The organism is Exiguobacterium sp. TDN 0502 (assembly GCF_050846835.1).
Lineage (GTDB): Bacteria > Bacillota > Bacilli > Exiguobacteriales > Exiguobacteriaceae > Exiguobacterium_A.
On sequence record NZ_JBOZGJ010000001.1, the window covers coordinates 515724 to 573394 of the forward strand.

A 57671-nucleotide genomic window follows, 5' to 3' on the forward strand; every position below is an offset into this window, starting at 1 on the left:
ACAAAACTAAACCAGCGAACCAGTTGAATGATTCAACTGGTTCTTTTTGTATTCAAAAAATTCATAAACTCCTAATTTTATCCTTACACAAAAATAATTTTACGTAAAAAAACGTTGGTATCACACATAAATTTAATAATTTTGAAATAATCTGAAAATATCCTATTGATTTTTCTGAATATTGTATTTATTATTGATAACAAGTTGATCCGGTGCTTTCCACAGCTTAAGAATAAAAGGCGATGACCCCTCTTATTTTTAGTCGGACACCGGATCGCTATCCTATCGGTACTTATCGTTTCACCAGATATATCTATTTCTTTTGGGAGGGATTTACTTTATGAAGAAGAAAAAGGCACTCGCACTCGTCGGAGCACTGACAATCGCTGGATCAAGTCTTGCAGCGTGTTCGACGACAGATGACAGCAAAGAAGAAAAAGGATCGACGTCTGGAAGTAAATCTTCAGACAAACAAGTCCTGAACTTAATCAGTGGTTCTGACATCCCGGCACTCAGCCCGACAGTCGCGACGGACTCGGTATCGTTCACGGTATTGAACAACGTCCAAGAAGGTCTCTTCCGTCTTGACGACAAACAAGAAGCGACTCCAGGTGTTGCAGAGAGTGTGGATGTTTCAGAAGATGGACTTACATACACGTTCAAACTTCGTGATTCCAAATGGTCGGACGGCAGTGACGTCACTGCCAAAGACTTCGAATATGCGTGGAAACGTGTCCTTGATCCGAAGAGCGGATCACAATACGCGTACATCATGTATATCATCGATGGTGCAGAAGCATACAACACAGGTAAAGGGAAAGCAGATGACGTCGCAGTCAAAGCGGTCGACGATAAGACGCTTGAAGTCAAATTGACGCAACCTGCTGAATACTTCAAATCCCTCACTGGATTCGGTTCATTCATGCCACTGAAACAAGAATTCGTCGAAGAACAAGGGAAAAACTTCGCGACGAAACCGGATACGTTCCTCTACAACGGACCATTCGTCCTTTCCGATTGGAAGACGGAAGTCGGCTGGAGCTACAAAAAGAACGATCAGTACTGGGATAAAGACAACGTCAAACTCGAAGAAATCAACTATAAAGTCGTAAAAGAAGTCTCGACGGGCGTCAACCTTTATGAAAAAGGTGATGTTGATTTGGTTGGTTTAACAAGTGAATTCGTTGACCAGTACAAAGATAAGGAAGACTTCGATACACGTCTTGACGCATCGATGTACTACATCCAAATGAACTTCAAGAATGAACTCCTGAAAAACAAGGATATCCGTAAGGCAATCGATTCAGGATACGATAAAGCGCAGATGGCAAAAGTCCTCTTGAACAACGGTTCAATCCCTGCGTACTACTATGTACCAAAAGACTTCGCAAAAGGTCCGGATGGTAAGGACTTCCGCGACGGCAACGAAGGCTTCGGTTCATATGATGCTTCTTCTGCAAAAGCATCGTTCGAAAAAGGACTCAAAGAAGTCGGTAAGAAATCAGTCAAACTCGAGCTTCTCTCGTACGATGATGACAACTCGAAGAAAATCTCCGAGTACCTCAAAGGCGAGTGGGAGAAAAACCTTCCAGGTCTTGAAGTCACGATCAAACAACAGCCGTTCAAGAACAAGCTAGATCTTGAATCAAAAGGTGAGTTCGAACTGTCCTTCGCAGGATGGGGACCTGACTACCAGGATCCGATGACATTCCTCGATATGTGGATGACTGGTGGACCATATAACCGTGGTAAATACTCAAGCGATAAGTATGATTCACTCATCAAGTCGGCTCAAAAAGAAGTCGATGCCGAGAAACGCTGGCAGTCACTCAAAGATGCTGAGAAGACACTCCTTGAGGACGATCAAGCGATCTCCGTCATGTACCAAAAAGGGGTTTCCCTTCTCCGTAAGCCGTACGTCAAAGGAATCGTCAACCATAAAGTCGGTGCCGATACTTCGTACAAATGGGCATACATCGAAGGAAAATAAGTTACATCCAAAGACCAGATTCGCTGACGAGCGTGTCTGGTCTTTTTTTCCATATGAGCCGTTTGTCCTATTTTTCTGAATAGCATTAAAATTTCGTGTCAGTCTGTTTTCATTTCCATGACTTCCATTTATACTAAGCAAAGAATCCGATTCACTTTATTTACAATATTTTGCGGGAATTATTCATAATTAATGGAAATGTACCGATATATCTAATACAGAGGACTTTTGCCTCAATACTACATCGAACTAGGAAGGAGGACTCACTCATGAAGCAACGTGTACTTAAGAACGCGCAAAGTTATACAGAAGAGCAGCTTGAGATGATCGAGGCCATCCGTGCGGTCGGTGAACTCATCCAGGACCGTCCACGCCGAACTGTCTATCGTCGTTATGCCCTCGTCAATGATTGGCCGCAGCCCGAGAACATCATCCGGCAATTCGGATCGTGGCCGGAAGCCTTGTCGGCTGCCGGATATGAGTGGAACGTCGACCAACAACCCGAGGAACTGGAACGTGCTCCGAAGTATACGAAGGATGAGATCTTGAAATCATTCGAACGTTATGCGCAGGACGTCGGTTCTACGATTACGCTCAAGAAGTATCAGATGTGGCGGAAATCCGTTCATCATGCCCCAAGCCATTATCATATCGTCAAGATGTTCGGTTCCTGGCATGATGCCTGTACCGCAGCCGGACTTGAAGCGAGTGTCACCTACTCAAAAGCTGAACTTGCCGCTTCCTTACGTCAAGCCATCGAGGAAGTCGGGTTTGCCCTCTCGTTTGAAGCGTACCGGGAATGGGCGAAACGGAACAATAAACCATCGACGAAAGCACTACTTCACCGTTACGGTTCATGGTCGGCCGCCATCCATGCGATTGAAAACGAGATTCGCCTCAGTAAACAACAAGCACAATGAACTTATTCCTTTCCATCCTCTTCGTTCTCCTGAACGAGGAGGATTTTTGGCATCAAAAAAGAAGGTGACGTATCCGCCACCCTCTTTTAGCACACTTAAATGACTTTCTCTTTCCATTCCTGATAGGATGCGACACGATCGCGCCCTTGGAATTTCGCTCCGACATACATCGCCCGATCGGCATTTCGAATCAGACTTGCTAAATCTCCTAGCTCTTTTAGTGTATCAATCCCGATACTCGCCGTGATTTCAAGTGTATGCCCCTCGACGATGATCGGATGGCTATGCAACGTTTCCCGAATCCGTTCGGCGACGATTTGTGCCGAGTCAAGATCCGTATTCGGAAGGAGGATGACGAATTCTTCGCCCCCGTAACGTGCGACGAGATCCGTGATGCGCGTTGCTTGCATCAATAGCTTCGCCACTTCGAACAACACGACATCTCCGACTTCATGACCGTACGTATCATTGATTTGTTTGAAGTGATCGAGATCAATCATCAAGGCAGAGAATGGATAGAGATCCCGTTGTTTGATGCGCCGATCCCCCCACTCCTGTAAGGCACGGTAGTTAGGCAACTTCGTCATCGCATCCGTCCGGCTATCAATCAGTAGACGCTCGCGTTCGTGTGCTCGCTCTACCGCCCAGGACAGGACACGAAGAGCGCGGTACAGTTCGTACCCAAAGTCTTTCGTGAACTCCCCGCTTGCTTCGGAAGCGAGCAGTAAGGAACAGTTGATTGTTTCCGTTGCTTCCGGTTGAATGAAGAGTACCGACTGAATTTCCTCCGGTAGGCTGTCGTATAGACGAATGTCCCACTCCTGTTGCATACCATACAGTAGAACTTCTTCCTTTTCGATGATTTCTTCGATGATCCGACCTTCGACGTGATCAGCTTTTAATTTTCGCCCATCCTTTAACGAATAGTAGACACTTTGCTTGCCTTCTTCAAAATCGAACTTAATCCAAGCGATGTCCGGTTTGACGAACTGATTGAGTTGCCGCAGATAACGTTCGATGATGAACTGCGCATCGCCATCCTTCCACGCCGCTTCTTTCAGACGCTCGATTTGTTCCCAGTGTTCAATCCGATCTGACGCTTCGACCGAGCTCCCTAGTGCACGTTTGATGATGAAGAGTGCGAATGCTGCCATGACAAGACCGCTGTTTCCATTACCTTGTACGACGAGCGTACTGAAAATCCCGTAAAGTAGCTCTGCCGTGATGACGATTGCTTCAAAGCGTAACAGTTGGAACATGACATCACCCGGAATATTCTCACCGAGCAGGAACCGGGACAGCTGATACTGCAGTAAGAGTATCGTCCAGAGAATCGCGACCATCGCAAGAAGTGGCATGATATTATCAGTCAGGATGAAGGCATCCCCATGTGTTCCCCCGAGTGCATTGTAAGCAAGACCCGCTGGAACGATCAAGAACAGTTCAAGCGCGACGTTGAACGGATAATTATGTAGCATTCGCCGCCGTCCGACTGGCGTGTGAATCGTTCGTAATTGATAGATCAGCATCGTCACTTGTCCGACACAGATCGCGGATAACATCCCGTAGGTCAAGAAAGTAAACAGGACGAACCCGAAATGGAATGTAAAGCTCATATGCCGACGACGAACCGGATCGACGACAAAAATCGTCGATAAGACGGTGATCAATACGAACGTGAATAAATCGACGCTGAGGCTATAGTCTCTGGACTTCGCAAAAAGATCGACGCCAATGACGATTAAAAAAAAGACAACCCAGCTTCGAAGGAGATATTGTTGAAAACGACGCACAAGAAATTCCCCTTCCCTTTACATTTAGTTATTGTCTATTACTGGAAATCGATATGTCCATTATTCTACTTTTCAAGCAAAAAGTCGAACTTGAATGGCGTCCTCTGATACAATCACGTTGAGGTGATATTTTTTATGACAAACACATTCACGCAAGATGCATTTGATACCTTTCACATTGATGGACTCGATTCCCGGATGGAAGCAATCCGCGAACGCATCCAGCCTATTTTCCGAGACATCGGTCAGGAAGTCGCTCCTGATTTGACGGTCGCTACACAAGAAGAGGTCCACGTACACATCGCCCAGCATGCCCGCCGGAAGGTCAATCCGCCAAACGATACATGGATGGCATTCTCACCCGATAAACGCGGTTATAAGAAACATCCCCATTTCCAAGTCGGCCTGTTTGATGACCATCTATTCATTTGGCTCGCTTACATCTATGAGCTTCCGAATAAACAACAGTACGCCTCTAAGCTCTTGCAGCAGACGAAACTACTGACGACGCTTCCGGATGACTTCGTCGTGTCCTATGACCATATGAAAAAAGATGCTGTTTCTGTCCATGAAACCGATCTTCATGTCGGTTTGACACGCTTCCACGATGTCAAAAAAGCAGAATTTCTCGTCGGTCGTCACATTCCGGCAGAACAAGTCAGCCAGCTGACACGGGAAGAGTTGTTGGAAGTGATTCGAAATACCTACTCTCATCTCGTACCACTCTATAAAACGATTAAATAAAAAGGATGGCCGAATCGGTCATCCTTTTTCATTAGTTATATTTTACTAGAATTGACATGACTTGTGTACGGTCGGAATTTAAATTTAGATAAATGTTGACCTGTTTTGAGGAAAGCGTCATGACGTTGAATGTTTTATCGAGTTTTGCTTTCGGGTAAGCACGTTTGACTTCCTTGACGGTTACGGTACGTTTGACCTGTTTTGGATCGTAAACGATGGCACTGACTTTCGCTTTTGAGTCCTTCACGCCGTACGTAGAACAGTAGTGAAGCGAACGATCTGCTGAAGATAATCCATTTCCGCTCTGACACCAGTTTGATTTCTTTTCGCCTTTGTACGCTTTATGTACTTGAGCAAGTGTCGTTTTATCGAGTGTGACTTTTCCGTCGACTGAACGTGCTTTCTTAGCTTGTGCCTGAATTTCCTGTAGCCATTTGACATCAGTCTGTTTTGTTGCCTCGACCGGTTGATTATATGAAGTGCCTGACACGATGCTGACAGTGAGTGCGGCAGTTAAGATAAGTCCGAAGATTTGTTTCATGGTGAAGTCCTCCTTGGCGCCTCTGAAAAGCGTTGATAATAATCTGATTCCCCTATTTCAAAAAATTATTCAGTTTTTATAGTTTTTTTTTGACAACTTATTTTTATTTTTTAGAACAGAATATAAAAAAGAACCTAGTGTCGCTGACACTAGGTTCTTCCTCATTTCTTATGCATCTTAAACTCTAAGAACAACTCATTGTAATGGGCTAACATTTTCTTCCCGAGGTTCTTATAGACTTCTAGAGTATCCGTGACTTGTTTATCAGGATAGAAACGCTCGTCCGTACGGACAGATTTGTCGAGCAACTTCAAACCGTCTTTGTTCGGTGTCGAGTAGCCGACGTAGTCCGCATTTTTTGCCGCGATATCCGGTCGCAACATGAAATCGATGAACTGATGGGCTCCTTCGACGTTTTTCGCCGTTTTTGGAATGACGATATTATCGAACCAGACATTCGATCCTTCTTTTGGAATGACATAATCAAGATTTTCATTTTCACTCATGATTTCATTCGCATCACCGGACCAAACGACACCGAGTCCTGCTTCTTCATTCGCAAGCAATAATTTGATTTCATCCCCGACGATCGCTTTGACGTTCGGCGTCAGACGCATCAGATTCGCTTTTGCCTCCTGCAGCTTCGCCTCATCCGTTTCATTCAAGGAATAACCGAGACTGTTCAGACTCATCCCCATCACTTCACGGGCACCATCTGCAAGAAGAATTTGATTTTTCAGCTTCGGATCCCACAGATCCTTCCAACTCGTCGGTACTTTACCACCGATCAAGTCTTTATTATAGACGATTCCGACTGTTCCCCAGAAATACGGAATCGAGTATTTATTTTTCGGATCAAAGGATAGATCCAAAAAGCGCGAGTCGATATGCTTGAGATTCGGAATCTTATCATGGTCGATCGGCACGACGAGATCTTCTTCAATCATCTTCGAAATCGCATAATCGGACGGGACAGCGATATCATATGTCGTGCCACCCTGCTCGATTTTCGTCAGCATCGCTTCGTTTGAATCGAATGTCTGATAGACGACCTTGATGCCGCTCTCCTTCTCAAACTGTTTGATCAGCGCCGGGTCGATATAATCGCCCCAGTTATAGATGTTCAGAACATTTTTACCTGAGTAGCCTTGTGTCTCATTCAATTGATTAAGGGCGAATAGAATCACTCCTGAAATCAAGAAAATCGCGACGAACAATTGAATCAATTTTTTCAACGGTCATTTCACCTCCGGTCGCGAAAGCTTCGTTGCAGCACGTTGGTTCAAGAAATAGTAGCCGATGACGAGCAGGAACGTAAACAGGAAGATGACCGTCGATAAGGCATTGATCTTCATTGAAATGCCTTGCCGGGCCAGGGAATAGATTTCTACCGACAGCGTCGTAAAGCCGTTTCCTGTCACGAAGAACGTCACAGCAAAGTCATCCAGTGAGTACGTCAATGCCGTAAAGAATCCGGCAAAGATGCCTGGCGTGATGTATGGCAGGACGACCTTCGTCAAAACGTCCAAGCGGCTCGCCCCTAAATCACGTGCCGCATCAACGAGCGTCGGACTCATCTCCTGCAACTTCGGCAGGACGAGGATGACGACAATCGGAACTGAAAACGCGATATGCGACAGTAAGACGGACGTAAAGCCGAGCTGAATCCCGAGCATCGTAAAGAAGATCAGGAATGACGCCCCGATGATGACATCCGGGCTGACGATCAGAATGCTGTTGAGCGTCAACAGCGACGTCTCGACACGTTTTTTCCGGACCGCTTGAATCCCGATTGCTCCGAACACGCCGAGAATCGTCGAAATCGCGGCAGACAACAAGGCGATGACAAGCGTGTTCAAGACGATGATCAACAGTCGGGAATCCTGGAAGACTTCCTTGTACCAATCCCACGTGAACGAATCGAAGTTCGTCATATTATCGGCGCTATTGAATGAATAGAACGCCAGATAGAAAATCGGAGCATACAAGATGATGAAGACCCCGATCAGATACAGATTTGCTAGTTTCAGACGTTTCATCAAGTCGTCGCTCCTTTCTTCCGCTTCGTGCTCGTCAAGGCAAGGATGATCGCCATCGCGATGATGAGGAAGACGGCAATCGTCGCTCCCATCCCCCAGTTCTGTGTCACGAGGAATTGTTGTTCAATCGCCGTACCGAGCGTGATGACCCGGTTTCCGGCAATCAGACGTGTGATCATGAACAGGGATAACGCCGGAATGAAGACGAGCTGACAGCCTGATTTCACACCGTCAAGCGTCAACGGAAAGACGACACGACGGAATGTCGTGAAGTTCGACGCTCCGAGATCACGTGCTGCGAAGACGAGTGACGGACTGAGTTTTTCGATCGCGTTGAAGATCGGCAGGATCATGAACGGAATGAAGATATAGACCGATACGAACACGAAACTGAAGTCGGTAAAGAGAATCTGCTTACGACCGATCCCGATGGCTTCAAGTGTTTGGTTCGCCAGACCATACGTACTGAAGAGACCGATGAAGGCGTACGCCTTCAGTAACAGGTTGATCCACGTCGGTAAGATGATCAGCAATAACCAAAGCTGTTTATGTTTCGTCTTCGTCAACAGGTAGGCAGTCGGATACCCGATCAGCAGTGAAAACAGCGTGATCAAAAAAGCATACCAGAAGGAACTGAGCGTCATCGTCAGATAGGTCGACGTAAAGAAGTTCCGGTAGTTCTCGAACGAAAAGTGACCGTCCAGATCAAGAAACGAATAATAGACGACGAGTACGATCGGTGCGATGACGAATAAGGCGATCCAGAATGAATACGGGATGAGGTACCAGTTACGTGATTTTTGCATCATAACACCCCGTCGTAGGATTCCAGACGTTTATCGAATTCTTCTTCCGTTTCGTTCAAACGCATGACATGGATCGCTTCCGGATCAAACGTCAGACCGATTCGTTCACCGACCGTTGCTTTTTTCGTACTGTGAACGAGCCATTCATTTCCGACTTCATCCATGCAGGCAATCTCGTAGTGAACACCACGGAACAGCTGCGAATCGACAGTCACCTGCAGTTTCCCTTGTGTCACGTGTGTGATTTCAAGATCCTCCGGACGAATGACGATTTCGACCGGTTCGTTCAGTTCAAGCCCGCGGTCGACACATTCAAATTCCTTTTCTGCGAACCAGACGCGGTAATCTTCCACCATGCGACCCGGAATGATATTCGACTCCCCGATGAAGTCCGCTACGAAGCGGTTGATGGGTTCATCATAGATATCCGTCGGTGTTCCGGATTGTTGAATGACCCCATGGTTGAGGACGAAAATCTCATCCGACATCGCAAGCGCTTCTTCCTGGTCGTGCGTGACGAAGATGAATGTGATGCCAAGACGGCGTTGCAAGTCACGGAGTTCATACTGCATTTCCGTCCGTAACTTCAAATCGAGTGCCGACAGCGGCTCATCGAGCAGGATGACTTCCGGTTCATTGACGATTGCCCGGGCAATCGCGACCCGTTGACGTTGTCCGCCTGACATCTCGGTGATTTCCCGCTTTTCATAGCCGGACAGGTTGACGAACTTCAAGGCATCTGTGACACGTGTTGCAATTTCCGCTTCCTTCACCTTTTTGATCCGCAAACCGAACGCGATGTTTTCAAAGACATTCAAGTGTGGAAAGAGGGCATAATCCTGAAAGACCGTATTGACCTGGCGTTTGTTCGCCGGAACGTCATTGATCCGCTTCCCATTGAAGATGATGTCGCCTGCTGTTGCTTCGGAGAAGCCGGCAATCAGACGGAGAATCGTCGTTTTTCCGCAACCTGATGGTCCGAGTAAGGTGTAGAACTTCCCTCGCTCGATTTCAAAGTTGACCTGATCGAGTACAGTCTGATCGTCATACTGTTTCGTAACATCTTTGAATTGAATGATTGTAGTATCTGCCAATCTAGTTCCTCCTTTATAAGTATGAGTCGGTTGCTGTTACGAGCACCTTCGTCTCGTGCGTTGACTCATTGCGTAATTGATGAATTTCTGAAGCCTTATAATAAAAGGTTTCTCCTTGTCTCGCTACAAAAGACTGATGACCGAGCGTCAGCGTGACCTTTCCTTCAAGCACATAAACGAAAGTCTCAGCCCCCGACGGTTCATACGTCTTGAACGCTCCGCCTGGTGCAAGTGTCAATAAGACCGGTTCCATCTCTTTTTCATTCGATTCCGGAATCAGCCATGTCACGTGATAGCCCTGCTCTGCATCCGCATACGTCGTTACATCCTCTTCCCCGTAAACGACTTTTTGATTAAGTGCATCCTCATCAAAAAAATCCTTCGGTGAGATGCCAAGCACTTCAAGAAGATGAAACAGTGTCTCGATCGACGGGGAGCTGATTTCCCGTTCGAGTTGCGAGATATACCCTTTACTCAGGTCTGTTCTTTCCCCTAGTTCCTCTTGCGTCAATCCCTTTTGAAGACGGAGGTTCTTGATTTTTTGTCCGATTGAGTACAATCGACGTCCTCCTCCCGCTTGCCTAGTTTAGTATAAGACGACTAAAAGTTTACTAATCACGTACCGATTATAGCGTATTTCATTATTTAATCAACTAAAATGTTTTATATTTTTTAACGTTCATTTGACAGCGAGAGCGCTTACACCTACAATTATTATCAGGTACTAATTTAAGGAGGAACATGTATGCGCATTGCATGGATTACAGATAGCACAACGATTTTACCGGATACGATCGCTCAACATCCCGACCTCTCCGTCGTTCCATTACTTGTCCTGAAGGACGGTGACAGTTTTGTCGATGGTGTCGACGTGGATGCCGAGACCGTCTACCAGTGGATCGACGCGAAACATAAAGTTACGACGAGTCAGCCTTCGATCGGCAGTTTCACCGAACATTACGAGCGGCTCAAAGAAGACTATGACGTCGGGTTTGCGGTGCATCTGTCGAGTGAACTCAGCGGAACGTACAGCGCCTCCGTCCAAGGAGCCGAAATCGCCGGTTTCCGGCTGATCGCGATCGATTCCCGTTGTGGGATCTATCCGGCCGGTCAGTTACTCGCTGAAGCCATCGAACTCGCCGAGGCCGGACATGCGATTGAATCGGTCGAACAGATGATTCAAGAACGTCGTTACGATCATCATATCGAATTCACGGTCGCAAACCTCGATCAGTTGCAGGCAGGAGGACGGATTTCCTCTACGAAGGCATTCGTCGGTAATCTGTTGCAGTTACGCCCTCTGTTCCACTTCGAGGAGGGTAAGATCGTTCCGTATCAGACCGTACGGACGTTCAAAAAAGCGCACTCGAAGATCTTCGACCATCTCGTCGCGATGCTTGAGCAGGGTCGAGTGACTGATATCTCTTTATTCCACGCAACCGCCTACGACCTCGCACTTGAGTGGAAACAACGACTCGAGTCGCAGTTCGATGTGCGTGTCCGGATTGATGATTTAACGCCCGTTCTCGGTTCGCATACGGGAAATCCCGCCATCGGCATGTCCTTTTTGAATCCGACGAGAGCGTAAGGATGTCTAATGAAAATGATTTTTGGGTAAACCTTCTTTAGAGAATAAAGGAGGTTTTTCATTTGAAAAATAAATGGATCTGGCTAAACTGGCTTGGCTTCATCTTTACGATCATCGTCAATGCCCTCGACGGTGGAAAAACAGGTCGGATCTCGGACTCGATCATGACGCTGTTCAAACCAGCAGGATACGCCTTCTCGATTTGGGGACTGATTTATACCGTTCTACTCATCTGGTTAATCCTACAGACGATTCCGAAATTCAAGGAACATGAACTGGCGAAAAAAATCGGACCTTGGTTTTTGATCAGCTGTTTATTCAACGCAGGCTGGATTGCTTCGTTCACGTATGAACTCTTCATCGTTTCAGTCATCGTCATCATTGGACTCTTACTCTCCCTGATCGTCATCTACTCGAAAATCGACCGGGAGACAAAAGGACTCCGCTTTAAACTACCGTTCTCGCTTTACCTCGGCTGGGTGTCGGTCGCTACGATTGCCGACATCTTCTTGACGATCAACGCTGAAGGGGTGACGTCATGGCTCGGCATCGGGGACGCGGGATGGACGATGATCATGCTCGTCGTCGGCGTAATCGTCGCGTTACTCTTCATGTTCGCGAACCGTGATCCGATCTATCCGCTCGTCTTCGTCTGGGCGTATGTCGCGATTAACTTTGAATCTGACAATGGTCTTGTCGATACGACCGTTCTCGGTAGTGTCGTCCTCCTGCTTGCCGGTTATATCTTCCTTCTCGTCCGGATGCGCCGCCAGATCAGTGTGAGCAAGTGACGTTCCTTTCTGCCTTCAACGGCGTATACTAAAGGAAAGGAGTGAATGACCATGAACATCACATTTACACCATCTGCCCAGGAACGCATCCATCAGTTGCGGGGCGACGTGCCCGGTCAACTGCACTTGTATTACGATACGGAAGGCTGCGGTTGTGGAAATTCCGGTATCTTCAGTATTCGCCTCGTTGAGGAAGCGACACCCGAAGATATGACGATTGATTCAAACGTCGGTCCTGTCCTCGTCAAACGGTGGTCGAGCCATTTCCTCGATCAGGACATGACGCTCGATTACAATGCGGAGAAAAAAGCGCTGATTCTTAAAAGCGATGGACAATATTTCAACACGAACGTTCTCGTCACGGATCAAACCGGCTGTCCGTTGACTGTCCGTTCCTGAATACGACTACAGAAAAAGGCAACTTCCATCGCGGAAGTTGCCTTTGTTAGTGTTCGAACAGACAGGTGCTGTGTTGAAAACCAGATTGTAAGACGCATATGAAATGTACTGGATGTCTGTCTGCATCGTGCACGAGCCAGAAATATATTCCGGCGCTTTGCGTCCCCCCAGACGTCGCATGCATCGTCCTCGCATGCTTATCTAGCTTACGTAAGGTGATTTTGTTTGGATTGCCTTATCCGACATTCAGCACCGTCTCTTCGATTGTTTGTTGATCGAGATCTTTAACGTGCATCGGCTTACTGTAGTAATAACCCTGCCCGTAATCACAACCGAGGCGCTTCAGGAAAAGATGCTGCTCGAGTGTTTCGACACCTTCAGCGACGACCTCGATGCCAAGACTTTTCGCGAGTTGGATGATCATTTCCGTAATCGCCGTTCCCCGCTCATCGTGCGGGACTTCATCGATGAATGATTTATCGATTTTCAAAATATCAATCGGTAAATGTTTCAGGTGCGTCAAGGACGAGAGTCCCGTTCCGAAATCGTCAAGGGCAATCGTCAGACTAAGTTGTTTCAGCTCTCCGAGCATCATCATCGCCCGGTCGAGATTCTCCATCACTGAAGTTTCCGTGATTTCGAGTTGCAACTGCAGTTCACTTCCGTTTTTCAGGGAGTGGTGAACGATTTCCTTAATCATCATGTTGTGTGATTCGGAGCGGAAATGCATCGCGGATAGATTGACGGATACTTGACGGATGAAATGATCTTCTTTTTTCCAAATCTCCATCTGTGTGACCGTTTCTTTCAGTACCCACTCGGTCAAACGGTGGATCAAGCTGTATTTTTCAGCGAGCGGAATGAATTCTGCCGGCGAGATGAAACCGAATTTCGGATGTTTCCAGCGGATCAGGACTTCCGCCTGATCGACCTTCCCGGTCGCAAGTGCAATCTTCGGCTGGTAGACGAGGGTGAACTCCTTGAAATCCGTCATCGCCCGGCGCAAGGAACCGACGATCAATTGCTCGCGCCGATCGGAATGCAGGACATCATCATATATGATGAACCGGTCCCGTCCTTCGTTCTTCCCGGCCCGTAAAGCACTCTCCATTTGACCGATCCGCATTTCGAGCGTCTCTTTCATGTTCGGCAGGATGACACCCATCGTCGCCGTCAGATGAATCGGCTGATCCTCTAAATCAATCGGTCGACGGACGTCTTCTAGAATCTGTTCGAACACATCCGCTAGATTCGTCTGGGAGATGCGTTTGATCAGGAAGAACTGTGTTCCGTTATAGCGGATGCACGCTTCATCTTCACTCAGTGTCCGTTGCATCCGCTCCGCGAATTGCCGGATGACGGCGTCACCTTTATCAAACCCGAATGTATCATTGACCCATTTGTAACCGTCAAGATCAAGTAACGCCATTGCCATGTCCTCTTTCGAACGGCTGTAATGACCATCAACTTTCGACATGTGATGATCGAGCCATCTCCGGTTATGCAGCCCGGTCAGGTGATCCGTGTAGGCCATCATCTGGAGCGCACGTCGTTCGAGATAGATATACAGACCCGCAATCAGAATCAGCAGCAGAAAGACCGGAATGGCAACTTCGTTCAATATATTCGATGTAACCGGACGATCACCGATGAGACCGGCATCTGTAGCCGGAATACAAAACGATGTTCCGAGCATGCCGACATAATGCATCGAAGAGATGGCAAATCCCATGACGATGGCAATCGGGATCAAAATCCGTTTTTTATCGACATGGCGCAAACGATACAGCAGCAACAAAGCGATGTAAGCAACCGTGACGGCAATCAGCACGGATAAGAGAAACAGACTCTTCTCATACCGGACGACACCTCCGAACTCCATCGCCATCATTCCCAAGTAATGCATCGTGGCGATTCCACCGCCCATCAACGACCCTGCCAGGATTATCTTATTGCGTGTGATCGCTGACGAGTACAACAGATGGAAGGCAATGAACGCAGCCAGTATGGCGGGAATGACGGACAAAAACATTAAAAACCAGTCATAGCGGACGGTGACGGGCAGGGCAAATGCGCCCATCCCGACGAAATGCATTCCCCAAATCGATAATCCCATCGTAAGTGAGGATAAAAACAACGCACGCTTCTTTAAAGACGTCGCTTTTGCAAGCCGACGATTCAGTTCCAGTGAGCCGTATGATCCGATGATGGCAACAAGCACCGACAACACGACCAAGGTCACTTCGTAGTGTTTTGTTAAGATGATCCATTCATTCATTGTATGAGGCCTCTCCTTATGAACTGTCATTCTCATATGTATCGTCGTCATGCCCTCATTTTTTCAGTGAAAAATAGAAATTCATTGCATTTCTTCTTATTTCAATGCTTTTTTCTCTAACTGGGTAGGACATTCTGCACAAAAAAGCCGTATCCGTTTAAAACGGACCGGCTTTCAGATGGATCATAAGGCGACCGAAGCGACGATTTCTCCCGTCGGTTTGTCTAAATCAGGTTCCGGTTCGACCGTAATGGCGACGGCGTCGACTGTCCCGTCTCCCTTAAGCGGGAAGACAGCTGCTGCTTCTCCGTCTTTTTCGATGACACCGTTCGCCGTCGGTGTCTCTCCTTCAATCGTCCATAACTGATAAAGTTGTCCTTTTGGAAGCGGCGGTAAATCTTTCAACTGGACCAGCATATAGGATTTATCATTTTGTGTGAAAATCATGCTTGAGCCTTTGATGGATGCGTTGCTCTCGAAGTTCCCCATTCCTTTGATCTCATCCATCGCCAGTGTCTCCGGTGTATCCGTACTTTCTTCCTGTGACAAAAAATACGCGTTGGCACCGAGTGAGAGAATCAAAGCGGCAGCGATACTCATCAACCAGCCGAGCGGAACACTCTTTTTCTTCGTTTGTTGCTGACGTGCCTGTTTGAGATCTACCGGTGTCGTCACCGGTGTTTCCTTCGGAGATTTTCCCTCTGACGAACCGAGGACTTCTCCAAGAATCCGTGCTTTCATTCCTGTAGGAACGGGTCGCTCCGGAAGCGATTCAGCGATGGGAAGCATGAGTTCTTCCATTTCCAAAAGCGCCTCGCGGCATTCTTCGCACGTCGCAAGATGCGCTTCGAACGCGTCGCGATCCGCTGCAGATAATGTGCCATTGAAATAATCGATTAAGTCATGACAGCGTTCTTCCATCTCGTTCCCTCCCATCCATTCGTTTTCGTAATGCTTGAATCGCGCTCCTGATCCGTGTCTTGACCGTTCCAAGCGGTACATCGAGCCGATCTGATATCTGTTGCTGGGTCATTCCCTGGAAATATACGAGTTCGATCAGCTCTTGCTGTTCCGGCTTCAATTCACTGACTGCCTCACGTACTTCCACGGCCGTCTCACGTTGCATGACCGTCCGTTCGACCGGCTCATCGTATCCGCCGTCACGTTCTTCGACCTCGATCGTCGGCTGCCTTTTTTCACGCCGCAGGCAATCAAGGGCTGCGTTTCGGGTAATCGTTAAAATCCACGAGGAAAACTTTCCTTTTTGTGTATCAAAATCAACACGACCATTCCAAATTTTCATCCATACTTCCTGTATGACTTCTTCGGACAACCGGTCATTATTCGTAAAGCGATGGGCGAATGAGAACAGTAGCCGTTCGTACTTATCATACAACGTCTCAAGCGCCTGTTCGTCACCGCTACGCATCAGATGATAAAGCGATTCATCGGATTGAGTATGCATCCTTCTCCTCCTTCTGAGGTCAGCCTTATCATATAGTATACGCAAGCTGACACCAAATCGTTTTCGATTTTTTCATTTTTCTAAGTAAATATCTTCACCACATCCATATTCCCTAATTCTATCAAAAGTATAGCTTAAAATTCTGCTGAATTGACAGCGATACCGTAATGGGCATAGCATAAAGGTACTACAAGCCGTCAGGTCAACATGAATCGGAGGAATCAACATGGAGTATGATCGTAAGATGAAGAACCGGGTCAGTCGGATCGAGGGACAGTTACGCGGGATTTTACGGATGATGGAAGAAGGTCAGAACTGCCGTGACGTCATCACGCAACTATCCGCTGCCCGTTCGGCGATTGACCGGACGATTGGTGTCGTCGTCAGTTCAAACTTGATTGAATGCGTCAAAGAAGCGGAAGAGACCGGCGACGGTCAGACAGAGGAACTCGTCAAAGAAGCCGTCAGTCTACTCGTCAAGAGCCGCTGATTCCATAATCCCGGTGCTGACTTGAAAGTCAGCCTCTACACAGATAAGGGTGGCAGATGATGATCTGCCACCCTTATCTCGTAAAAAAGATGACTCATTACACGCCACTCCTACAGGAAAAAGCGCATTTTTGCGCTGTCAGAGACAAACAAGACCCGCTTTCCTGCTTGAACGAAGCAGGAAAACTGGCTTGTGTCTCGCCTGAGGAAAGGGCGTGAAAAGACGAGTCATTCTTTTTGGGGTCAACCCCAATACATAAAGAATGACGCGTTACAGGCAATTCATACAGGAAGACTATGGTGTGTCTCACATAAGGAACGGGCGTAATAAGAGACGTCCTTCTTTTTGGGAAATCAGCCCCGTCTTGGTTCCTGCTTCTGCAGTGCTGCAGGTTTGACCGGTCCTGAAAACAGGTATACTAAATTGTTATCATCAGGACGACAATTGATTGCGTCCCATTTTAGGAGGAAGAATCACCATGACTGTTTCTGTATTTATTGATGTCGCCTGTAAAACCGGCGAATCGCCTGTATATGATGCAAAGACAAAACGTTTTTATTTTGTTGATATTCCAAATCAGCTTCTTTTCTCATACGATCTCGTAACCGAAGCATTAAAGCCCTTCACACTGCCGAGTGCCATTACATCGATCGCCCTGACCGACGCACCGGATCTGTTGCGTGTTACGGCAGAGCACGGCTTCGGTACTTTTGATATCCGGGAAGGTCATCTCTCACTTGAGCATCAGCTCTCCCTGCCCGATTCTGACCGGATGAATGACGGAAAACTTGATCCGGCCGGTCAATATGTTGCCGGTAGCATCAATGAAGAAGATGGACAAACCGCGGGACTGTTCCGCTTACGTCATGACGGCTCCATCGACGTCCTGCACGAAGACCTGACGAACTCGAACGGGCTCGTCTGGTCGGAGGATGGAAAGACCCTCTACCACATCGATACGCCAACGAAAAAAGTCTATGCGTTCGATTATGCACCGGACGCCCCGCTGTCGAACAAACGGGTCGCTGTTGATCTTGAGGAAGAGGACGGATTCCCGGACGGTATGACGAAGGATGCGGACGGTCACGCCTGGATTGCGCATTATGCCGGATCCTGCATCACGCACTGGAATCTTGAAACAGGTGAGAAGCTCGACCAGATCGACTTCCCTGTCGCAAATCCGACCTGCCCGATTTTTTATGAAGATCAGTTGCTCGTCACGACAGCAGCAAACGGAGACGACTCCGCACATGCCGGTGCCGTCTTTGCCGTAACATTCAAATGACGATCCAAGGAGGGAACATCTTTTTTAGCGGTGTCCCTCTTTTTTAATCCTTCTGCTAGACGCTAGTCCGAAAACGGACGATACTAGAGGAGAAGACTACTTACTCTTTTGAAGGAGTGAATGCCGATGCGCGTCTCGACCATCGAACGTTTACATCAATTGCAAACGACACCGTCCTTTTTTCCGGTCAACTGCTACCTGTTTGAAGAAGCAGACAGTCTGACATTGATTGATGCCGGACTCGGCATCAACGCCAAGGCGCTTTATCACTACATCCGCCAGCAGGAAAAACCGCTTGGTGCAATTATTTTGACGCACGCCCATGCCGATCATGTCGGATCGCTCGACTTTCTTGCAAGTGCCTTTCCACTTGCCGAAGTTTCGATCAGTTACCGTGATGCTGCCCTGCTGAGCGGAGATGATTCCTTGCGCGAAGGGGAGACGACACCTTTAAAAGGCGGGATTCCGAAACACATCAAGACGCGTCCGGACCGATTGCTCGAGAGCGGTCAACAGGTCGGAAGTCTGAGCGTCATCGCCTCTCCCGGGCATACGCCAGGCTCGATTTCACTCTGGCACGGAGGCAGCCGGACGTTGATTGCCGGCGATGCCTTTCAGACACAAGGGGGTCTCGCCGTCTCCGGGGACGTCCGATGGCAATTCCCGTTCCCGGCCCTTGCCACATGGGATCCGGACGTTGCCCTTCGCTCCGCCGACCAATTGACGGAACTCTCCCCGGACGTGCTTGCCGTCGGGCATGGACCACTCATTCTCGGACCTAGCTACGAGATGCGTCAGGCTGTCGATCGGTTTGCCCAGGTACTACAAACGAGAAAATCTTCACCATTTACCCTGAATTAAAACATCCGCGACGTGCACTCAGATGCGTCGCGGATGTTTTTATATCACGCCATTCACACCTGTTCTGCAACAGGGTAGCGGTACACTCTTGCTTCATAAGGACGCAGTTCATCCGGTGTATCCGGATAGTTTGAGAGGAGCAGCTGTTCCTGCGGTAATAAGAATGCCGTCTCCATCGGTTCATCATGCACGTTAAGCACGATCCGCCAAACGTCACCGTCTAGTTCCCGCTCGTAGATGTAAAGATACGGATCGTGAAGCGCTAAGTCGCGGTACGTACCGTAAACCATGACCGGATGCTCCTTGCGTAACCGAATCAGCTTCCTGTAGAACGCAAGAACCGATGCCGGATCCGCTTCTGCTTGCGCGACGTTGATGTCCGGATAGTTCGGGTTAACGGCTAACCACGGTCTTCCACTCGTAAAGCCTGCCGCGTGCGTGCCGTCCCACTGCATCGGCGTGCGGGAATTATCGCGTGCGAGCAGTTGCATCGACGAGAGCACGACCTCCGGATCCTCGCCGCCAGCAACGCGCTCTTCGTATCGATTGCGAAACGCGACGTCCTGATACATCGACGGATCCGAGAAACGGATTCCTGTCATCCCGATTTCTTCCCCTTGATACACGTATGGAATGCCGGGTAACGTATGCAGCATCAAACCGAGTAGTTTCGCACTCTCGACGCGATACCGTTCGCTCCCGAATCGCGTCACTTGTCGCGTATGATCATGGTTGTTGAGAAACTGTGAATGAACGCCTAACGGATACAGGACGTCATACCAGCGTTTCTGAATTTCCTTGAAACGTAAAAGATCCATCGCCTCCATGTCGTCCGCGATTTCGAAGTGAAACAGTGTTCGCAATTCGTTCCGCTCTTCACTGACATATAACAGACCGTCTTCCGGTCCGACGAACGGGATTTCCCCGACCGTGAACAGGTCTTTTCCGGCAAGGACGTTCGCATGCATCTCCTGCAGAAAGTCGTGTACACCGGGCTGATTTCCGAGATACGACAGATTGAACGGATTGACGACATCCTCAAGCGAGCGTTTTTTAATCAAGTTGATGACATCCATCCGGAATCCGTCGATGCCTTGCTCCACCCACCAGTTCATCATGTCGTAAATCGCCTGACGGACAGCCGGATGCTCCCAGTTCAAATCCGGTTGCTCTTTTGCGAAGGAATGAAAATAATACTGTCCCCGCTCTTCACTCCACGTCCACGGACTCGGCGCAAAATACGAGCGCCAGTTGTTCGGCGGTGTTCCTTCCGTTCCATCTTTCCAGATATACCAGTCATCCTTATCGTTGATCCGGTCCCGCGACTGACGGAACCAGTCATGCTGGTTGCTCGTGTGATTGACGACCAGATCCAAGATGATCTTTAGTCCACGCGCATGTGCCGCTGCAATCAATTCCTGTAAATCCCCCATCGTTCCCGCTTTTTCCATGACATCATAGTAATCTGCGATATCGTAACCGTTATCGACGTCCGGGGAACGGTAACACGGATTCAACCAGACGACATCAACACCGAGCGACGCGATGTAATCGAGTTTGTCGATGACCCCGCGTAAGTCACCGATGCCATCTCCGTTCGAATCCTTAAAACTACGCCAGTAGACTTGATAGACAACAGCCTCTTTCCAGTTGGCTCGCTTCATCTCCTCACTCCTCTCCCTACTCTCTATTCCCGCTCTGCATGCCTGCACCTGTTTATTTGGAAATTTTTTCGAATTTCGAAAAAGTTCTTTTCTTTTGACTGAATATTCGTTATCCTTGACGACAATACCATGAAGGAGGCACGCATCCATGAAACATTTTGCTCCATCCATCGCCATCGACCGGCTTCCTGCACCTGTGTTCGCTGAACTTGCGAACCGGATTGGTGCTGTTAAAGCTGCCGGTCATGATGTCATCACACTTGGTCAAGGAACACCCGATCAAACGACGCCCGTACATATTCTCGACGCACTGAAACAGGCGATCGATGAGCCAACGAACCTTCAATATCCACCGTTTCGTGGACATGATTTTCTAAAACAAGCCGTCGCGCACTTTTACGCGAACGAATTCGGTGTCACGATCGATCCGGCTACAGAAGTCACGATTCTGCTCGGTAGTAAGGCAGGAATCGTCGCTTTACCGCAAACGATCGTTAATCCGGGGGAAGGTGTCATCGTTCCGGATCCCGGTTACCCGGATTACCTGTCCGGTGCCGCCCTTGCCGGTGCGTATCCGATCACACTGCCGTTGCTTGAGAAAAACGACTTCTTACCGGATTACGACTTGCTTGATACAACAGACATTGCGCGTGCCCGGATGTTGTTCCTCAATTACCCGAGTAATCCGACTGGCGCCACGGCAACAGCGGAAGCCTTCGAACAGACGGTCGCTTTCGCGGATGCCCATGATATTTGCATCGTCCATGACCTCGCCTACGGCGGCATCAGCTTCGACGGCCCGACCCGCAGCTTCCTGCAGACCGAAGGCGCAAAAGACGTCGGGATCGAGTTGTTCTCACTCTCGAAACGCTTCAACATGTCCGGCTTCCGGATCGCCTTTGCGATCGGAAATCCGTCCGTCATCTCAAGCATCGAGACGTACCAGGAACATCTTTACGTCAGTGCCTTCACACCGATTCAACATGCGGCGACCGTCGCCTTGACGAGTGATCAGACATGCGTCCGCGAATTAAGCAAGCTGTATGAAACACGACGTGATGCCTTATTCGCAAAACTCGACGCGATCGGTTGGAATGGACCACGTCCCGGCGGTTCGTTCTTCGTTTGGCTCCCGGTGCCTGAAGGTTACACATCCCAAAGCTTCACCGATCACCTGCTTGACGAAGCACACGTCGCGGTAACACCGGGATCCTTCTTCGGTGAATACGGCGAAGGATATGTGCGGATCAGTCTGATCGCCGATGTCGAACGGTTGGAAGAAGCCGTCGACCGCATCGGCACGCTCAACTTGTTCCGGACGCCTGTTGCGGAATAATTCTGAAAAAACGTTTGACAGATGGGAATCATTTCCGTTAAAGTAAATCCCAACAGCATAACTACTTATCGAGAGCGACCGAGGGATTAGGCCCAACGACGTCCGGCAACCACCTATCAGGAACGGTGCCACATCCTACAGAATGGATTCATTCTGAGAGATAAGTTACGAAATCTTACACTTTCGTCGCTTTTTTCTGGTTGCTCTGCTACTAGGAAAAAGCGACTTTTTTTGTATGAGGAGATGAGCGGATGATTGAATTCAAACAGATTACGAAACGGTTCGTCCGGGACCGGACCCCGATTTTTGCTTTACGAGATGTCGATTTGACGATCCAAAAAGGAGAAATCTTCGGCATCATCGGTGAATCTGGTGCCGGTAAAAGTACGTTACTTCGCCTGATCAACGGGCTCGAACATCCGACGCAAGGAACGGTCAAGGTCGACGGTGTCTCGCTCGGCGGGATGTCGAAGGCGGATTTACGTCAACTTCGTTTACGGACAGGCATGATCTTTCAACACTTCCAATTGATCCAGTCGCGCAACGTCGCGGATAACATCGCCTTTGCGCTCAAGGCAGCTGGTGTGAAACGCGCCGATTTTCCAGAACGGATTCAGGAACTCGTCTCGCTCGTCGGACTCGAAGGGTTCGAAACGAACTTCCCGAGCCAATTGAGCGGCGGACAGAAACAGCGCGTCGGGATTGCCCGGGCACTCGCGAATGATCCGACCGTCCTGTTATGTGACGAAGCGACGTCTGCGCTTGACCCGGTCACGACACTGCAAATTTTGGATTTGTTGAAAGATTTGAATGAACGACTTGGTCTGACGATCGTCCTCATCACCCATGAAATCGATGTCGTCAAACAGATTTGCCACCGTGTCGCCGTCATGTCGCAAGGAGAAGTCGTCGAAGTCGCATCTACTTATGACTTGTTCAGTCAGGCGAAACATCCGGTGACCCAGCATTACGTCGATACGGCACTGCAGATCGAACTGCCGGAACGCATCTTGCAAGCGACACCTGGCAAGATCATCCGCTTGCAGTTCACCGGCGAGAAAACCGGCGAGAGTACCTTATCAGAAGCGATCCGTCGGTACGATATCTCGGTCAGCATCCTGCACGGGAAGGTCGACTACATTCAGGATGTCGCCTTCGGTGTCTTGATCGTCAGCCTGACGGGTTCATCCGACCAAATCACTCCCGCCCTCGACTGGCTCGCGACGGAACTTCACGCACTCGAGGTGATTCAGGATGTGGCTTGAACGTATTCAAACGATGTTACCCGAGCTTCTGAAAGCGCTCGGTGAGACAGCGTGGATGGTCGGCATTTCGCTTGCCTTTGCCTTAGTCGTCGGGATTCCGCTCGGGATTCTCCTGTTCGTCACCGATCGCGGATTATTTTTTCAAAATCTTGCCGTCCGGCGTGTCCTTGACTTCGTCGTCAACATCGTCCGGTCCCTGCCGTTCATCATCTTGCTGGTCGCCCTCATTCCGTTAACGAAGTTCTTACTCGATAATACGATCGGTCCGACGGCAGCGTCCGTCAGCCTCAGTGTCGCAGCGATTCCGTTTCTCGCGCGACTCGTCGAGACGTCACTGCGCGAGATTCCGCCCGGTTTGATTGAGGCAGCCGAAGCCTGTGGTGCAACACCGTTACGGATCATCGTCAGTGTTCTTCTACCGGAAGCACTTCCGGGAATCATCCAGGGCATCACGTTAACAACCATCAGCTTAATCGGCTTCTCGGCGATGGCCGGTATCGTCGGCGGTGGTGGTGTCGGTGACCTCGCGATCCGTTTCGGGTATTATCGCTACGATAATCTCATCATGATCGTGACGATCGTCGTCCTCATCGTCATCGTTCAAAGTATTCAAGCACTTGGCAATCAACTGGCGCGAAAAACAGATAAACGCTAATCATACATACACAGGGAGAGTGGAATCATGAAAAAACGATATGCTTTTTTAGCTACAGCCTTACTCGGTGCAGGAGTCCTCGCGGGATGTGGAGACAGCAGTGCGGATGAAAAAGACAAGACAATTAAAATCGGGGCAACGAGTGGTCCGTATAGCGACATGGTCAAACAGGCGATCGAGCCGCAACTCGAGAAAAAAGGCTACAACGTCGAAATCGTCGAGTTCAGCGATTACATCCAACCGAACATCGCCCTCGGTAGCGGCAATGTCGACGCCAACTTGTTCCAACACTCGATTTACCTTAAGACGTTCGCCAAAGAAAAAAACCTCGATCTAAAAGGACTGATCACTGTTCCGACGGCACCGATGGGACTGTATAGTAAGACGGCGAAGACACTCGCCGACGTCAAGACGGGTGCTGAAGTCGCGACACCGAACGATCCGACGAACCAGGCACGGGCGTTGAACTTACTTGCGGAACAAGGATGGATCGAACTGAAAGCGGACGTCGATCCGTTGACCGTCTCAGAAAAAGACATCGTCAAGAATCCGAAGAAACTCGTCATCAAACCGCTTGAAGCGGCGCAATTGCCACGAGCCATCGAAAGCGTCGATGTCTCAGCCGTTCCAGGGAACTTCGCTTTGGCTGCAAAATTCGACTTACTTGATGCGTTAGCACTTGAGACGATGGATGAGCAATACCGCAATCTCGTTGCCGTCCAAACGAAAGATGCGGATTCGCAGGTCGCAAAAGATTTGAAGGCAGCCGTCGAATCGGATGCGTTCAACACAGTCATCGAAAAATCATTCAAGGGATTCAGTAAGCCTGAATGGGCAGATTAAGTAAAAACATCCGGATTTCAGGAGCGCATCGCTCTATGACATCCGGATGTTTTGGTTAAAACCGGTACCACATCAGTTCTTCGTCGTGATACGTATTGCCGATTTTCAGCGCCCGCGGTTCGATCGCGTACGACTCGAAACCAAGGGACCGATACAACGCTTTAGCAGCTTCATTCGTCCGGACGACCGACAGATGGACTTGCTCGATCACAGGACGTTTCTCTAATGTACGTAATGCCTCTTGTACGAGTTGCCGCCCAACCTGTTGCTTTCGGATGCGCGGTGTGACGTACATCGCGAATAGATTCGCTCGATATTTCATCTTGATCGGCTCTAAGCAGACGATGGTGACGACACCGACGAGTTCTCCTTCATGAAACGCACCGAACGTTGCTGCTTGTTCACTCTGAAAACGCGTAGCATACTGTTCGACCGGTCGTTCTTTTTCCGCTTCATAATCGGAGCCAAAGGCTTCCGGATGATGTTGCAATGCTTCTAAGCGGAGTCTTTTATAAAGCGTTGCATCTTCTTCGTTCAATTGACGGATTTCCAAGTACCCCACCTCCTGTTTTTAGTATAAAACAACGCGATGCATGAAAAAGAGGACAACATCGAGTGATATCGTCCTCCATTCACGTATTAAGGTGTCCGGAAATTAATCGTAAAGTACGGCGCATTGTCCCGGAAAGCTACTCCGACATCTGCTTGCGTAAACCGTTTTTGCAGAATGTTGTCCCGGTGTCCCTTCGAGTTCATCAGTCCCCAGTGTGCTGCAAAGACGTTCGGGTACCCCATCGAGAGGTTTTCACCTGCGCTTGAGAAGCGGATACCACCGCGCTCCATCCGGTCGAACGGATCCCGTCCTTGCGGATCCGTATGCGAGAAGAAGTTATTCTTCGCCATGTTCTCACTGTGCCCGCGCGTGACCGGTTTCAGTACCGTATAAGGTGCTAACGCCTTCAATTTATAGTCGGCGCGTTCCCAGTTCATCAGGCGCAACATCAACTTTTCGTCAGTTGTCCGTAAGGCATTTGAAGCAGTGCCATAGAAGCCTTTTTTCTTCGCTTCGACGTCTTTTGGAATTGCAAGCGTCGCTTTGACCTTATTGCCGTCATGCTGGTCGAAGAAATACGTCACGTAATTGCCTTTCTTCTCATAAACGGCTGCATGGTCGAGGTTCAACATGTAATTCGTATTACCTTTACGGTAAGACTTCACTGCCGTCCAACCTTTTTTCTTTAATGATCCTTCCGTATCTTTATTGAGAACGGCACCCTGCGTCGTCACACCGTTCTTAAAACGATACTTCCCGTAATCTTTTCCATCCTTCGTCAAGGCGACGAATTCCTCCGTTGCCGTCCGTCTGACTTCCCAGTCAAATCCCGGATACTCACTGCTATATCGATCAATCAGCTTGCCGCCACTTTTCGGATAATCGGCTTCTGCCTGTTCCATGGAAATGTTTTCGTAACCAAAAAAGGCTACTGCTGCTACTCCGATGATCAGCCATTTTTTCATGTCCTCGTTTCGCCTCCTTTTATTTCATTACCTTTATTTTAAAAGAAATTGACTCTCCCGAACAGTCATCGGCTCTCATTTATCTAAATCACATCTTTCGTCCACAAATCCGACATATTTGATGGGAGCGCTCTCATTTAAGCAAAATGCTTCTATTTAAACGATTCTTGAAAAGGTTTAGTACACATACTGAATATTATTCCCCTCTTCTTAAAATGTGTGAACATTCTTTTATTTTGTCCTTTATTATTTTTGATTGCTCTCTGATGCCGCACTCGGTATTATTAGAATTCGTAAGCCAAACTTTCAATGCTTTTCCAAATAACATCATGCTATGAAGGAGTTGACCTATGGTTTTACTATATTTCATTTACGAATCCATCGCCTTCTTACCGATTCAGCAATACTTATTTTCCGGCTGGATGATTCTTGTCGCTTTAACCGTCTCGTTCAGTTTGGCGAATGCACATGAAGATGTCCGATTAAATCAACGACTCGGTTTCGAATTGCTCGTGCCCGGATCGGGTATGTTGCTATCGAAGAAGTTCATTCCCGGTCTTGCCATCATTCTTTTTTTGATTATCATCCACTTCACCTATATGTTCCGCGTCATCCCGTTACCGATCGCCCTGATCTCAACCCTCTCTATCAGTACGCTCTCTCTACTCTCACTTTTTGTTCCAGCACGCAAAAAAGCGGACCGTTAAGTCCGCTTTTTCATGTCATTGATACTTTGTTGTTTCTTTCAACTTGTACTTGTTCGACAATTCAAGCCAGATCGTTTTTCCTTTTTTCACCTGTACTTGAATGTACGGACGTCCTTGCGAAACACGGAGTGCGAGCAGTTCGCCTTGCTGATCCTTATGCGTTTCACTCGCTTTTAACCAGTGGCGTCCTAATTTCCGTTCAATGAAGATATGTTTCCCTTTTTGAACAGCACGCCAGTTTCCGATTTCTGCTTTTCCTTTAACCGGTACTGCCGTCTCTGCACCTTGAATCGAGATGATCGCCGGGTCATGGTCACTTGCACTGCCGTCCGCTTCCATATATTCCGAGTTGATGTTGACGATATCGGAAGATGTATAGCGCTTTAAGTTGTTTGAGATCAGGATATGATCGAGTACTTGTGCATTTCCGTTATAGACGTACGAGTAGCGCTCGGACTCCGGAAGATCGTCGACTGTGTTCCAGAGATTTTTCCCTTTCAGGATATCAAGTGTTTCTGAGAACTGGAAGTCGTTCAAGTCACCGAGGACGACGACGTTCGAGTCTTTAACTTCTGTTTTCAATTCAGAGACGAAGTCCTGAACGATGTTCGCAATCGCATGACGCTGGACTTCACTCTTACGAACGACCGGTTGGTTCTTACCGAAGTCTGCTCCGTCGCCACCTTTTGAGTTGAAGTGGTTGACGATGACGTGATACGAATCACCGTTGAAGAGGAATTCCGCGACGAGCGGTTTCCGTGAGCTATCGAAGTTCGGATCCGTTGGCTGGATACGACCCGGGTTTTTCGTCAGCTTACCGTTCTCGACTGCGACTGCTTCCGTCGCGCTACCTTTTTCACCCGGTGCGAGTGATACGCGATCCGGGTTATAGAGGAACCCGACACGGATGTTTCCACCTGGTTGTCCCCCGTCCTTCTTGTCTTCCGGTGCAATATCCGTATAAGCGTAACGAACGCCTGTTTTGGCTTCAATCGCCGCAATCAGTGTCTCGAATGATTTCGAAGCATCGACTGTTCCGCTATCCGTCGCACCATCATTATCCTGCATCTCCGTCAAACCGACGATGTCCGGTGTCTTAAGGAATGTCGCGATTCCTTCCGAGACACGATCGACTTTTCCGGCATCAGCCGTCGACGCGAAGTTTTCTACATTGTAAGAAGCGACTGTCAAACGTGACTCCCCTGTTTCGATGTTCGTCGGTTGACGCTCTGCTTCACTTGTGACGAGTTTCGGGAGATCCGCCGCTTTAGTAAGCACCTTATAGGCCGAATAGTTGTAGCTCATGACGCCTTCGATCGTTCCATCGAATTGGTCTCCTGCTTTGGCACGATAAGATGAACTTCCCATCTCGACGAACAAGCGCTCCGGATTGACATTATCCTTCGTCAGAATCGGTGTGCCGCGCTTCGTATACACTTTGTTTGCATCCGTCTGCGTACGAACCGGAATCGTCCGGTTCGCTTGCGGACCTGTGACGCGTGCGTTTGGTAAAGCAACACGCATTCCTTCTAAACTTTCGTACAGATCGATTGCATCTTCTTCTGGGTCAAACTGTGCAAAGGCATCATTGTCGACGACTTGTGTCGGAATCAAGACACCGTCCTCTCCGAGCACGATACTCGCCGGTAACCCTTCATTGAGCGCACCTTTGACAAGATTGACTGAACTGATTTCCGTCATGGCAAGATCGGTATCGAACTTATCACTGTATCCGCCAAGAATCCATTCTTTGACATACCCTGTCGTCGCAACCTTTTGTCCGACGGCAGCACCGTGGTTTTTCGAATAGACGAGAATCCCTTCCGATGTCCGGCTGTCGTTATCCGGATTCGGATCCTGCATATAGAAGTTATTCGCATCAACGACGTATGTGACGACACCCGTCGTACGAACGAGTTCATTTGCATATGGAGACGTATGAGCAACCCCTTGGATGCTACTGATTTTCGTGATCGGAGGTGCGATATAGTACTTGAATGTCGAGACAGCTGACGTTTTACCGTCCTTGACGGCAACCGCTTGAATCGTCATTTCTTCATTGATCGTGATCGGTGACGAATAGACCGGGCTATCAACAGTCGGTGTCGAACCGTCGACGGTATAGTGAATCGTTCCTTCGCCACTCAACGTCACTTGATCCCCGCGCTCGACTTCGCCGACCGGTGAAGCAGTCGGTGCTACGAGCATGTCTCCTGCTTGTGCGTCATGGCTGCCGAGATTCGTCAGTGTATCGACCGGGAAGCTCGTCCATTGCGATGGTTCATACGTTTTTGAACCGGATGTAACGTTTGAGTTCCGAACGAGTGTCGTATCTTTTGCGAAATCTGCAGACGAACCGATTGGTCCGATGATATCAAGGACGACGTCGCCCTTTTTTAATGCAACCGGATCATTTCCGTTGAAGTTCAATGAACCGGTCGTCAATTGTGCTTTTGCTTTAATATCTGCGTTAGCGCTTGAGTTTGCAATGACGAACGTCTTGCCCGGCTCTACTGTACCGGACAGTGTGATTTTCGCTTCAGACGGTCCGCCGTTCGTATATTGAACGAGTGTATAGTCCGCTAAGTTGATGATTTGTCCTGACCCGTTGTATAACTCGATTGCCTTGTTGTTACTTGTTCCTTCTATGTATTCAGACAAGATGACGCCTTCGCCCTCTGCCCCGACAAGACCCGCTTGTGGAAGGATTCCTGCTGTCAATACTCCGGCCAATGCCCACTTTCCAAACGTACTGCCGTATTTCATGATGAGACCCCCTATTGAATTTTCTGACACTTCTTTATAATATCAGATTATATTCAAAAGAGTGTATATTTTTCGTAAAAAAAGATACCATCCTTCGTAAATGAAAGAAATGGTATCGCTTACAACTTTTTATCGTTCGTCTTTGTGACTTTCGTACCATTTTTCAGCTTGCGATGTCGCGATTGGAATCGCTCGTCCTTCCTCATATCCTTCTTCTAACAGAGCGTTTGCAATCTCAATTGCTTTCTTCCGGAGCGGTCGATCAAAGTTCTTAAACGAATCCGGATAATTCTGTTCATCCCACGGCATCTTGCCACCCCCTTTAGGTCGCCTTTACCCTAAAAAGGGCACAAAAAAAACGCCTTATCAGCGTGTCGTTGTTTTTGGTTGTCATGGGAATCGAGGATTACAGGTGATCAAAACACCTGAAACGACGAAAGCCCTACCTCTCTTTCGTTGTTACGGCTCCTTGGCCGCGCCAGCTGAATCAAGCATTTTAGCAAGAATCGTGATGCGTCTGCAACGGACGCATGATACTGGGATTTTTAGAAATAGCTCAGGAATGAGCGGAAAAGTATCGATTGGAAGGTTTATCTTGCTGGGTCAACTTCTCCTCGTAGTATGAAGAAGGACAAAATAAAAGCGATGACTTATGTCTGACTCATTTGTCAGTAGCGGTCTAAAAATCCTGACCTGTCGATTTAATTGTATGATATGGGTTGAAGATTCTCACATGAGTGATCATCCTCGATTCATGACTTCTAATAATCTATCACAGATTCATTTATAAAGTCAATCTTTCTTTTAAAAAATCGTTTTCCCTCCGTTTGGAATCGGTATTGCACCTGCCGTCAAAGCCGGGTATCGTGAAGAAGACTTACTATTATAGAAGAAACGAGGGAAATCCATCATGTCGAATCGACTTATCCATGAAACGAGTCCCTACCTATTGCAACACGCACATCAACCTGTCGATTGGTACCCATGGGGGGAAGACGCCTTCACTGCCGCACGGGAAACCGGCAAACCGATCTTTTTATCAATTGGGTATTCGACGTGTCATTGGTGTCATGTGCTGTCTCGCGAAAGTTTCGAAGATGAAGAAACGGCAAAACTCTTAAACGAACGTTATATCGCAATCAAGGTCGACCGAGAGGAGCGGCCTGATATCGATCATCTCTATATGACAGCCGCGCAAGTCATGAACGGGCAAGGCGGCTGGCCACTCAGCGTCTTCATGACAGCGGATCAACAACCTTTTTATATCGGTACGTATTTTCCGAAAACGCCTCAGTTCAATCGCCCGAGCTTTCGTCAGGTGACGCTACAGCTCAGCGAACAGTTCCGGCGTTCACCCGAAAGAATCGCCCAAGTCGGTCAGAACATGTCGCAAACACTTCGCGACGTATTGCAGCCTGCGACGTCTACCCATACTTGGAATGAATCCATCATTCACGAGACCTTTGATCAGGCGATGCGGCAATTCGATCGTCAAAATGGCGGATTCGGAGAGGCACCGAAGTTCCCTTCGCCTGCCCTGCTCCGTTTCTTACTCGATTATTATCAGTTCGCTGAAGACGAGACGGCACTCCATATGGTCATGCGGTCGTTGATTGCGATGCGTGACGGCGGAATGACCGATCAGGTCGGTTACGGTCTGTTCCGCTATACGGTCGATGCTGAGTGGCAGATTCCTCATTTCGAGAAGATGCTGTACGACAACGCGTGGTTTGCGACTCTATGCATCGAAACGTATCAAGTGACCGGACAAATCCGCTTCCGCCGCTACGCGGAAGAAGTCCTGTCGTTTACAGAACATGAACTGACCGCTCCGGACGGCACCTTCTACGCTGCGCTTGATGCGGATAGCGAAGGGGGCGAAGGGCAGTATTATACGTTCACATCAGCCGAACTGTTGGACTTACTCGGACCGGATGCACTGTTCCCCCGCTTCTATCAGACCACGCCATCCGGGAATTTCGAAGGACGGAACGTCTTTTACCGGACAGGACGAACGCTTGAGGCGTTCGCCCGTTCTGTTAACCTGTCACCTGCCGAGACGGCAGCTCAACTGGAACACGAGCGTCAGCTTCTTCTTCGTGCGCGAAATCAACGTCCGCGACCGTTTTGCGATGATAAGCGACTGACATCATGGAATGCGATGATGCTTTCGACGTTCGCAAAAGCAGGGCGTGTCTTTAGTAACCCCCACTATACACAGATCGCATCGCGTGCCATGACAACGCTCGAACAATTCGTCCGTACCGACTGCCGGCTCGCCGTCCATTACCGTGATGGTCAAGCAACCGGTAACGGCTTTCTCGACGATTATGCCTATTTGCTTGATGCCCATCTTGAACTCTTCCAGACGACCGGTCAAGCGGTTCATTTACAAGAAGCCGTAGCACTTGCTGATGTACTCCGGGATCAATTCCAGACAGCGGATGGCTATTTTCATTTGACTGCCGCACATTCGGACCGGTTATTCGTCCGCCCACTCGAACTGTATGACGGCGTCACCCCTGCCGGAAACAGTGTCGCGTTGGATGCTTTTGTCACACTCAGTCGGTTGACAGGTCATCTGACGTATCAGGAAAGTGCCGAACGGGCACTCGACGTTTTAATAGAAGAAGTCCGGCAGCAGCCGACCGGACTTGCCTCACTCGTCAGTATCTTTACACACCGGCAAATGGAACCGGTGGAATTGATCATCCTGCTTCCCGAAGGCACGGAGAAACCGGCGCTGCTCAATCGACTGCAGCAGTTACGCTTACCGCAAGTAGCACTGTTGATTGGAACAAAACGCGAACTCGCTCCATCTGTTCCGTTTCTTATCGATTATCCCGAGCCGGTCGAAGCGACGGCTTATCTCTGTCACGACTTTTCCTGTGAACGACCGACGACGGACCTCAGCACACTCCTCGCCCGTTTCGCTATCTGACCAGATTCCCTCCTGTTTAAAAAAACAGGAGGGTTTTTCAAAAAACAAAACCCCTTTTTTCAAAAAAATCCAATATTTTCTTCATAAAAATCCGATATTGTCGATAGTAAGGATAGGCAACCAATCCAACACCTTAGACTTAGACATCCTAGAAGCCGATTCCGTCCAACCGGACGAATATCTACTAGGAGGAAAGATACATTGAACACGACATCATTCTCGAAGACCTTGAAGATGATCACGAGCTTTCTCCTCGTTTTCAGCCTGGTTTTACCGGTGTTTTCAACAGCACAGGCGGCTACGACGAAAGCGACGACTTATCGTCTGTCTACCGATAGTTATCTGTACGACAGAACGACATCTTCACGGAAACGTATGTTGACGATCAAGACCGGAACTGTCGTTTCATCCACGTACACCTCTGCTTCTGGATATTTCAGAAGAGTGACGTACGCTGGTAAAACGGGATATGTCGCGTCAAAATACTTAACGCTTTATGACAAGAAACAAAACGTTTCAGGACAGCGTTATCTCACTTCACAACAGACACCGATCAAAAGTGCGACCCGCACGACGGCTAAGACGATCGGAACATTGGATCAAGGCGATGCCTACTATACGTCACAGCGTGTGACGGATCCGTACGGTGACATCTGGTACCGGGTCAAATACGACGGGAAGACAGGTTATGTGCAGGCGGGTGCCGCACCGATCGCTTATCAAAAGGTCAGCACGACACTTACGACGACCGAAACCTATATCCTTCGTCAGTACGCGGGTACCGGATTTCCGAAAGTCCGGACGATTCCGACAGATGTTAAGGTACAGGTCATCGGACGGATCGGTCAATGGTACAGCGTCAAGTATGCCGGTCAGTCCGGGTACATGCATCAAGGAGCGTTTGCCGGAGCGTCTAAACAAAGTGTGACGACGATTCCCGATACACGCTTCCAGACGAAAGCCGTCACGCCGCTCTACGACCGGACGGATGGACTTAAGAAAAGTCTGACGACGGTTCCAAAAGGAAGTATCCTCACTGCCAAGGCAACAAGTGGCGCCTTCCACCAGGTAACATATGCCGGCAAGACAGGATATGTCGCATCAACAGATTTAACACTTTACGAAAAGAAACAATCCATTTCCGGACAGCGTTATTTGATTTCACAAAAAACACCGCTCAAAAATGCGGCCCGCACGACAGCTACGACGATCGGAACACTGGATGAAGGCGATGTCTACTATACGTCGCAGCGTGTGACGGATCCGTACGGTGACATCTGGTACCGGGTCAAATACGACGGGAAGACAGGCTATGCACAGGCGGGTGCCGCACCGATCGCTTATCAAAAGGTCAGCACGACACTTACGACGACCGATGCCTACATTCTTCGTCAATATGCGGGTACCGGATTCCCGAAAGTCCGGACGGTTCCGGCAGACGTCAAGGTACAGGTCATCGGACGCATCGGTCAATGGTACAGCGTCAAGTACGCCGGTCAATCCGGATACATGCACCAGGGAGCGTTTGAAGCGTCATCGAAACAGGACGTGACGACGAAACTTCCGTCTACCCGTTTCCTGTCAACCGGTACGGTCACAGTGAAGGTAGCACCGACAGATTCAAGTGCGACACTTGCTACGCTGAGTACCGGTAACGTCTACTATACGAAGACGAAGGTGACGAAATCAGATGGGGCAATCTGGTATCAGGTTAAGAAAGAAGGAAAGACCGGATACATCAAAGATGGACGAGGAACACCGATTTCCTATGAGGCCCAATCCAATCTTTCGATGAAAACGACAGCTGCAACATCGATTCGTTCGTATGCCGGTCCATCCTACGCACCGATTCAAACGATTCCAACCAATACGACCATTCGGATTTCTGGAAAAATCGGAACATGGTACCGGGTCAGTTATGGTGGAAAAACAGGGTATGCCGCATCCAACACGTTTACGGCACTCGCAACGAAACAAACGATTACCGGTTCGCGTTTCGAACTCAATCAGGCGGTAGCCATCAAGGCGTCACCGGATGCTAAGGCATCAACGCTTGCCACACTGCAAGCTGGTGATATGTACTACACGACCCAACTGGTCACTTCCGGTAGCGAGCAATGGCACCGCGTCAGCAAGGACGGAAAAACCGGTTACATCCCGACTGGGAAAGGAAACAGTATTTCCTATCAATCTGACCGCATCACGATGCAGACGACCGGTTCAACCGCTTTACGGTCCTATGCCGGAAACAGCTACGCTACCATCAAGACGATTCCTGCCGGGACGAGCATTACGGTGACAGGCATGATCGATACATGGTACCGCGTGACATTCGACGGGAAAACCGGTTATCTCGCAGGACAAAACGTACAGGAACTGGTCAAGAAAACGTCCACTTCTGCCCGTTACCTGGTCAGTGGTACAACCGAAGTCAAAGCTTCACACCAATCGGATGCTGATACGATCGCACGATTGACAAGTGGTGACGTCTACTTCACGTCCCAGCTCGTCACGAATGGACGAAATGAACAGTGGCACCGTTTATCCGTTAACGGTAAAACAGGCTACATTCGTATCAATAATGGTTCACCGATCTCCTATCAATCCGTGCCATCGCACCAGTACCGGACGACAGGTACAAGTGCCATCCGTTCATACGCCGGCCCCTCTTATGACACGGTCAAAACCGTACCAAGCGGAACGGTCCTATCGGTCACAGGGGCAATCGGTTCCTGGATGAAGGTCACGCATGACGGCAAATCGGGTTATGTCTCGAATGCAACACTCACGCAACACACGGATACCAAAAAAATTAGCGGTTCGCGTTTCTTAGCGAACGAATTACTCAACATCAAATCATCACCGGACGAAAATGCGTCGACAGTTGCGACACTGAACGTCGGCAATGTCTATTACACGACGTCACTGATTACGTCATATACGAATTCAAAATGGCACAAAGTGACGGTCGACGGCACGACAGGTTATGTCAATACCGGTCAAAACACGACACCGATCCAGTATGAAGCACAGGAAAAATTATATGTCCGTGCCACATCCGATGCTGCGCTTCGTTCTTACGTCGGCAGTTCCTACACTGTCGTCAAGACGATTCCGAAAAACCTCGTCCTGACGGTTACGGGAAAAATCGGCGACTGGTATAAAATTTCGTACGACGGCAAAAGCGGCTATGCCTACAAGGGGGCGTTCGTGACGACTTCTTCCAAACTGAACGTCTACAACTCCGTCGCGACACCGTACACGTTCGATACCTTCATCAATGCCCAGATGAAACTGAATCCGCCACCGCAAACGGATATCTATAAGAACAAGCTGATGTACGTCAGTACGAGTTATGTCCGCCTCGGCGGCGGATTAGATCCGGTCAACGGAACACTGGCAACCGTCACAGCGACGACACCGCTCAATATCCGCGCCGGTGCTTCGACCGCGACACATATCTACGGTCAGTTCCAACCCGGTCGGATGATTAAGGTTTACCAGTCCGTCAGTGGTTTCTATACGACATACCCGCGCGTCTATTCAAGCGCTACGAACTACTCGACGATCCAGTGGTTGAATGCGCTTGAAACGGATGTCCGCGAGGCTGCGGATCCACTCAAGATTGATCAGAACTCTTCTGCGTTCTATCAGTTCCTCGATCTGTCGAAAACGACCGGGGCATCCGCTGCCACACTCGATAAGATGTTAGCCAATGTCACGAAAGGCTTAGGCATCTTCAATAAGTGTAGCAACGGTAGTTGTGGTCAAGCCTTTATCGATGCCGGTCAAAAATACAGCGTCAATGAAGCGTATCTGATCTCACACGCTTTACTTGAGACAGGTAACGGGACATCTACACTCGCAAACGGTGTGACATGGAACGGACGTAAAGTCTATAACATGTACGGAATCGGTGCATACGATTATGACGCCATCAACACTGGTGCTGCGTATGCTTACAGCCAAGGCTGGTTCACACCGGAAGCAGCCATCGTCGGTGGAGCTGAATTCATCAGCACGAAATATATCCACAACGAATATGAGCAAAACACACTGTATAAGATGCGCTGGAGTCCGATGCGCCCGGGTACCCATCAGTATGCAACCGATATGGGCTGGGCCGTCAAACAGACATCGCGGATTTATTCACTCTATCAACAGATGGACAGCTACACAGCAACCTTTGATATCCCGGTCTTCGCTCGTTAAGGGATAGTTAAAAACATACACGCAAAAGGCTGACTCAAAAGTCAGTCTCTACAAAGATAAGGGGGAACAGATCATCAATCTGTCCCCCCTTATCTCGTAATAAAAAGAATGAAGCGTCACACGCCACTCCTACAGGAAAAACGCATTTATGCGTTGTCAGAGACGAACAAGACCAGTTTTCCTGCTTCAACAAAGCAGGAAAACTGGCTTGTGTCTCGCCTGAGGAAAGGGCGTGAAAAGACGCATCATTCTTTTTTTGAGTCAGCCCCTTTTTCGTAATATTCATCCATTGAAAAGTAAATGACGTCACTCTCGTTTTTATGGCGGACGTTTCCGACATCCTCGCTTTCCACAGGCGGGAGGTAAGTCGCGACATCTCGCACTCCATGCGATTTGTCGGGTCTCACCCATCCCTGACGGAAGCGCTAACCGCACTTCCTTTTCCTGTAGGAGTCAAGGATGTACGGTTGCGTCCTACTAAAACATAACGAAATGAAATCGATAATCGCATCATTTTTACGGACAAAGTAGTCCTTTTCCTTCTTCGTTTCTACTCTCTATACCCGGAAGAAAAAACGCGATTTGTTCACTCGAAATTGCTTCCTAGGGAAAAACAAGCAGGAGCGACCCTGCAACGAAGTGAAGCGGCGCGATGCTTGTCCCAGGAAAACGATGCGAGGTGAACAAAAAAAGTGCAATCTTTCTCGCTAAGAGAAAAACTACACTCTGCCTTCATATGAACGGTACTCCATAATACTGCGAAGCACTGTTATTCTTGAATGATACGAAGAGAACCCCTGCATTTACGCGGAAGGGCTCCCCTAGCGTTCCATGTCATCGGCGACGATTTGAATGTCGATACCGCGGACATGACGCATGATTTCATTGATGATCGATCCACGTCGGATTTCCTGCCAGCGGGTCCGCGCGGATTGACCGAGGACGATTTGCGTGATGCGGTGATGTTTGGCGGCGGCCGTAATCGCTTGGGCAATCGAGCGTTCCCCTTGGATCCGGATCAATACCTCTGCTCCGAACAAGGCACCGCTCTCCCGTACCATCGCTAAGACGTCCTTTTGTTTCGTATTCAATTGATTCTCCGCTGCCGGTAGAATCGTCAGCACATATAAATCTGCCTTTAGCCGGCTCGCCATCCGAAAACCACGATAGATCAACTTCCGTGCGTTGTCATTGAGCTGGATGCAGACGAGAATCCGTTCCTGGAGCGTCGCCGGATCCTTTTCGATCAACAAACGTGACTGATAGACTTGATCGTCGACTTCATCCGCGACCTGCCGTAGCGATAACTCCCGTAAGCTCGCGAGATTCTGAAGCGAAAAAAACGAATTCAAGCTCTGTTCAATCTTTTCCTTCTTATAGATCTTTCCTTGTTCAAGCCGCTCGCGTAACGATTGCGGCGTCACATCGACGAGTAGGATCTCATCGGCTTCACCGAGAAACGGATCCGGGATGCGTTCCCGGACTTCGACACCTGTCACTTCCTTGACCTTAAAGAGCAGACTCTCGAAGTGCTGGATGTTGACGGCCGAGTAGACGTTGATGCCCGCGTCAAGCAGCGCTGCGACATCTTGATAGCGTTTCTTTCGTACCGATCCTGGCGCATTCGTATGCGCCAGTTCATCGATCAGTACGATATCGGGGTGACGGGCAATGATCGCGTCCACATTCACCTCAGGGAATGTCTTGTCCTTATAGACAACTTCAAGTAGCGGAACCTGTTCGAGTTGTCCGATCATCGCTGCCGTCTCTTTTCGACCATGCGTCTCAATCAGACCGATGACGACATCCTTCCCTTCAAGCGTCAATGTTCGTGCATCGGCAAGCATCTTATACGTCTTGCCGACACCAGGAGCTGAGCCGATGTAGAGCTTCAGCTTTCCCCGTGTCATGACTTACTCCGATCCAGTGCCAGGTTCAAGCGCAGGACGTTGACGTAATCATGCGTCCCGGCTTCCTTCGTGATCAACTTCCGTACTTCTTCACGCGACAGGTCGCGTGCGGTTGCGATACGCTTCGCCTGAACCAAAGCATAATCGACTGAGATGTGCGGATCGAAGCCAGAACCGGATGTCACGAGGGCATCGTCCGGAAGCGAAGCGCCGTCCGTTTGATCCAGTTTCTGCAATTCCGCCATCTTCGTGCCAAGCTCCGGGTTCGATGCGGCTAGGTTATCCCCAGCAGACGATCCCGCTAATTGATCGACCGCTGATGGACGTCCGTGAAAATATTGTTTCGACGTGAACGGCTGGGCAATCAATTCCGATCCGATGAATTTTCCGTTTTCCTGCACTAAAGAACCTTCTGCTTTATCCGGTACGAGGAGTTGACCGAACAGGGTCAACAAAGCGGGAAAGACGATCCCGCATAACGCTGCGACGAAGATCGTCACACGAATGGCTTGTTTCATGATTCGTTTTCTCCTTAGAGGATGCTTGCAAGCAAGACATCGATGATTTTAATACCTATGAATGGAACGACGACACCGCCAAGACCGTAGATCAGTAAGTTACGACCGAGCAATTGATCGGCTGTCATCGGTTTGTACGTGACTCCTCGCATCGCCAGTGGAATCAACATCGGAATGATGATCGCATTGAAGATCAAGGCGGACAAGATCGCACTCGTCGGGGAATCAAGACGCATGATATTGAGCACTTCCATCTGCGGAATCGCCACCATGAACATTGCCGGGATGATCGCAAAATACTTCGCGACATCGTTTGCGATCGAGAACGTCGTCAACGCCCCTCGTGTCATCAAGAGCTGTTTCCCGATTTCGACGACTTCGATGATTTTCGTCGGGTTCGAATCGAGGTCAATCATGTTCGCCGCTTCTTTTGCCGCTTGCGTCCCGCTGTTCATTGCGAGGCCGACGTCTGCCTGAGCGAGGGCCGGTGCATCATTCGTCCCGTCTCCTGTCATCGCGACGAGGTGACCGGCTGCTTGTTCCTGCTGGATGACCCGGATCTTATCTTCCGGCTTACATTCCGCGACGAAATCATCGACGCCTGCTTCGCGGGCGATCGTTGCTGCCGTCAACGGGTTGTCTCCCGTACACATGACCGTCTTGATCCCCATCTCACGCAATCGATCGAATCGTTCGCGCATGCCCGGTTTGACGGTGTCTTTCAAATAGATGACACCAAGAATCTGTGCATCCATCGCGACGACGAGTGGTGTTCCACCGAGACGAGAGACGGAATCGACTTGTTCTTGCAAATCACTCGGAATCGTTCCCCCTTGTTCCTTGACCCATTCTTGAATCGCTTGTCCCGCCCCTTTCCGCACACGGCGTCCATCTCTTAAGTCGAGTCCGGACATCCGTGTCTCTGCGCGGAATGGTACGATCTCTGCACCATCTAACCAGCGTTGTTCCACCGGCATCGCGCGAAGTTCAGCGAGTTCAAGAACGGAACGTCCTTCCGGTGTCTCATCAGCGAGTGAGGCGAGGATCGCCCCCTCGAACGCCTGCTCGGCAGTACGTCCACCGACCGGTGTGATCTCCGACGCCATCCGGTTCCCGAACGTGATCGTTCCCGTTTTATCCAGGATGATCGTCTGGATATCGCCTGCTGCTTCGACCGCCTTCCCGCTCATCGCGATGACGTTGAAGCGCGTGACGCGGTCCATTCCGGCGATTCCGATTGCGGACAACAAACCACCGATCGTCGTCGGAATCAAACAGACGAGTAAGGCGATCAAGATCGGACCCGAAAGATCGAATCCAAGGTAGTTCGTAAAGACGGGGAGTGTCATGACGACAAGTAAGAAAATCAGCGTTAAGCTCGTCAACAGCGTTGATAACGCCAGTTCGTTCGGTGTCTTCTGACGACTTGCCCCTTCGACGAGGGCAATCATCTGATCGAGGAATGATTCTCCTGGGTTACTCGTGATCCGGACCTCAATTTCGTCACTGACGACGAGTGTTCCACCGATGACTGACGAGAAGTCACCGCCCGCTTCCTTGATGACGGGTGCAGATTCCCCCGTAATCGCTGATTCATCGATCGAAGCAAGTCCTTTGATGATCTCACCGTCACCCGGTACATACTCCCCTGCCCGGACGAAGACGATATCACCTTTACGTAGTGTCGCAGACGAGACACTTTGAATCAGTTGTCCGACACGTTTACGTGCCATGACATCTGCTTTTGACGCTTTCAGTGAGTCCGCTTGGGCTTTCCCGCGTCCTTCGGCGATCGATTCCGCGAAGTTCGCGAACAAGACCGTCAGGAAGAGAATGATGCTGACTGTCAAGTTAAAGCCACGCATCTCGTCAATGAAGATCGTATAGCCGATTGCGAGCAAACAACCGATCCAGACGACGAACATGATTGGTTGTTTGACCATGTTGACGGGATTTAATTTTTTAAAGGCATCGATCGTCGCTTGACGCGCGATCGAGCCGTTGATTGCTGATTTATTCTGCTGTTCCGGCTGTCCGTTCGGTTGGTGTTCCTCAGGCGTCGGATGCATGATTCGTTCCATCATATGCTTTTATCTCCTGTTCACATCGTCAGCCAATCCGCGACCGGTCCAAGTACGAGCACTGGCAAGAATGTCAATGCACCGACGAGTACGACCGTACCGAGGAAGACTGTTCCGAAGAGTGGTGTGTCTGTCTTAAACGAAAACTCATCTTGCGGGACCGATGGCTTCGCTTTGAGCGAACCCACGATCGCAAGCATCAAGATCAATGGGATGTAGCGTCCGAAGAACAACGCGAATGAAGTCGAGACATTCCAGTAGACGCTCGCATCCCCGAGTCCTTCGAATCCGGATCCGTTATTCGCCGTCGCGGATGTGAATTCATACAGGACTTGCGACAGTCCGTGATAGCCTGGGTTCGAGATGCCGGCGACGCCTGGCGCGACGTACATCGAGATCGCTGTTCCGACGAGAATCAGGAATGGCGGAACGAGTAGCGCAATCGCAATCATCTTCACTTCGAACGTCTCGATTTTTTTACCGAGGAACGTTGGTGTTCGACCGATTAAAAGACCCGTCAGGAAGACTGCGACGAAGGCGTACAACAAGACGTTCAGGAATCCTGCACCTGCTCCACCGTAAACGACGTTCAGCATCATGTTGCCGAGCTGAATCAATCCGGCGAGCGGATGCAGTGAGTCATGCATCGCGTTGACCGCACCGGTTTCAGCTGCCGTCGTGATCGAACTGTAGAGCGCTGTTCCGATTTGACCAAATCGTAATTCCTGACCATGGGCCGTTGGATTCGCAAGTAAGCTCCCTGCCATCCCGACCGTCATCATGATGAAGAGAAGCGTCATCACACCAAGGAACAGTCGCCCTTGTTTCGCAGACCCGATGATTTTCCCGTAGGCGATCGGAAGAGACATCGGAATCAACAACATCAAGAACATCTGGATGAAGTTGACGAATTGGTTCGGGTTCTCGAATGGATGAGCACCATTGACACCAAAGAAACCACCACCGTTGTTTCCGAGTTGTTTGATGACTTCAAACGCAGCAACCGGTCCACGGTAAATCAATTGCTTCGCTCCTTCGAGCGTCGTGACGCTGACCGCCCCTCCGAACGTCTGCGGTACACCGAAGACGATCATGAGCATTCCGAAGACGAGTGAAATCGGAACCAGGATTCGGAAGATGAAGCGAACGAAGTCGGCATAGAAGTTACCGAGCGGTTTGTTCGCAAGACCACGAATGACAGCGATACAGACCGTGAATGCCATCGTTGGAGCGACGAACAACATCGTTCCGAGGACAAACGTTTGCGAGAGATACGAGAGTGCCTCGCCTGAATAGTGTTGTTGATCGGTGTTCGTCATGAAACTGATCGTCGTATGCAGCGCCGTCGACCAGTCGAGATTAGCGGCACCGTTTGGATTGAGCGGCAAACTGCCTTGGAAACGAAGTAACAAATACCCACCGATGAAAAAGAACAGATTAACGAGTAATAAACTTTTCGAATAACCGACCCACGATTGATCGTGCTTCTTTTCGTCCACTCCGAGGATGCGTAACAAGCGTCGCTCGATTTTACCGATTTTATCCCCCCGGCGCTCCGCAACCGGTGCAAAGTAAATTCCGATATAACGACCAAGCAAGACTGCTGCACAGAGTGCGATGACGAGTAGGATCCAAAATTGGATCATGAATTGAGTCCACATGTGTTTGTTTCTCCTATGCGATTAGAATTTTTCTGGATACATCAGACAATAACCGAGATACAAGAAGACGAGGCAGCCCGTCGCCAGTAAAAACCATGTCATTTTCGGTCACCTGCTCTCCACTTTGTGCGTTCGATCAGATGAATCATTCCGAGCGTCGTACCGAAGAAAAAGAAAAGCAATACTAGACTCCATAAGTCTCCCATTATGAAATTACCCCCATATTATTCAATTTTTTTACATTTAGATACGACAAAAAGACGATGTGAGGCAAAAAACGGCCCCAGCATCGCCTTTAAAACTTGGCATACTGAAAAAGAGTCGTTCCCTCCTAAAACGCCTGCGAGGTTAGCTGTCGGATTCGGGCATACCTAGGATTTCGCCCTACCTTTCCCAGTCGGAAAGGATTCACCCCGTGTCACGGTTCGTGACGGTTGGGTCCCCCGCTTCAATCATGAATTCGGCGTACTTTGAGATCGAAGCATTAACATGTTAGTGTTCGTTGATGAGATGGATATTACTCCGATTATTTCGGGTTGTAAAGAGAAAAATTGAAAAAAAAATAGTCTGATTTTTTAATGACTTACTTTCGAAAAATAGCGTTTTTCGTACAATGCTATAGAAGAAAAAAAACCACGAAAATCGATTCTTTCATCTAAAATGGAATCCCGCCATTTTGGATTGAATCGTTTCGTGGTTTCATGAACGAACAATGATTATGATTGCTGATTCATTTTGGCATGGACCGTCAAAGGAGCTAGCATCGTCACCCATAGGGCAACCACTCCAGAAACAAGAATCACAATATCGCGTTCGAACCCAAGCGTCAGTAACGTAATACAACTACCGACCAGGACGAGACAAAGCGTCGCGATCATGACGAACCGCGATTGTTTCAACATTTTTCTCATGTGGCATCTCTCCTTTCCTTCCATATTCTCTTTTATCGTAACAAAGATTGACATGAAAAGCGCCGTTGACACTCGATTGTGATGTTTCTGTCATCTCACGAGTAGCGACAGAAGACGACGAGAAATCGGATTTGTTACACTGAACAGGTAGTAAAAAAGGAGGAATTGAGATGTTACAAGATCATTCATTTCAACGTGTTGATGGAACGAACACGTCTTTACGTGAGTATCCGGGACAAGCGTGGCTCATCGTCAATACCGCAAGTAAATGTGGCTTGACGCCGCAGTTCGAAGGACTTGAGCAGTTGCATCAGGACTATCGCTCGCAAGGACTAACCGTGCTTGGTTTCCCGTGTAATCAGTTCGCGAATCAGGATCCCGGGACGGATGAAGAAATTCAGTCGTTCTGTCAAATCAACTATGGCGTAACGTTCCCGGTCTTCTCAAAAATCGATGTCAACGGTGAGCAGGCCCATCCATTATTCGAAGAATTAAAAGCACACGCACCGACGACGGATGGTGCGACAGACATCGAGTGGAACTTCACGAAATTCCTCGTGACACGCGATGGTGAAGTGACACGCTTTTCTCCAAAGACGAATCCGACGGACTTGACGGCAGCCATCGAACGTCTCCTTGTACAATCTTGAACGCCCCCATTCCATCTTTTCTTAAAAGCGGACATATTGCCGATTATTTCGAGAAAAACAACAAGCTTCTCTTCCTCACTGCAAAAGGAAGAGAAGCTTGTTTTGTTACATCGTTCCCGGCTCGAGGTGGCGACTAATCATCTCTTCAGCCAACCGTTTCACATCATCGATGTCACGCATCTCCGTAAACGGGTGTCCCCAAACGATTAATTCTTCGATTTCCTCAATCGGTTGTGTCGTATGACGTGTTCCATCAGCGACGAAGTCCCGCGCAATCGTCGATTCAAAAGCGGCATACTTCAAAAGCCAGGATTTCTCACGCAACACTTTTTGTGTATGCTTCGAATGTGTGAACGTGACGTCACCGACAAGGACGACGGGATCGAACCGTTCATGAAGAGGATGTGTATACTGCACGGACACAAGTAACCCGTGTTGCGGTGATTTTTCCTGTTGTCGGACATAGGTCCGTGTCAGAAAATGCGGGACGAGCGACTCGGCACTTTCTTTTGTCTGATGGATGCTCAGACCGTGCTCCGTTTGAACGACATCTGGTAAAACGGGTTCATATCCGCGGTTCGCGAGCTGCTGATCGAGCTCCTTGAACAGCAACAGGGTATGTTCGACGAGTGCCCGGACTTGGCGGAACGACAGTTGAATCGATTGATTGATCATGGGACGACCTACCTTCTCAAAAGTATGGTAATATATAGTTCATTTACCCGAACTGTTTCAACTTCATCCCTCTTTTGGTAAAAGTTCTGCCGTCCATTTCTGCGCCTGCTCCTTCAGTCGGAGATACGTCTGATCCCGGTCTAGCGTGATCGTCCGTCCGGCATGTATCGAACGGCAATCCAGTGCACCCGGGATCGGGTCCTCAACGAGCCCCGCAAGAACCAGACAGGGAACACCGGCAGCCTGTGCCAGACGGACGACCTCACCCGGTAATTTACCGATGCTGCTCTGTCGGTCAACCCGTCCTTCGCCCGTCCAGACATAACCGGCTTTCTCGATACGTTCCTTTACCTGAAGTTCCGTCAAAATCGTCTCTGCACCTGACACGATCGTGCCGCCAATCGCATGAATAGCGCCTCCGAGTCCGCCTGCGGCACCAGCTCCACTGACCCCTTCCAGGTGGAGAAGTCGACCAATCCGTTCGAGGTGGTGATCGAGCAGGACGATTTCTTCCGGGCGAAGTTCCTTTTGCGGTCCAAACAGATGCGCCGGACCATCCGGACCGAAGTATGGTGCTGTCACATCGACGAGTGCTTCTAGCTCAAGCGGATAGATCCGGCATGACAGTTGGGCGGTCTCGATCAACGGATTCGTTTGAAAGGCAATCGGCTGAGCGAATGCATCCTGAAGCAGACAGTCCAATTCCGCTAATAATCCGAGTCCACCATCCGTCGTTCCCGTTCCTCCGAGCGCAAACCGGATCCGTGTCATGCCTTGCGCCTGTAACTGCGTGACCAAACGACCGATTCCCCGTGTATGCAGTCGGACCGGATCATCCGTCGCCTGTCGCATCAGCAGTCCACAAATCCGGGCCACCTCGATGATCGCTTCCTGTCCTCTTTGGGCATACTCGACCTCACATGATCGACCCGCCAAATCAATCGTCCACGCCGTCTGTAACTGATAGCCGAGCGAGACGTATACATCAAGCGTTCCTTCGCCCCCATCCGCGACAGGAGAGCTGTCGATGATTGCCGCCGGATCACCGGCCAGTATCCCCGCAGCAACGGCTTCTGCCGCCTCTTTTGAAGAAATACTGCCTTTAAACGTATCCATCAGAATTAAATGACGTCCCATTCGCCTTCCCTCCCCGAAAAAACTTATATCGTGTTTTGATTGCGTTTCCAATTAATGTTACGATGATACTAATTTCAATTTGCCCTTAGCTGATTTAATCGATTCATTTTACATACACAGGAGGTCTTATCCCATGGAACGCTGTTCGTTATGCGGAACACCACTTCGTCAAAGCGATACGACTTGTCCACATTGTCAACATCCTGTCATTACGAAACAACGACCGTCCGAACCACCGGTTACGTCCTCTTCGCGCGCCTGGTTCATCAGCATCTGTCTCTTTCTTCTCGTCGGTGGAGCCGGTTTCCTCTGGTATACATTACAGGATTCGCCCTCGCCTGAAGCAGGTGAAGTCCCGGCGGCAAAAGCGCTATCCGTATCCGAATGGTCGGATGAACAGACAGCTTACAATCAAACGTATTCAGACGACCATCCGCCGACTTCTTATGATGTCTTGCGGTTCGTCCGCCAGTATACCCGAACGATTCCGGAACTTGCGACGTTCTCGAAGCAGTATGATTCCGTCGAGACATTCTCTGCCATCCAGTTCACGACGTTGAGTGTCTTCGAATCGGAATTTAAAAGTCTCAATCGTCTGACGGAGGCAATCGATGCGCCGGTGGCACCGCGTGTCCAGACGGTTGCATTCCAAAAATTCACATCAAAAGGTGACTCGTACCACTTACGGACACAGGAAACCTATCTGGTCTCTGCCGCAGACGGAACGGCACCGATCACCTATCGTGTCCATTACCGTCTGAAGATGCACACGGATCACTTGCAAATCACGGATATCACACGAACGGAGGTGAAGTCATGAAACGGTTATGGCTCTGTCTCCCGCTCTGTTTCCTCATTGCCTGTACCCCTGAGACATCACGGATCACGGAGCAATTGGAACAACAAACCTATACCCGGGCCGTCGAACAAGCAAAGGAAGATATCGACGAGCCTGCTGCCCGCCTGATGGTCACGCTCGAACGGCAACTCGCAAGCTATCAGCTTCGTGATACGTTGCAGACGGCAGAAGCCATCGAACGACTGCCACTCGCAGCTGACCATCCCGTCCGTATGCGCGCCGAAGCGATTGCTCTCAGTGCAAAAGAGACGTTACAGCAGGTCAAGGGATACGAAGGATCCTATGAGGTCGAACGCAGTACGCTAGAAGACGAACCGTTCGATGGGACCGGGCAAATCCACGTCTCGTTTGACGAACAGGATACGTTCATCGCTACGCTTCGCTTCGACCATTTCGGCGTTCCGGATGCTCTTCGAGACGATGAGGAAGTCATCCGCTTCGAACCGGATTTCTCAGCCCGTGTCAACTTATCGGAAGGATTCGTCACCTATCGTTTCGTCCGTTCGACGCTCCGGGTGACGTTCGAAGGACCTGGTGGAAAACGCGTGTATCAGCTGAAACAACTGGCTACGGATTAATACAACAAAGCCGCTCCTCCTTGAGAAAGAATTCTTCTCTGGACGAGCGGCTTTTTTAGCTGAGTGACTCATGAACGATCCGCTTGAATCCGTTCGTACACTTGCTGACATAATTCGTGTGTCGCGAGGCTATCCGAAGCAACGACCGAATCCGACGCTTCTCCTTTGACCGTCCGGATAAACGCATCGAGCATATCGACGAACCCGCGCCGTTTCAAGGTCGCTTCCCAGTTATCAAGCGGATATTTCAACGTTCCTTGTTTCGTCAGTTGTTCAAGCGTCGTCACATCCGTTGCGACGCGTTTTTCTTCTGGTCCCATGACTTCGACCCGTTCTTCCGTGATGCCGTTATTCCGGTTCATGACCCCGATCGCCGTGATGCCGTTTGCGATGAACTGGATCGTCACGTGATGCAGACCGTTCGCATCCTGCTTACTCTTGACATGCAGTCCTTCGATTTCACCGCATCCTGTTAAAAAGCGGAGTGTGTCCGCGACATGGATGAAATCATCGAACAGAAACGGTTTAGCGTCTTCGATGAAGGACGTCCGATTCTTTTGCATCAGGACGAGATTCGGATCATTCACTTCAAGTAATCGTTGATGCGCGGATGCGAAGCGCCGGTTGAATCCGGTGATGAACGGCAACTGTTTTTCTTCCGACAGACGTGTCAGTTCACGAATCTCTTCGATTTCCATCGAGACCGGTTTATCGACATAGACGGCGACTCCTGCTTCGAGCACCTGCTTTGCCTGCTCGGCATGAACTAGGGTCGCGGAGTGAATCATGACCGCCTCGACCCCGTCTTCGAGCGCGTCCTGCAGCGACGGATACGTCCCTGCAAATCGGTAGGCTGCTTGCAGTTGTTGTGCCTTTTTGGCATCTCGTGAAACCAGGTAGACTTCAAGATCTGCTCGTTCTGCATAGACTGGTAAGTATGCTTTTTGGGCGATATCTCCTAACCCGACGATCGCTATTTTCATGTGAAATCCTCCTTTTTCTCTTTTCTTCTCATTCCCTATGATACGTCAACTGACACGAAAAGATGTGCATTCCTCCTTCAAACGGATGAAATTCCTTTTTTGGAAAAGAAGTGAATTTCCTTTTTTTGTTTTATGATGAAACCATATTTGAACAAGGAGGGAATGAGTTTTTATGAAGCGCTTGCTCCGTACTAGTCTTACGCTCTTATTATTACTCGCTTTATGTCTTCCTGCCGTTCCGGCTCAGGCAGCCAGTTACAAAGTCATCGTCACCTCGACGATCGGTGCCAATGTCCGTTCGAAGCCGAGTACCGCCTCATCCGCGACGATCGTCCGGCGTGCCCCGTACAAGGCGACCTTTACAGCCGTGTCGTATACGAACGGTTGGTACAAGGTGAAGGATGGCAGTACCTATCGTTACCTGTCGAACCAGGTCGCTCAAAAAGTGTCGAGTAGTACAGTGAAGACGTATAAAATCGTCGTCTACTCAAAAGCAGGGGCGAATGTCCGGACGTCACCAAGTACCGCCTCGTCGAAAAATATCAAGCGGCTTGCTGCGTACAACTCGAAGTTCAATGCTGTCTCGTACGCGAATGGTTGGTACAAGGTCAAAGGAAAGGTCAATTATTATTACGTCTCTAGTCAGGTCGCACGAAAAGTGTCGACGAGTAGTCCGAAACCAAGCGGTGGCAGTTATCCCGTCGCTTCGATGCGTTACTTCAAACTCGGCTCCTCGAGTTATCAATTGACGAAAGAAAGCTTCGTCCGCCGTTATCCGGCGAGTACGACGAAACTGTTGACCGGCATCGTCGCCTATGACGAAGCCGCCCGGAAAGGAACGCTCGATCAGACGTTCACACTGACGTCCTCGATGCTGTCCGTCCCTTCAGGCAGTAGTGTCGCCGGTTTCCGCGTCGGTGACAAAGTCACGATGCGCCAACTCTTGAACGGAATGTTGATTCGCTCCGGTAACGATGCCGCAAAAGCGATTGCCGTCCGAACAGCAGGATCGGAATCGAAATTCGTCTCTTACATGAACAGCCGGGCACAGGCAATCGGAATGAGTGCGAGCCATTTCATGAACCCGCACGGTTTCTATCATCCGAATCACTATACGACGGCTGCTGATATGCAAAAGCTTGCGAATACATACGCGAAGTACGGGGAACTCATGACGATCAGTGGACGGAAGTCGTACCGGACGACCGTCAAAGGACCGTATGCCCGTACCTTGACGTGGTATCATACGAATACGTCACTTCCGGGTGATACGCGCGTTTACGCGAGCAAGACCGGTTATACACCGGAATCCGCTTATACACGCGTCTTCTTCATCAAAAAGGGATCGACACGGTACGGTCTCGTCACGCTTAAAGGAACGTTGTCTCAAACCGAGACGACACTCCGCTCCGTCTTGAATCAATGATTTACAGCAACAGTCCAGACATCCTTTTTCAGGGTGCTGGACTGTTTTTTGATTCGCCTCAAATTATACTTGCACTGAAAACGAATTCATCTTAGAGTTAAAGGTAGAATCAGACGTCTGACGTCTTAATGAAGGAGCGTTTTATGTGGGAAATGTAAGTCTATTATTCGGGGGCGTCGCGCTCTTTTTAAATAGCTTGACCTTGTTTGGAAAAGTTGATCTGCGCAGTGCGGGGGTCTTCAGTCTCATCACCGGTTTGTTGCAGACGTTCATCGCGACATATCTCGTCATCGGCGCGGCAGGAGATCCGGCGCTGACGTTCGGTTATGCTAGCATCTATCTGTTCGCCTTTACATATGTCTATGTCGGAATCACCTTCTTGTTTACACTCGACGGAAGCGGTGTCGGCTGGTTTTCTCTGTTTGTCGCGATTGCCGCCTTGTTTTATGCGTTCGCAAGCTTCACGACGGCTGACATCATCGGTGGTGTGACCTGGTTGTTCTGGGCATTGCTTTGGAGTCTGTTCTTCCTCGGCATGGGCCTGAATCGCCCGATTGATGCGGTAACGGCCCGCGTTGCCCTCGTCTTAAGCTGGCTGACATTGATCGTTCCGGCACTCGTCGGTCTTCGGTTCGGCTACTTTAGTTCTGCTTATCAGTGGTTATGGAGTGGTGCGGCCTTTCTGACTGCCGTCTATTTCCTCTACACGATGATGAAATTTTCGATGCTCCGGACGATCCGTTCGTCGTGACATGTGAATCGATTCATTAAAAAAGATGTCCATTTCCGGTCATGAACTCGGAAATGGACATCTTTTTTGTTCTATTTTTAGTTCATGTCAAAAGAAAAGCGGGGTAGTTTGTTCGCTCGACATCGCTTCCTAGGGAAAAACAAGCAAGAGTGACCCTGCAGCGAAGCGGCACGATGCTTGTCCCAGGAAAACGATGCGAGACGAACAAAACGTACGACTCCTTTTCCAATTCCCATCATTTCAATGCTTCCTGCAATTGAGCTTGAACTTCTTTTAGCGATTTATCCGTCGGATGCCAGTAATAGATGCCGTCCGACTCGATGCCACCTTCCCCGTCGAGCGACAACGTTTCGACGTTGCGTAAGGCATCCCGGTAATCCGTTGCGACAGTCCGCGCAACGGAAAACGGCACGTTCGTCTTGACGTTTTTCCCGAGAGCATCGAGGACAGCGTTGAAGCGGCGGATCGAGAAGTCCTCCGTCATCTTATCCGCGACCGCCTGTACGACTTGCCGTTGACGGATTTGGCGCCCGAAGTCCCCTCGTGGGTCGTCATGCCGCATCCGGGCGTAGGCGAGTGCCTCCTTCCCGTTCAGCGATAGTTCACCTTTTGGGAACTGCATCTCATAATAAGAAAAATCGATATCATTCTTGACGGTGACCCCGTCGACCGCATTCACGAGATCCGTAAAACCCGCTAGATTGATTTCTGCAAAATAGTCGATCCGGATGTTTAGCAGATGACTGACCGTATCCAGTGACATCTGTGGTCCGCCGAAAGCATAGGCGTGGTTGATCTTATCGTTTGATCCATTGCCGATGATTTCTGTCTTTAAGTCGCGCGGGATACTAATCATCTGACTCGTATTCGTCTTCGGATCAATCGTCACGACGATGATCGTATCACTGCGTCCTGTCTCGTTTTTCCGTTGATCGACCCCGAGCAATAAAAACGAAAGACCTTTTTTCTGTTCGACGGATTTTTCTGTCTCGACGCTTGCTTTGACGGGTACCTGGACTTCTTTCATCGTCTGACTCGCTTTTTGATACACATATCCGCCTGAACCGAAGAGAAGGAGCAGGCAGATCCCCGTCAGTGTCAGTACGATCCATTTCCATTTCTTCATCACCCATTCTCCTTTCTCCGTTTCGTATTCAGGACGGTCGTTGTGCCTCAAGGACAAGTAGGGCATTACGCCAACTACCGAACAAGGCAGTGATGACACCGATGCTCGGTGCATCCCGTCCGGTGCTGAACCGCTGATAGCTTGCGATCGTCAGATGCTCGGTCTCGCGTGCTGCTTCAGCGAGTACGGCAAGCACCTCCTCTTCCCGCCAGCGTTTCCGCGGGAATTCGATACCGATGATTTCAAGCGCGTTCGACCATGAGCCGTATCGCCGGGCGATCGTTGCGACGGTCGGACGATTTTGACCAGCCGCCCACTTCGTGTAGGTCTGGCTCGTCAAGACCGGCAAGGCACCTTGCGCTTCAAGAAGTGACTCGATGATCCGTTGTTCCATTTCCTGGACGCGTTCCTTTAAGATATCCGCTTCTGACAATGCCTGCTGCCACGAGTTGAATTGATGGACGATATCCGTCAGGCTTGGTGCTTGCTGCTGTTGCGCCCATTCCCGGTACGTCGCGCTCGTGAAAGGATCGAGTTCCTCCCGTGCCTGACGCAAGGCATCAATGATTTCCGATTTCGTGAACGTCAGCCGGGCATGTCCGATGCCCGCTCGCTCCAAGGCGATTTGCCACGATCCAAACAGCATCAGGATTTCCGCGACGCTTGGATGACTGGTGTTCAGTTGCCAGCGGAAATAGGTATTGGCCGTCAATTCATTCTTCCCGTTCGCAGCGAGACGGAGTGCGTGAATCGCTTCCTCCATATCGCGCATGACGATGTCCCCTTCCCATATATTCATGACTGGACGTTCCGGCGTACGCTCGTCTGCAAGGCGTGACGCACGTTTCGGATGACGACGGCTTGTTCGGTGAACGTCATTTGTGAAGCAGACGGAAGGCAGATGCCGTCTTCAAACAGGCGACGGCTGACGTCCATCCCTTCTGCTGTGACGAACGGTACGTCGCGATAGACAGGTTGCAGATGCATCGGTTTCCAGACCGGGCGGGACTCGGCGTTCGCTTGTTGCAGTGTCTGAATCATCGCATCGCGTTGCGCTTGACCACCCGGTAAGAGAAAGGCACTCAGCCAGCGGTTGGCGAACGTTCCGGTCTGCTCGACTTGTGACGTGACCGCTTGCGGTGCAAAGGCACGGGCGTAGCGTTCAAAAATTTTCCGCCGCGCGTCGATCCGTTGATCGAGGACCTCAAGCTGCCCCCGTCCGATCCCGGCAGCGACATTACTCATCCGGTAATTGTAGCCGACTTCCGTATGCTCATAATGCAGAACCGGTTGCCGTGCTTGTGTCCCGAGATAAAAGGCACGTTCGATCAGGGCTGGATCATTTGCGACGAGCATCCCGCCACCAGACGTCGTGATGATCTTATTGCCATTGAAGGAATAGATCCCGAATGTTCCGAACGTTCCGGTCATCCGCCCGTTGACGCGTGTCCCGAGCGATTCTGCCGCATCCTCGATCAATGGAACATCGTACTCTTCACAGAGCGCGGCGATTTCCTCGATTTGCGCGGCGACGCCGTACAGATGAACGACGATGACCGCTTTCGGAAGGCGTCCGCGTGTTGCTGCCTGCAACAACGCCCGACGGAGTGCGACGGGTGACATGTTCCACGTCTCTTCTTCCGAATCGATCAGGACAGGACGGGCACCAACGTAGCGAATCGGATTCGTCGAGGCGATGAACGTCAAGGACTGACAGAAGACGTCATCTCCCGTCGTGACACCAAGCGTCGCAAGTGCCAGGTGAATCGCTGCCGTACCACTGCTCGTCGCAAGTGTCGCACCAGCTCCTGTATAGGTTTGCATATCACGTTCAAAGGCATCGACGTTCGGTCCGAGCGGGGCAACCCAGTTCGTCTCGAGTGCTTCCGTAACGTAACGTGCTTCCTGACCACTTAAGTGCGGGATGGAGAGCGGGATGTGTTTCATGATGTTTCCTCCCTTCGAGGTGACAGCTGACGGAGTGGCGTTCGATAAAGCGGGAACCATTGACCTGTCTCGGCTTCCGGATATTGTCGTTTGAATTGTTCAGTCAAGCGTTGATATATCGTCGCATCAAGAATCGATGTCCCGAGTCCGAAAAACGTCGGATTCGCTTCACCGAAGGACCGTTTGTAGGCGAGCAAGCTATCCGCGTCGGATCGTGTCGTGCCACCACCGAGATGCAGGGCTTGCAGACCGGCTTGTTTCGCCCAGCGGATCATCTCCGCGAACAACAGATGGTTCGGACGTGAGGCTAAGAAAGCCGGATTCGATGCTCCGAGATGATAATGCGCGAACTGTCGACCGGTCAGGACGATACAACCGGCGATGACGTGCCCGTCTTGTTCGGCAAGCAACAGGACGTTGTTGATGTTTCCGTCCGCGAAGTGGTCGAAGTAAGTCTGATCAAAGTAATACCGCGCATCGGCATGATGTTTGTCCATCGTCATTTGGTAGAGACGGGCGAAGTCCCGGTATTCTTCCGGACGTCCGAGGCGAATCGTAACACCTTCGCGCCGTGCTTTGCGGATGTTGCGGCGTGTCATCTGTGAAAATCCGCCTTCGATCGTCTCGAACGGATCCGTCAGTTCGATCGTCACGGTCGGTTGCAGGATGTTCGTCTGATGGCACCAGTATTGCCCGAGCTCCTGATTATGCAGCAGCGGATGAAAGCGAACCGTCTCGGTGACGATCCCCGTTTCGTTGCAGTACCGTTCGAATCGTTCGCGCGCTTCGCGAATTTGATCGAGTGACCAGATGCCTGTGAAGTAAGGGCCACCGTATCCATATGGTGTCGTGATGTCTTCAAAAAGTGTGCCTGGAATCGGTCGCCGCAAGTACGGATAGAGGAGCGTCCCGAACTCCGTCGGATAATAAAAAAGTTCAGGAATCTCATCGTCTTCTTTTGCGAGTTCAAAGTAAGCATATTCGTAGTAACAATCGAGCTGGTAGGTCGCAACGAGCGCATCCCATTCGCGCGGATCCCGGATCAATCGTTCATCGCTTAGCGACATCATGGGGAACACCTCCGTCGAGACCTTTGAATTCACCCATGCCGGTCTGGTGAGCCGTCGAGTTCCCTTCTGACGAGATGACCATCTTGAACGTCTTAAATAAAATATAGAGATCGAGTCGGAACGTATGGTGTGCGGCGTACCATTGATCCTGTTCGAGGCGTTGTTGCCACGTCGTCGCATTCCGTCCGTGAATTTGCGCCCAGCCCGTCAGACCAGGTAAGACATCGTGGCGTGTCATCTGCTCCTTCGTATAGTGGTTCAAGTAGCTGACGAGTAACGGTCGGGGACCGACGAAACTCATCTGCCCACGCAGGATATTGAAGAATTGCGGGATTTCATCGAGGCTCAGACGGCGGATCCACTCGAGTGACGGCGGAATCCGGTCGGCATCGGGAAGGAGTTGTCCTTCGGCATCCGTTTCGTTCGTCATCGTGCGGAACTTATAGATTTTGAACAGCTCCCCTTTATAACCGGGGCGGACCTGATTGAAGAAGATCGGTCGTCCGAGTTTCGTATAGATGACTAAAGCGACGACGGCATAAACAGGAAGTAGGATCAGGATGGCGATCAGACTAACCGTGAAGTCGAATGTGCGTTTCATGATGACGTCCTCCTTTTACATAGCGGAAAAGAGATCAAGTTGTCGTTTGATGACGTCGGCTTCGTTGAAATGTTTCATGGCACGGTCAAATCCGTTCCGCCCCATCTCGTTGGCACGGTCAGGGTGTTCGACGAGTGTGTTCATTCGTTTCGCAAGCTTTGCGGTGTCGCGGACTTCGACGAGATACCCCGTTTTCCCCTCGACGACCTCTTCGCGGCAGCCGCGGATGTTTGTCGCGATGACGGGTTTGGCACTCGCCATCGCTTCGATGATCGAACGTGGTACCCCTTCGCGATGCGACGGGAGAACGAAGGCATCGACCTGCTGGAACAAGGTCGGCACGTCTTCGACGAATCCAAGGTAGTCAACGTTCGGAATTTCACGGATCCGCCGCAAGAAGTGATGCTTCGTCGTCTGATCGCGTTCGCTTGCCATCATCTCACCGGCGATGACGAGACGCGCTTCCGGGTGACGGTAGACGACGTCCTCGAACGCATCGAGCAGTTCGAGAATCCCCTTCTCTTCGACGATCCGACCAATGAACAAGAACGTAAACGGTGCGTCAGCTTCACGGGGACGTGGATAGAAGCGCGTCAAGTCGATGCCATTTCCAAGATGCATCAGGCGGGTATGCGCTTTGAAGCGTTTGCGCTGAGCGAGCTGGTAATCTTCTTCACTTTGGAGAAGCAGATAATCGGTCGCGAAACGTGCCAGCCATTTCTCGACGGAATACGTCAGCTGATACGCCATTCGTCCCATCTTCTCGTGGAAGTAAAAGCCGTGTGCCGTATAGACGATGTGTTTCGTCCCGGCCCGCTTCGCTGCCACCCGACCGAGGGCTGCAGCGACCGGTGTATGCACATGAACGGCATCGTAGCCGTCCTCTTTCAGAATCCGGGTGATCGCCCGGACCGTCCGCCAGTTACTCGTCCAGTCGATCCTCCGTTCGATCGGGATGTCATGCATCCGGAAGCCTTTCGCTGCCAGTTTCGCGGAGGCACCCGTATCGGCGCAGGCGATCCCGACATCATGTCCGGCATTTTGTAAAGCGAGTAAGAGCGGCTGCAACATCGTCTCTGCCGTCGTATCGAGAGCACAGACTTGAAGAATCTTTAGAGGCGCCATACGTGGACCCCCTCTGGCTGTGCTGACCGTGGCAACATCCCTTTGATATCGACGACGATTCCGCGTCCGACTTTGAGTAGATGTTGTGCAAGATTCCAACCACCCTCGACGTATTCTTCGTGTGAGACGGCAAAGATGACGACGTCGGCTGGTTTCAGTTCGCTCATCTCGAGCAAGTCGATGCCGTACTCGCGTTTGGCTTCACTCTTTTCGACGAGTCGGTCCGTCACCTGGACGTCGATCCCGAACTCTTCGATTTCACGGACGAGGTTCGCGACTTTCGAGTTGCGGATGTCGCTGACGTTCTCCTTGAACGATAAGCCAAGGATCGTGACCCGGGCGCCGAGGACCGGCATGTTCTGTTTGATCAAGTTCTTGACGAGTGCCGTTGCGATGAAACGACCCATCGTATCGTTGATCCGGCGTCCGGCGAGAATGACTTCCGGATGATAGCCGAGTGACTCGGCTTTCATCGTCAGATAGAAGGGATCAACGCCGATACAGTGACCGCCGACGAGGCCCGGACGGAACGGGAGGAAGTTCCATTTCGTACCGGCTGCTTCGAGGACTTCGAGCGTATCGATATTCATCCGGTCGAAGATGATCGCCAGTTCGTTCATCAAGGCGATGTTGAGATCACGTTGTGTGTTTTCGATGATTTTCGCGGCTTC

Annotated in this window: 53 protein-coding genes and 2 riboswitches (2 of these 55 cut by a window edge); of the genes, 22 read left to right on the forward strand and 31 right to left on the reverse strand. The window is 49.9% G+C overall.

Going from position 1 to position 57671, the window contains the following annotated elements; translation table 11 throughout:
* From bcp to ACRPK8_RS02490, 3 genes are all read left to right on the forward strand, one after another.
* Positions 1 to 10, forward strand: the end of a protein-coding gene (gene bcp / locus ACRPK8_RS02480; RefSeq protein ID WP_432236754.1) for a thioredoxin-dependent thiol peroxidase. Its footprint begins 440 nt before the window's first position; only the last 10 of its 450 coding nucleotides appear in the window; the start codon falls outside the window, past its left edge; its stop codon occupies positions 8 to 10.
* Positions 11 to 340: 330 nt separating this feature from the next.
* Complete coding sequence (locus ACRPK8_RS02485; RefSeq protein ID WP_432236755.1) at positions 341 to 1990, forward strand: peptide ABC transporter substrate-binding protein; 1650 nt, start codon at positions 341 to 343, stop codon at positions 1988 to 1990.
* A gap of 269 nt (positions 1991 to 2259) precedes the next feature.
* Entirely contained in the window at positions 2260 to 2910 is a 651-nt protein-coding gene (locus ACRPK8_RS02490; RefSeq protein ID WP_432236756.1) for a homing endonuclease associated repeat-containing protein, read from the forward strand.
* Positions 2911 to 3005: 95 nt separating this feature from the next.
* Here ACRPK8_RS02490 and ACRPK8_RS02495 read toward each other — a convergent pair whose 3' ends face one another.
* The gene (locus ACRPK8_RS02495; protein ID WP_432236757.1) at positions 3006 to 4703 is read right to left on the reverse strand and encodes a diguanylate cyclase; all 1698 of its coding nucleotides are present in this window, start codon (positions 4701 to 4703) and stop codon (positions 3006 to 3008) included.
* Positions 4704 to 4838: 135 nt separating this feature from the next.
* Between ACRPK8_RS02495 and ACRPK8_RS02500 the strand changes: the two genes are divergently transcribed.
* A complete protein-coding gene (locus ACRPK8_RS02500) occupies positions 4839 to 5447 on the forward strand; it encodes a YktB family protein (RefSeq protein ID WP_432236758.1) in 609 nt (202 codons plus the stop codon).
* A 31-nt stretch (positions 5448 to 5478) separates the two neighbouring features.
* On the opposite strand, the gene ACRPK8_RS02505 is transcribed toward ACRPK8_RS02500, so the two are convergent.
* From ACRPK8_RS02505 to ACRPK8_RS02530, 6 genes are all read right to left on the reverse strand, one after another.
* Complete coding sequence (locus tag ACRPK8_RS02505; RefSeq protein ID WP_432236759.1) at positions 5479 to 5988, reverse strand: hypothetical protein; 510 nt, start codon at positions 5986 to 5988, stop codon at positions 5479 to 5481.
* A 161-nt stretch (positions 5989 to 6149) separates the two neighbouring features.
* Positions 6150 to 7223, reverse strand: a complete 1074-nt coding sequence (locus tag ACRPK8_RS02510; protein ID WP_432236760.1) for an ABC transporter substrate-binding protein — start codon at positions 7221 to 7223, stop codon at positions 6150 to 6152.
* A gap of 3 nt (positions 7224 to 7226) precedes the next feature.
* Positions 7227 to 8027 carry an ABC transporter permease gene (locus ACRPK8_RS02515; RefSeq protein ID WP_432236761.1) on the reverse strand — a complete coding sequence of 267 codons (801 nt, stop codon included), beginning with the start codon at positions 8025 to 8027 and terminating at the stop codon, positions 7227 to 7229.
* Positions 8027 to 8836: an ABC transporter permease gene (locus ACRPK8_RS02520; protein WP_432236762.1), complete on the reverse strand. Its 810-nt coding sequence runs from the start codon at positions 8834 to 8836 to the stop codon at positions 8027 to 8029. The genes ACRPK8_RS02515 and ACRPK8_RS02520 overlap by 1 nt, the downstream gene beginning before the upstream one ends.
* Positions 8833 to 9927 (reverse strand): ABC transporter ATP-binding protein, encoded by a 1095-nt coding sequence (locus ACRPK8_RS02525; protein ID WP_432236763.1) that lies wholly within the window; start codon positions 9925 to 9927, stop codon positions 8833 to 8835. Before ACRPK8_RS02525 ends, ACRPK8_RS02520 begins: the two co-directional genes overlap by 4 nt.
* Positions 9928 to 9940: 13 nt before the next feature.
* A complete protein-coding gene (locus ACRPK8_RS02530; RefSeq protein WP_432236764.1) occupies positions 9941 to 10486 on the reverse strand; it encodes a helix-turn-helix domain-containing protein in 546 nt (181 codons plus the stop codon).
* Positions 10487 to 10672: 186 nt separating this feature from the next.
* On the opposite strand from ACRPK8_RS02530, the gene ACRPK8_RS02535 reads away from it, so the two are divergent.
* The 3 genes from ACRPK8_RS02535 to ACRPK8_RS02545 all read left to right on the forward strand — a co-directional run bounded on the left by ACRPK8_RS02535 (position 10673) and on the right by ACRPK8_RS02545 (position 12705).
* Positions 10673 to 11515 carry a DegV family protein gene (locus ACRPK8_RS02535; RefSeq protein WP_432236765.1) on the forward strand — a complete coding sequence of 281 codons (843 nt, stop codon included), beginning with the start codon at positions 10673 to 10675 and terminating at the stop codon, positions 11513 to 11515.
* A 62-nt stretch (positions 11516 to 11577) separates the two neighbouring features.
* The gene (locus tag ACRPK8_RS02540; protein WP_432236766.1) at positions 11578 to 12306 is read left to right on the forward strand and encodes a TspO/MBR family protein; all 729 of its coding nucleotides are present in this window, start codon (positions 11578 to 11580) and stop codon (positions 12304 to 12306) included.
* Positions 12307 to 12357: 51 nt separating this feature from the next.
* Positions 12358 to 12705, forward strand: a complete 348-nt coding sequence (locus ACRPK8_RS02545) for an iron-sulfur cluster biosynthesis family protein (RefSeq protein WP_432236767.1) — start codon at positions 12358 to 12360, stop codon at positions 12703 to 12705.
* Between the two features lie 235 nt (positions 12706 to 12940).
* Here ACRPK8_RS02545 and ACRPK8_RS02550 read toward each other — a convergent pair whose 3' ends face one another.
* The 3 genes from ACRPK8_RS02550 to ACRPK8_RS02560 all read right to left on the reverse strand — a co-directional run bounded on the left by ACRPK8_RS02550 (position 12941) and on the right by ACRPK8_RS02560 (position 16448).
* Positions 12941 to 14983 carry a putative bifunctional diguanylate cyclase/phosphodiesterase gene (locus ACRPK8_RS02550; RefSeq protein WP_432236768.1) on the reverse strand — a complete coding sequence of 681 codons (2043 nt, stop codon included), beginning with the start codon at positions 14981 to 14983 and terminating at the stop codon, positions 12941 to 12943.
* A gap of 183 nt (positions 14984 to 15166) precedes the next feature.
* Entirely contained in the window at positions 15167 to 15904 is a 738-nt protein-coding gene (locus ACRPK8_RS02555; RefSeq protein ID WP_432236769.1) for an anti-sigma factor, read from the reverse strand.
* Positions 15885 to 16448: an RNA polymerase sigma factor gene (locus ACRPK8_RS02560; RefSeq protein WP_432236770.1), complete on the reverse strand. Its 564-nt coding sequence runs from the start codon at positions 16446 to 16448 to the stop codon at positions 15885 to 15887. The genes ACRPK8_RS02555 and ACRPK8_RS02560 overlap by 20 nt, the downstream gene beginning before the upstream one ends.
* 226 nt (positions 16449 to 16674) lie before the next feature.
* Between ACRPK8_RS02560 and ACRPK8_RS02565 the strand changes: the two genes are divergently transcribed.
* From ACRPK8_RS02565 to ACRPK8_RS02575, 3 genes are all read left to right on the forward strand, one after another.
* A complete protein-coding gene (locus tag ACRPK8_RS02565; RefSeq protein ID WP_432236771.1) occupies positions 16675 to 16938 on the forward strand; it encodes a metal-sensitive transcriptional regulator in 264 nt (87 codons plus the stop codon).
* 478 nt (positions 16939 to 17416) lie between these two features.
* The gene (locus ACRPK8_RS02570) at positions 17417 to 18223 is read left to right on the forward strand and encodes an SMP-30/gluconolactonase/LRE family protein (protein WP_432236772.1); all 807 of its coding nucleotides are present in this window, start codon (positions 17417 to 17419) and stop codon (positions 18221 to 18223) included.
* Between the two features lie 126 nt (positions 18224 to 18349).
* A complete protein-coding gene (locus tag ACRPK8_RS02575) occupies positions 18350 to 19084 on the forward strand; it encodes an MBL fold metallo-hydrolase (protein ID WP_432236773.1) in 735 nt (244 codons plus the stop codon).
* Between the two features lie 53 nt (positions 19085 to 19137).
* Here ACRPK8_RS02575 and ACRPK8_RS02580 read toward each other — a convergent pair whose 3' ends face one another.
* Entirely contained in the window at positions 19138 to 20748 is a 1611-nt protein-coding gene (locus ACRPK8_RS02580; protein WP_432236774.1) for an alpha-glucosidase, read from the reverse strand.
* Positions 20749 to 20896: 148 nt separating this feature from the next.
* Here ACRPK8_RS02580 and ACRPK8_RS02585 point away from each other — a divergent pair, with 148 nt between their 5' ends.
* From ACRPK8_RS02585 to ACRPK8_RS02600, 4 genes are all read left to right on the forward strand, one after another.
* Entirely contained in the window at positions 20897 to 22084 is a 1188-nt protein-coding gene (locus ACRPK8_RS02585) for an aminotransferase class I/II-fold pyridoxal phosphate-dependent enzyme (RefSeq protein ID WP_432236775.1), read from the forward strand.
* A gap of 62 nt (positions 22085 to 22146) precedes the next feature.
* Positions 22147 to 22251, forward strand: a riboswitch (SAM riboswitch).
* An 84-nt stretch (positions 22252 to 22335) separates the two neighbouring features.
* Entirely contained in the window at positions 22336 to 23349 is a 1014-nt protein-coding gene (locus ACRPK8_RS02590) for a methionine ABC transporter ATP-binding protein (protein ID WP_432236776.1), read from the forward strand.
* Complete coding sequence (locus tag ACRPK8_RS02595; protein WP_432236777.1) at positions 23339 to 24004, forward strand: methionine ABC transporter permease; 666 nt, start codon at positions 23339 to 23341, stop codon at positions 24002 to 24004. The genes ACRPK8_RS02590 and ACRPK8_RS02595 overlap by 11 nt, the downstream gene beginning before the upstream one ends.
* 27 nt (positions 24005 to 24031) lie before the next feature.
* Positions 24032 to 24847 carry a MetQ/NlpA family ABC transporter substrate-binding protein gene (locus ACRPK8_RS02600; protein ID WP_432236778.1) on the forward strand — a complete coding sequence of 272 codons (816 nt, stop codon included), beginning with the start codon at positions 24032 to 24034 and terminating at the stop codon, positions 24845 to 24847.
* 55 nt (positions 24848 to 24902) lie between these two features.
* Here the strand turns inward: ACRPK8_RS02600 and ACRPK8_RS02605 are convergent, their stop codons facing one another.
* Both ACRPK8_RS02605 and ACRPK8_RS02610 read right to left on the reverse strand, forming a co-directional pair.
* The gene (locus tag ACRPK8_RS02605; RefSeq protein ID WP_432236779.1) at positions 24903 to 25400 is read right to left on the reverse strand and encodes an N-acetyltransferase family protein; all 498 of its coding nucleotides are present in this window, start codon (positions 25398 to 25400) and stop codon (positions 24903 to 24905) included.
* Positions 25401 to 25486: 86 nt separating this feature from the next.
* Positions 25487 to 26365 carry a CAP domain-containing protein gene (locus tag ACRPK8_RS02610; RefSeq protein WP_432236780.1) on the reverse strand — a complete coding sequence of 293 codons (879 nt, stop codon included), beginning with the start codon at positions 26363 to 26365 and terminating at the stop codon, positions 25487 to 25489.
* A 350-nt stretch (positions 26366 to 26715) separates the two neighbouring features.
* Here ACRPK8_RS02610 and ACRPK8_RS02615 point away from each other — a divergent pair, with 350 nt between their 5' ends.
* Complete coding sequence (locus ACRPK8_RS02615) at positions 26716 to 27072, forward strand: hypothetical protein (protein ID WP_432236781.1); 357 nt, start codon at positions 26716 to 26718, stop codon at positions 27070 to 27072.
* A 15-nt stretch (positions 27073 to 27087) separates the two neighbouring features.
* Here ACRPK8_RS02615 and ACRPK8_RS02620 read toward each other — a convergent pair whose 3' ends face one another.
* Positions 27088 to 29838, reverse strand: a complete 2751-nt coding sequence (locus ACRPK8_RS02620; protein ID WP_432236782.1) for a chitobiase/beta-hexosaminidase C-terminal domain-containing protein — start codon at positions 29836 to 29838, stop codon at positions 27088 to 27090.
* A 129-nt stretch (positions 29839 to 29967) separates the two neighbouring features.
* Positions 29968 to 30147, reverse strand: coding sequence for a hypothetical protein (locus ACRPK8_RS02625; protein WP_432236783.1), 180 nt, complete (start codon positions 30145 to 30147; stop codon positions 29968 to 29970).
* A 601-nt stretch (positions 30148 to 30748) separates the two neighbouring features.
* Between ACRPK8_RS02625 and ACRPK8_RS02630 the strand changes: the two genes are divergently transcribed.
* Positions 30749 to 32779: a thioredoxin domain-containing protein gene (locus ACRPK8_RS02630; RefSeq protein ID WP_432236784.1), complete on the forward strand. Its 2031-nt coding sequence runs from the start codon at positions 30749 to 30751 to the stop codon at positions 32777 to 32779.
* A gap of 201 nt (positions 32780 to 32980) precedes the next feature.
* Positions 32981 to 36991: an SH3 domain-containing protein gene (locus tag ACRPK8_RS02635; protein WP_432236785.1), complete on the forward strand. Its 4011-nt coding sequence runs from the start codon at positions 32981 to 32983 to the stop codon at positions 36989 to 36991.
* 34 nt (positions 36992 to 37025) lie between these two features.
* On the opposite strand, the gene ACRPK8_RS02640 is transcribed toward ACRPK8_RS02635, so the two are convergent.
* From ACRPK8_RS02640 to ACRPK8_RS02665, 6 genes are all read right to left on the reverse strand, one after another.
* Positions 37026 to 37277 carry a hypothetical protein gene (locus ACRPK8_RS02640; protein ID WP_432236786.1) on the reverse strand — a complete coding sequence of 84 codons (252 nt, stop codon included), beginning with the start codon at positions 37275 to 37277 and terminating at the stop codon, positions 37026 to 37028.
* A gap of 535 nt (positions 37278 to 37812) precedes the next feature.
* Positions 37813 to 38901: a universal stress protein gene (locus ACRPK8_RS02645; RefSeq protein WP_432236787.1), complete on the reverse strand. Its 1089-nt coding sequence runs from the start codon at positions 38899 to 38901 to the stop codon at positions 37813 to 37815.
* Complete coding sequence (gene kdpC / locus ACRPK8_RS02650) at positions 38898 to 39419, reverse strand: K(+)-transporting ATPase subunit C (protein WP_432236788.1); 522 nt, start codon at positions 39417 to 39419, stop codon at positions 38898 to 38900. Before kdpC ends, ACRPK8_RS02645 begins: the two co-directional genes overlap by 4 nt.
* 14 nt (positions 39420 to 39433) lie before the next feature.
* Positions 39434 to 41500, reverse strand: a complete 2067-nt coding sequence (gene kdpB / locus ACRPK8_RS02655; RefSeq protein ID WP_432236899.1) for a potassium-transporting ATPase subunit KdpB — start codon at positions 41498 to 41500, stop codon at positions 39434 to 39436.
* A 20-nt stretch (positions 41501 to 41520) separates the two neighbouring features.
* Positions 41521 to 43161: a potassium-transporting ATPase subunit KdpA gene (gene kdpA / locus ACRPK8_RS02660; RefSeq protein WP_432236789.1), complete on the reverse strand. Its 1641-nt coding sequence runs from the start codon at positions 43159 to 43161 to the stop codon at positions 41521 to 41523.
* Positions 43162 to 43483: 322 nt separating this feature from the next.
* Positions 43484 to 43637: riboswitch (cyclic di-AMP (ydaO/yuaA leader) on the reverse strand.
* A 240-nt stretch (positions 43638 to 43877) separates the two neighbouring features.
* The gene (locus ACRPK8_RS02665; protein ID WP_023469379.1) at positions 43878 to 44072 is read right to left on the reverse strand and encodes a hypothetical protein; all 195 of its coding nucleotides are present in this window, start codon (positions 44070 to 44072) and stop codon (positions 43878 to 43880) included.
* Positions 44073 to 44242: 170 nt separating this feature from the next.
* On the opposite strand from ACRPK8_RS02665, the gene ACRPK8_RS02670 reads away from it, so the two are divergent.
* Positions 44243 to 44722 carry a glutathione peroxidase gene (locus ACRPK8_RS02670; protein ID WP_432236790.1) on the forward strand — a complete coding sequence of 160 codons (480 nt, stop codon included), beginning with the start codon at positions 44243 to 44245 and terminating at the stop codon, positions 44720 to 44722.
* A gap of 105 nt (positions 44723 to 44827) precedes the next feature.
* Here the strand turns inward: ACRPK8_RS02670 and ACRPK8_RS02675 are convergent, their stop codons facing one another.
* Together ACRPK8_RS02675 and ACRPK8_RS02680 are read right to left on the reverse strand one after the other, a co-directional pair.
* On the reverse strand, positions 44828 to 45397 hold the full coding sequence (locus tag ACRPK8_RS02675) for a hypothetical protein (RefSeq protein WP_432236791.1): 570 nt from the start codon (positions 45395 to 45397) through the stop codon (positions 44828 to 44830).
* Positions 45398 to 45460: 63 nt separating this feature from the next.
* Positions 45461 to 46534: a glycerate kinase gene (locus ACRPK8_RS02680; protein ID WP_432236792.1), complete on the reverse strand. Its 1074-nt coding sequence runs from the start codon at positions 46532 to 46534 to the stop codon at positions 45461 to 45463.
* Between the two features lie 133 nt (positions 46535 to 46667).
* On the opposite strand from ACRPK8_RS02680, the gene ACRPK8_RS02685 reads away from it, so the two are divergent.
* Positions 46668 to 47354, forward strand: a complete 687-nt coding sequence (locus tag ACRPK8_RS02685; protein ID WP_432236793.1) for a hypothetical protein — start codon at positions 46668 to 46670, stop codon at positions 47352 to 47354.
* Positions 47351 to 47971, forward strand: a complete 621-nt coding sequence (locus tag ACRPK8_RS02690) for a hypothetical protein (RefSeq protein ID WP_432236794.1) — start codon at positions 47351 to 47353, stop codon at positions 47969 to 47971. Before ACRPK8_RS02685 ends, ACRPK8_RS02690 begins: the two co-directional genes overlap by 4 nt.
* A gap of 68 nt (positions 47972 to 48039) precedes the next feature.
* On the opposite strand, the gene ACRPK8_RS02695 is transcribed toward ACRPK8_RS02690, so the two are convergent.
* Positions 48040 to 48954 (reverse strand): Gfo/Idh/MocA family protein, encoded by a 915-nt coding sequence (locus ACRPK8_RS02695; RefSeq protein WP_432236795.1) that lies wholly within the window; start codon positions 48952 to 48954, stop codon positions 48040 to 48042.
* A 172-nt stretch (positions 48955 to 49126) separates the two neighbouring features.
* Here ACRPK8_RS02695 and ACRPK8_RS02700 point away from each other — a divergent pair, with 172 nt between their 5' ends.
* Both ACRPK8_RS02700 and ACRPK8_RS02705 read left to right on the forward strand, forming a co-directional pair.
* Positions 49127 to 50380 (forward strand): SH3 domain-containing protein, encoded by a 1254-nt coding sequence (locus ACRPK8_RS02700; protein WP_432236796.1) that lies wholly within the window; start codon positions 49127 to 49129, stop codon positions 50378 to 50380.
* A 145-nt stretch (positions 50381 to 50525) separates the two neighbouring features.
* Positions 50526 to 51131, forward strand: a complete 606-nt coding sequence (locus ACRPK8_RS02705) for an AmiS/UreI family transporter (protein WP_432236797.1) — start codon at positions 50526 to 50528, stop codon at positions 51129 to 51131.
* A 235-nt stretch (positions 51132 to 51366) separates the two neighbouring features.
* On the opposite strand, the gene ACRPK8_RS02710 is transcribed toward ACRPK8_RS02705, so the two are convergent.
* The 7 genes in view from ACRPK8_RS02710 to ACRPK8_RS02740 are tightly spaced (at most 28 nt apart) and all read right to left on the reverse strand, a layout consistent with a single transcriptional unit that may run on beyond the window.
* Positions 51367 to 52257 (reverse strand): LCP family protein, encoded by an 891-nt coding sequence (locus ACRPK8_RS02710; protein ID WP_432236798.1) that lies wholly within the window; start codon positions 52255 to 52257, stop codon positions 51367 to 51369.
* A gap of 28 nt (positions 52258 to 52285) precedes the next feature.
* Positions 52286 to 53056, reverse strand: coding sequence for a hypothetical protein (locus ACRPK8_RS02715; RefSeq protein ID WP_432236799.1), 771 nt, complete (start codon positions 53054 to 53056; stop codon positions 52286 to 52288).
* The gene (locus ACRPK8_RS02720; protein WP_432236800.1) at positions 53053 to 54204 is read right to left on the reverse strand and encodes an aminotransferase class I/II-fold pyridoxal phosphate-dependent enzyme; all 1152 of its coding nucleotides are present in this window, start codon (positions 54202 to 54204) and stop codon (positions 53053 to 53055) included. The genes ACRPK8_RS02715 and ACRPK8_RS02720 overlap by 4 nt, the downstream gene beginning before the upstream one ends.
* On the reverse strand, positions 54201 to 55274 hold the full coding sequence (locus tag ACRPK8_RS02725; RefSeq protein ID WP_432236801.1) for a lipid II:glycine glycyltransferase FemX: 1074 nt from the start codon (positions 55272 to 55274) through the stop codon (positions 54201 to 54203). The genes ACRPK8_RS02720 and ACRPK8_RS02725 overlap by 4 nt, the downstream gene beginning before the upstream one ends.
* The gene (locus ACRPK8_RS02730; RefSeq protein ID WP_432236802.1) at positions 55255 to 55875 is read right to left on the reverse strand and encodes a sugar transferase; all 621 of its coding nucleotides are present in this window, start codon (positions 55873 to 55875) and stop codon (positions 55255 to 55257) included. The genes ACRPK8_RS02725 and ACRPK8_RS02730 overlap by 20 nt, the downstream gene beginning before the upstream one ends.
* A gap of 15 nt (positions 55876 to 55890) precedes the next feature.
* Positions 55891 to 57000, reverse strand: a complete 1110-nt coding sequence (locus ACRPK8_RS02735) for a glycosyltransferase family 4 protein (RefSeq protein WP_432236803.1) — start codon at positions 56998 to 57000, stop codon at positions 55891 to 55893.
* Positions 56988 to 57671 carry the 3' portion of a nucleotide sugar dehydrogenase gene (locus ACRPK8_RS02740; RefSeq protein ID WP_432236804.1) on the reverse strand. It continues 660 nt past the right edge of the window, so only the last 684 of its 1344 coding nucleotides appear in the window; the start codon falls outside the window, past its right edge; it ends in the stop codon at positions 56988 to 56990. Before ACRPK8_RS02740 ends, ACRPK8_RS02735 begins: the two co-directional genes overlap by 13 nt.

Excerpts from the sequence above, each read along its gene's own strand:
- ACRPK8_RS02620 (WP_432236782.1), bottom strand. The coding sequence starts at position 29,838 with ATGAAATACGGCAGTACGTTTGGAAAGTGGGCATTGGCCGGAGTATTG.
- ACRPK8_RS02645 (WP_432236787.1), bottom strand. The coding sequence starts at position 38,901 with ATGACACGGGGAAAGCTGAAGCTCTACATCGGCTCAGCTCCTGGTGTC.
- ACRPK8_RS02730 (WP_432236802.1), bottom strand. The coding sequence starts at position 55,875 with ATGAAACGCACATTCGACTTCACGGTTAGTCTGATCGCCATCCTGATC.
- ACRPK8_RS02690 (WP_432236794.1), top strand. The coding sequence starts at position 47,351 with ATGAAACGGTTATGGCTCTGTCTCCCGCTCTGTTTCCTCATTGCCTGT.
- ACRPK8_RS02500 (WP_432236758.1), top strand. The coding sequence starts at position 4,839 with ATGACAAACACATTCACGCAAGATGCATTTGATACCTTTCACATTGAT.
- ACRPK8_RS02675 (WP_432236791.1), bottom strand. The coding sequence starts at position 45,397 with ATGATCAATCAATCGATTCAACTGTCGTTCCGCCAAGTCCGGGCACTC.
- kdpC (WP_432236788.1), bottom strand. The coding sequence starts at position 39,419 with ATGAAACAAGCCATTCGTGTGACGATCTTCGTCGCAGCGTTATGCGGG.
- ACRPK8_RS02505 (WP_432236759.1), bottom strand. The coding sequence starts at position 5,988 with ATGAAACAAATCTTCGGACTTATCTTAACTGCCGCACTCACTGTCAGC.
- kdpB (WP_432236899.1), bottom strand. The coding sequence starts at position 41,500 with ATGGAACGAATCATGCATCCGACGCCTGAGGAACACCAACCGAACGGA.
- ACRPK8_RS02550 (WP_432236768.1), bottom strand. The coding sequence starts at position 14,983 with ATGAATGAATGGATCATCTTAACAAAACACTACGAAGTGACCTTGGTC.
- ACRPK8_RS02485 (WP_432236755.1), top strand. The coding sequence starts at position 341 with ATGAAGAAGAAAAAGGCACTCGCACTCGTCGGAGCACTGACAATCGCT.
- ACRPK8_RS02670 (WP_432236790.1), top strand. The coding sequence starts at position 44,243 with ATGTTACAAGATCATTCATTTCAACGTGTTGATGGAACGAACACGTCT.
- ACRPK8_RS02720 (WP_432236800.1), bottom strand. The coding sequence starts at position 54,204 with ATGAAACACATCCCGCTCTCCATCCCGCACTTAAGTGGTCAGGAAGCA.
- ACRPK8_RS02615 (WP_432236781.1), top strand. The coding sequence starts at position 26,716 with ATGGTTTTACTATATTTCATTTACGAATCCATCGCCTTCTTACCGATT.
- ACRPK8_RS02520 (WP_432236762.1), bottom strand. The coding sequence starts at position 8,836 with ATGATGCAAAAATCACGTAACTGGTACCTCATCCCGTATTCATTCTGG.
- ACRPK8_RS02610 (WP_432236780.1), bottom strand. The coding sequence starts at position 26,365 with ATGAAAAAATGGCTGATCATCGGAGTAGCAGCAGTAGCCTTTTTTGGT.
- ACRPK8_RS02715 (WP_432236799.1), bottom strand. The coding sequence starts at position 53,056 with ATGAATATATGGGAAGGGGACATCGTCATGCGCGATATGGAGGAAGCG.
- ACRPK8_RS02640 (WP_432236786.1), bottom strand. The coding sequence starts at position 37,277 with ATGAATATTACGAAAAAGGGGCTGACTCAAAAAAAGAATGATGCGTCT.
- ACRPK8_RS02625 (WP_432236783.1), bottom strand. The coding sequence starts at position 30,147 with ATGCCGTGGGATGAACAGAATTATCCGGATTCGTTTAAGAACTTTGAT.
- ACRPK8_RS02545 (WP_432236767.1), top strand. The coding sequence starts at position 12,358 with ATGAACATCACATTTACACCATCTGCCCAGGAACGCATCCATCAGTTG.
- ACRPK8_RS02725 (WP_432236801.1), bottom strand. The coding sequence starts at position 55,274 with ATGATGTCGCTAAGCGATGAACGATTGATCCGGGATCCGCGCGAATGG.
- ACRPK8_RS02595 (WP_432236777.1), top strand. The coding sequence starts at position 23,339 with ATGTGGCTTGAACGTATTCAAACGATGTTACCCGAGCTTCTGAAAGCG.
- ACRPK8_RS02630 (WP_432236784.1), top strand. The coding sequence starts at position 30,749 with ATGTCGAATCGACTTATCCATGAAACGAGTCCCTACCTATTGCAACAC.
- ACRPK8_RS02665 (WP_023469379.1), bottom strand. The coding sequence starts at position 44,072 with ATGAGAAAAATGTTGAAACAATCGCGGTTCGTCATGATCGCGACGCTT.
- ACRPK8_RS02535 (WP_432236765.1), top strand. The coding sequence starts at position 10,673 with ATGCGCATTGCATGGATTACAGATAGCACAACGATTTTACCGGATACG.
- ACRPK8_RS02735 (WP_432236803.1), bottom strand. The coding sequence starts at position 57,000 with ATGGCGCCTCTAAAGATTCTTCAAGTCTGTGCTCTCGATACGACGGCA.
- ACRPK8_RS02710 (WP_432236798.1), bottom strand. The coding sequence starts at position 52,257 with ATGAAGAAATGGAAATGGATCGTACTGACACTGACGGGGATCTGCCTG.
- ACRPK8_RS02565 (WP_432236771.1), top strand. The coding sequence starts at position 16,675 with ATGGAGTATGATCGTAAGATGAAGAACCGGGTCAGTCGGATCGAGGGA.
- ACRPK8_RS02515 (WP_432236761.1), bottom strand. The coding sequence starts at position 8,027 with ATGAAACGTCTGAAACTAGCAAATCTGTATCTGATCGGGGTCTTCATC.
- ACRPK8_RS02700 (WP_432236796.1), top strand. The coding sequence starts at position 49,127 with ATGAAGCGCTTGCTCCGTACTAGTCTTACGCTCTTATTATTACTCGCT.
- kdpA (WP_432236789.1), bottom strand. The coding sequence starts at position 43,161 with ATGTGGACTCAATTCATGATCCAATTTTGGATCCTACTCGTCATCGCA.
- ACRPK8_RS02560 (WP_432236770.1), bottom strand. The coding sequence starts at position 16,448 with ATGCATACTCAATCCGATGAATCGCTTTATCATCTGATGCGTAGCGGT.
- ACRPK8_RS02575 (WP_432236773.1), top strand. The coding sequence starts at position 18,350 with ATGCGCGTCTCGACCATCGAACGTTTACATCAATTGCAAACGACACCG.
- ACRPK8_RS02685 (WP_432236793.1), top strand. The coding sequence starts at position 46,668 with ATGGAACGCTGTTCGTTATGCGGAACACCACTTCGTCAAAGCGATACG.
- ACRPK8_RS02580 (WP_432236774.1), bottom strand. The coding sequence starts at position 20,748 with ATGAAGCGAGCCAACTGGAAAGAGGCTGTTGTCTATCAAGTCTACTGG.
- ACRPK8_RS02695 (WP_432236795.1), bottom strand. The coding sequence starts at position 48,954 with ATGAAAATAGCGATCGTCGGGTTAGGAGATATCGCCCAAAAAGCATAC.
- ACRPK8_RS02555 (WP_432236769.1), bottom strand. The coding sequence starts at position 15,904 with ATGGAAGAACGCTGTCATGACTTAATCGATTATTTCAATGGCACATTA.
- ACRPK8_RS02590 (WP_432236776.1), top strand. The coding sequence starts at position 22,336 with ATGATTGAATTCAAACAGATTACGAAACGGTTCGTCCGGGACCGGACC.
- ACRPK8_RS02570 (WP_432236772.1), top strand. The coding sequence starts at position 17,417 with ATGACTGTTTCTGTATTTATTGATGTCGCCTGTAAAACCGGCGAATCG.
- ACRPK8_RS02585 (WP_432236775.1), top strand. The coding sequence starts at position 20,897 with ATGAAACATTTTGCTCCATCCATCGCCATCGACCGGCTTCCTGCACCT.
- ACRPK8_RS02600 (WP_432236778.1), top strand. The coding sequence starts at position 24,032 with ATGAAAAAACGATATGCTTTTTTAGCTACAGCCTTACTCGGTGCAGGA.
- ACRPK8_RS02490 (WP_432236756.1), top strand. The coding sequence starts at position 2,260 with ATGAAGCAACGTGTACTTAAGAACGCGCAAAGTTATACAGAAGAGCAG.
- ACRPK8_RS02680 (WP_432236792.1), bottom strand. The coding sequence starts at position 46,534 with ATGGGACGTCATTTAATTCTGATGGATACGTTTAAAGGCAGTATTTCT.